Raw genomic sequence first — 57,671 nt, 5'->3', positions numbered from 1 at the left:
AATTTTCAAATTGCCGTAAAAACAAAAAAGAAGCTGGTAGAAACCTCCCGACTTCATTCCACCGGTAGGGAATCTCCCGATTCCCGAAAAAAATTACTCAATCCCATCGTGGCGCAGCTTTATACGGATGCCTTTTATCGCCCAACATCACCGATACACCACCATTAAGCAACCCTCTATACCCTATGCCTACTTCCCCGAACACACCAAATTTCCTACCGATCCTCAATCCCAGAGGAGAGATGTACATGCTTACGCTTGTTGTACGCTGTAGAAGTTCCCGACCAGTGGAGTAAAAAATACCCAATCCAAATGTACCGTATACCTGAAAATAACTATGATTAAAATAGACACCCTTCATTTCTGCACATGCAGAGAGCGCATCATAATAAGTATGATGGTAGTAGCCACCCGATGCCTCATAAAAATCTTCTTCGTATGAATGCTGGGAAAGATTTACGCCAATAGCTATGCTGTTGGAGATATAGTACTTGTAGCCCGCAGAGTAAATAAGCCGGTAATCTGTGTGCCCGCCATACGTAGTTGACACGTAAGACAGACCATAAAAAAGATCAAGCCCAGAGAGTTTGCCAATATCCGCAGATACCTCATGCATCCCCTTACCGGGCTGTGCTTGGGCAAATTCAGTGCCGAATATCAGTAACAGTGCGATTAGTACTTTGTTCATAGCGTAGGCTTTGCACTCTAGCGCGCAAACTCTATGCCACATTACAGCACTTATGAACGATTCCTACTTGCTGGCTTGTGGTAAAGGTTTCAAAAATCCACGATCAATGATCAGCAACTTCACCCCTTCTGCAGATACCGACCTATGCGAACTTAACTCATCCGACACTACATACGTCATATCTTTCGTTAGTGTAAACGCTTCTCCCGTGCTCAGTTCGCTTACAAATGAACCCTCCAGGCAATGAACAATATGCCCCTTCTGGCACCAATGGTCGGCCAAATAACCTGCGGTATAGGTAACGATCCGCATACGCAATCCATCTACATTTACTGTCTGCCAGAATGATGTACCCGTTTCACCCGGATGTTCTGTTTGCGCTACTTTATCCCAGTCTATAGTTTGAAAAGGTATGGTGTACATGATATTCGTTATTGATGATAATAGCAAGATATCCAACATTTAGCTAAGTATAAAAGATTTCCATTTCAACTGCATTGCAGTTGTTAAGTTTCCGAATTAGCATTGAGCAATTGAGCCATTCAGCCATTGAGCCATTAAAATTGTTACTTTTGCACCCAATATTATGGAAGAACAATTCAGAACAGAAATAGCTTCATTGGGCGAATTTGGCCTTATAGATCACCTTACTAAGAACAATGAGACATTTCAGGCGAGTACAATAGAAAGCATTGGCGACGATGCAGCTGTCATAGATCAGTTTGGCAGGCAGACCGTCATCACTACAGATATGTTGGTAGAAGGTGTTCACTTCGACCTTATGTATACACCGCTCAAGCATTTGGGCTACAAGGCTGTAGCAGTGAATCTGTCTGATATCTGTGCTATGAATGCCACGCCTACGCACATTACACTGAGCATAGGCATATCTAACCGTTTCTCGGTAGAAGCGCTCGAAGAATTTTATGATGGCGTATACGCTGCCTGCAGTAAGTACAGTGTTGATCTTATCGGTGGCGATACCACCACTTCACATAAAGGCTTTATCATCAGCGTTACCGCTATTGGTGAGGTTGCTCCGGGCAAATTCGTTACCCGCCGTGGTGCACAGGTCAATGATCTAATCTGCGTCTCCGGCGATCTGGGTGCGGCATATCTCGGACTCCAATTGCTGGAGCGTGAAAAGCAGGTATATCTTGAAGACAAAAATATGCAACCCGATCTTAAGGATCATGACTACATACTCGGAAGAATATTGAAGCCGGAACCACGTGTGGATATTGTAGAATGGCTTGCAGAAAAGGAGATCGTTCCTACTGCCATGATAGACATAAGCGATGGCCTTAGTTCTGAACTGTTGCACATCTGCACCAAGAGCGGTGTAGGCTGCGTACTATATGAAGATAAGATACCGGTGAGCGACGAAGCCAAAGCAATGGGTATGCAGTTCAATATTCCTACTACTACCTGCGCATTAAGCGGCGGTGAAGACTACGAATTACTGTTCACAGTTGCCCAGGCCGACTACGAGAAAGTAGCTAAGAATGGCAACATTACTGTCATTGGTTATATAACTGCGCTTGATGAAGGAGCCAATATGCTCACCCCTTCTGGCAAGAAGCATGCATTGGTAGCACAGGGTTGGAATGCTTTCGGATAATTAATTGTCCTGAACTGTTTTAAGTTTTGACTTTTAAGTTTTAAGTTTTTTTGTATCTTACGCTCAAATATTCCTAACATATGCGTTTTTGGAAAACTACACTATTGTCTACATCCATAGTTGTTGCTGCGGTAGCAGGTATTGTCACTTATAGCTCATGCGAAAAAGATGCCTGTACCAATGTTAGCTGCCAGCACGGCGGATCATGCAATAATGGAGCTTGCAAATGCCCTACCGGCTACGACGACCCTACTTGCGGAACACGCACTACAGACCGTTTTGCGGGCACCTATGCCGGCTTTACCACTTGTAATAATTCAGCTCAGGTAATTGACACGTTATTCATTCTGGGCAATGTTCCACACCAGTTCCTGTCTGTTCAGGTAACGCAGAAGACGCACAACACAGATGTACTTTTCGGTGTTGTGAATACCAACGAAACTACATACGCTTTGGATTTCCCTACTGTATACGGCACTCACTACAGTAAAACATTTCATGCTACACTGCAAAGCAGCACCAAGCTGGTATTTGACACTTACGAGTATGATACCAACACAATGGCTGGTCCTATCGTAAACAAATGCACATTTGTAGGCTTTAAGAGATAACTAGAGCAGATTAAAATATTGAATAAGGCAATCCATTGGGTTGCCTTATTTTTTTGAAGGGATGAGTCCTATTGCAAGAATTTATGAATCTACTCCTCGTCGAGGTGTTCAGTTCGTCCTTACCTGTGCAAGCGTCCGCTTGCGAAACAATACTGAAGCGAAACGCTTCCTTCAAAAAGGTCCAATTGTCACCTTATCCAGTTTATCACTTCACACTACTCCCCTTCAGCTCCAGGTAATCACAATACTCAAAACTACCCAACCTTACCGACACCGGCACATGGGCCTTATGCATCTTTAGTTCCTGCTTACAGAAGAACCCGAAATTGCAGGTATAGATATCTTTGGGTATTTCCTTCACCACTTTTTGCTGATAGACAAATGGTTTGTTGAAAACCGCCACAACAGGCTTTGTAAATATTTTACCTGTATCTGCCCAACTCTTAACAGCAATAAACGACTGCTGCGCTGTAACATTTAGCGTGATTATCAATAAAATCAGTATGACAAACGAAATTTTCATGATATATAAAGTTAGCAGAAACGCAGTAACATAAACGTAATAATGTGTGGCATGGTTTTTTAAATTAACTATTCAGAAAAGCAGCACCTGAAAAAACTGTGAACATGATACGGAAATATATACACCACGCGGCAACAGTAGGATTCAAATATTTTTTTGACCTCGACTTACACACAATGACACATTCCCTGGCCTTTGTTATTATAGCATTTGGCTTCTTAAAGTTTATCGGCTATTGGCTGGCAGAGGAGTTTCAGTATGGGGTTCAGACCATCAAAACAGACTTTATGACCATAAAGGACCAATTTGCTCAACTTTCGGATAAACTTGAAAAATATCGTGATAGTGACTCTGGTGAATATTTCGGAGAATTGAAAAATAATATCTCTCACAGAAATTTAAGCGCGTAATTTTCAGCTGATCACTTAACCCATTATAATAATAAAGGCTCCTTAGGGAGCCTTTATTATTATGGTTTCTTATAGTAAGTCGTGTAAAAACTCTTGTAACCGTCTGTATTCTTATCATACAACATCTTGCGATAATTGCTTGCCGATATAATAGTGGTCTGCAGCTCTTCGGGCTTATAGCCTGTGAGCGCTTGATCCGCTATCACAGTATCTACATATGATTGCGCCTCATCAGCATTGGCAAACTGTTTTACCACCATCACTGCAAGATCTTTGTAGAACATATCCAGTAATGTTTGGTGTACGTCAGGCATACCACGAGAAGAGTCAAAACTCTTTATTGCCTTTTTCAGGTTAGCGGTTCTGGAGTCGAGACCCGGGAATATGACAATCGCATAGTGCGTTTCTGTTGGTATATACTTGTAGTCAAACGGCACATCTATAGGGCGCTTAGGCTTACCAATGTAAGGATCAGGCTTAGTCGATTCAACCGGCTTCACATCTGCAACTACAGGCTTGGCAGGCAGATCCCATGGCTGAGGGCCTTCCTTGTACCACGATGGTTTACCCGTTTTACGGACATCACGGATAAATGCCGACACTGATGAAGCCCATGCGGTAAGCGAATCACCAGGGTTAGCGGCAATAAATTTAGTGATGAGCGTATCCGCCATATCGTAATTGGCCTGGCCCGCATAACTCATGGCCTCAGCCACCTGGAAGCGTTTTTTGTATAATGGATTATCATAGGTCTTTAGCGCCGATTGTATGCGGATCAACGCCTCTGTATACTGATGATGCTCTATCAGGCCATATGTTTCTTCATAGTATGCTGCTACTGTTTTTCCATCTATTGATGCCTCTGAGACCTTAGCTACCTGCTTTGGTCGTAATAAGTCGGCATATTTTGAATCAGGGAATTTAGACAGAAACTCAGTAGCATATGCCTGCGCTTTGTCCAGCTTATTCTCCCTGATGGCCAATTGATAACGCAGGTATAATTCTTCTTCTTTCTGGTTATGATTCGGGTAACGGGCATCCAGTGTATCCAGCGTTTTAGTAGCCTGCACATGATCATCCAGCTGTTTCAGGTATGCTTTAGCCAGAGCTATATAAGCCTTCTGAGACATCCTTATAGATGCATCTTTCTGGCCCTTCGTATTAGGTATCTTCGCCAGCAGGCTCTCTTCCGATGGCAAACCATTTGTCTTGGTATCTGGTTCAGGTTCAGCATTATCGTCGTCAGCCGTCAGTCCGCCGTTTGCACCACCTGATGTGTTATTGCTTCCCGCAAAACCAACTGCAGCCGCTCTTCGCCAATTGTCGGTCAATGCGCGATTACCCCATTTACGCTTAAAATCTGCAACACCTTGCTGCATAATTACCGGATTGCTGAAGTACCAGTTAGCAGACTCCGCAGGATCAGCTGCTGTTTCAATTTGTGGCAATGCGGCTATAGCTGGTCCCTCCTGGGCGCTCTTGGCACTGTCCTTCAACTTTTGCTCCAGGTCTCTGAGGTATTTGCGTACTACAGCCTGCTGCTCTTTCTTACTCATTTCAGACAAAGCCATCAGGCTATCCTGATCTTGTATGATACCCGCAGGTATAGAAATTTCAGACAATCCCTTACTGCGCAAAATACTGGCCATCACCGCAGGATCTTTAATAGTGGTTCCCGCATACTTGCTGGCACTATCATAAGAATTTTTAGCCATTGAATAGCTACCCTCATCATAATACACATCTCCAAGCGAAGCATAAGAAATGGCCTTTTGCTTCTTGGTAGCTTTTGGTGTTGTGGCACTTAGTGTAAGGTATTTGATAGCGTCGTTGGGCTTTTTAGCCTTTTGGGAAAGCTTGCCCAACACGTAATAAACCTGATCGTAATAGGTAGCATACTTAGGATCGTTCAGCACCTTCTTCAGTGGTTTTGTACCATCTTCCACATCCCCACCCGCCATCAGCGTGTTATACGCTATGTTCTTACGAGAGTAAAAATCCATATCCATCTTAGGGAAGAAATCAAGGTTGCGCTCAAAACTGGACACCGCCGCGAGATATTTCCCTTCACTTTGCTGTATTTGCCCGTTAAGGAATGCGGCCCTCATGCGCAACCAGTTAGGCAGATTATCGTCTTCCATAGCAATACTCAATTGCTCCGAAGTAGCGGTTAGGTTTTCATCTTTGTAATACGCAAATGCCTTACCTACTGCCACCTCCCCTTCCATATCATCGGGCAGGTTAGGATCGGAGGCCAGTAAAGACAATACGGCCTGTCCGTTCTCTACCTGGCGGGCCTGAACCAAAGTACGTGCCAGCCACAGAATAGCATCGTTGTGTACAGACTTATGTTTCAGAAAATCGAGCGCGGAATGGTTATCCTCAACTATTGATGCTCCTGATGCCGGCCGTTGGCCACTAGCTTTCAACTCCGCCTTTTTAGCCTCTTCATCACTACTTATGATGTATTTGAAAGTTGCCGCTGCACTATTGTAATTCCCTTTGAAATAATAAGCTTGCCCCATTAACAGGTATAGATCATTGGCCCACTTTACACGCGGATCATGTATCTGTATGCCTACAGACACTTTATGGATAATACTATCCATATCGGCCGCCAGTAGTGCCGAGTCTTTATCAGGGTCGAATGGATAGAGTCTTATGAGCGTATCATAGTTCTCCTTCATGCCCCCCCTAAGCATATTGGCATTCGCCTCCTCCATCTTTCGATTGGCGTTGTAATAATAGTTGTAGTGTGTAAAACCGTTTTGTACAAACCTCCGCCAGGGTCGCCACGGTTTTTTCAGCATAGCCTGATTGGTATAGGCCTCATGCTTTTGCTTCATTTTTATCTCGAGGGCAAGCGCCTTCTTCTTCTCGGCGGCTTTATCCTTCGCTTTAAAATTCTTATCTTTCCCCGATTTTACCCTCGCAAGACTATCCAATCTTCTCTTTCTTACTTTAGTAAGGCTGTCTGTGAAGTGTGTCCGGACGGCTTTCATACTATCAGTCACATGTTTACGAATTGCCCTGGAGCTGTCCATGGAGTGCTTTCGTATAGCTGCAAGACTATCTGTATGACCTTTAATGGCTCGTTTTATCGCGTCACTTTTTTTTCGTTTAGATATGGTCACACTATCAGCATAGCGCTTACTGCCCTTGTATTTCTTAATGGCTTCCATCTTATCCATCCGCTCCTTCTGAATGGATTTTAAACTGTCGGTAGCTGTTTTGCGCTTATCGAGCGACTGCTTGGTTACACCTAACCTTGCTGCTTTGAGTGAATCAGTATGCGCCTTTCGCGCAGCAGTAAGTGATTTGGTCTTTTCAGTACGAGACCTGGCCACACTATCTTTATAGTGCTTACTGTTCCTGAATTTACGCACAGCTGCTGCACTGTCCGCAAGATATTTTCGGGCAGCATTCAGGCTATCTGCTGCACTTGTTTTAGTGCCTGCACCACCCTTTGTCTGGGCATGTGCTGTGCTAAAAGTGAACAAAAAGCAACCAAATAGTATAAATAATATTAACCTAATATTCAAAATGTTCTTTTTCAGTTTGTCTCCGACCTATCTTAACGCAAAACCAGCGGAAAAATTACATCCATAACAGATATAAGCGGTTTTTCTATTAATACGCTCAAAAATAGTCAAAAAATCGGGTTGAGGGAGGGAAGGATAAGTTTAAATTAACAAAATACTTTCCGAATTACACTTGGTTTGCCATAATTTCGGTACACTAATAAAATGGCTCAGGATAAACGAAATATGATGCGGTATGCAGGGCTGGCCACACAGTGGATGGCAATGATGGGCATAGGTGTATGGGCAGGCTACAAACTGGATCATAAAATAGGCTGGCGGGTGCCGCTGCTAACAATATTATTTCCATTAATTGCATTGGTCGTATCATTGTGGCAGATTATTAAAGAATTCAACAAGAAATGAAAAAAACGTTTACAGTTACTATTGTTAGCATATTTGTCATCCTTAGTATAGTATTTTTTGTGCTGCAACATCAATTACCTGCGTTCAGGTTTGCCGTGTTGGAAACTGGTAATGCCATAATGGTGGTGTTATCATTGAGTGCATTTTACATGGTAAATAAGCAAATAGGCAAACCCGGCGGCGCATTTGTACGCGGTGTATCGGGCGCATCCTTTCTTAAATTGATGGTTTGCATGGTAGCCATACTGGTGTACGTGGCCATAAACAGGAGTACAGTTCACAAACCAAGCATCTTTATATTGATGGCCATTTATCTTGTATACTCAGCAACAGAAACAATGCTGCTCTCAAAGATGGCCCGGACAACAAAATAATTATGAAAAAGAAAGAAACGTCGCTTACCTTTCTCGATCAGTTCTTACCTGCCGGGGCCTTTGATGAGGTAGCGCCTTTTTTTAAAACTCACACCATACACCTTACGCTTACGCACGACCGTAAAAGCGTATTGGGAGATTATCGCAACCCTACAACTGCCGACCCGTTTCACCGCATTAGCATCAATGCAACCCTTAACCCATATAGCTTCCTCATTACCCTATTGCACGAGCTAGCACATATGTTCACCTTTGTGCATTTTGGCCATTCTGTAAATCCGCACGGCAAGGAATGGAAGACACAGTTCAGGCACATACTTATACCTTTCATTGGCAAGAAACTTTTTCCAAATGATGTGGAGAAAGCCCTGCTTGCTTACGTCCATGATCCTGCTGCCAGTACCTGTACTGACCCTAGACTATTCAAAGCCCTCTACCGGTACGACGAACGTAAAGACGGCCACAAACTAGTTGACGACATTGCGCCCAATCATTACTTCCAGACAGAAGACGGCATTGTATACCAAAAATTGGAAAAGATCCGCACCCGCACCCGCTGCATGAATATGAGCAATGGTAAGATCTACCTATTCCAGGGAATAGTGGATGTGAAGGAAGTAAACAAGCCGCGAACCAAAAATGGCTAAATGGACTCATCCGCTTTAAACTTCCGACTTCCCCCTAGCTCACATACAGATCCTTCTGCAGCGGACCACCAGGAGTAACTGCATACTCATCAAAATTGGTAATGCCTGCCAATGTAAGTACCTGCTCGTCTAAGAACAGATTACCGGTGCATTCTTTTGATGGTTGCGCCAGTATCAAGGCAGCGCAGTCGGCTAGTATCTCGGGCTTGCGGCTCATGTTCATCAGGGTTTCACCGCCTAGTAAATTCTTTACTGCTGCAGTAGCTATAGTGGTTACCGGCCATAGAGAATTGGCTGCTATACCTGCTTTCCTGAACTCACATGCCCAACCCAACGTCATCATGCTCATGTTGTACTTGCTCAAAGTATAAGCTACGTAAGGAGCTATCCATTTAGGATTCAGATCAAGCGGCGGCGATAGTGTAAGTATATGCGGATTCTCAGATTTCTTTAGGAATGGTATGCAATGCTTGGTAACAAAGAACGTACCGCGTACATTAATATCATGCACAAGATCAAAACGTTTGGCCTCGGTCATTTCGGTATTGGTGAGCATTATTGCCGAAGCATTATTCACCAGTATATCTATGCCACCCAATACAGACACACACTGCTGCACAGCGGCTATTATCTGCTCTTCATCACGGATATCGCATTGTATGGCCAGAGCTCTGCCGCCTTCTTCATTGATCTTCTTAGCCACACTGTGTATGGTGCCCCCCAGCCGCGGATCTTCGTTGATAGACTTGGCTACAATAGCTATTGCTACACCCTCCTTAGCCAACCTTAGCGCTATGGCTTCTCCTATGCCCCTGCTGGCACCTGTGATGAACGCAACTTTTCCTTTAAGCATAAGTAAATATAATAAACAATGGTGAAAAACTAAAGTGATAAAACACTAAAATATCATTGAGGAAATCCGGCTTATTTTCATCCGGCAAACCTGCATTATTCATTTTGCAAACTAAGACCGATCAGATAATAACCTTGAACGATTAATCACATATCCAATATCAGCCGTCACAAAAATGCAAATACTAAAATATTATATCGCAATAAGGAAAAATAATAAAAAGCTGTAATACCTTACCCTATTGCCATACAGCCGACAACCTCAAATAAACATGTAAAATTCTACAAATAGTAACTGTGTTTAGGATGTGTGGTGTTTGAATAATTAAGATGCATGTATTAACTTTGACAAACAACATTTTATAAACCTCTGATTTTCAATCACTAAACGTATACCCAACGTAGAGTAATGCAAAAAAATACCGTTTTGCTGGTCGATGATGATAAATTCACCCGCCAGGTTTATAAGTTATATTTCGAGAAGCACGGGTATGTGATAAAGGAGGCTACAAACGGGAATGACGCTACCCGACTATTGGATACCAACCCGGAAATATCGGTGGTACTGCTTGATCTGCTCATGCCTATGCACGATGGTTTCAACTTCCTCCAAAACTTCTCACAAACATCTGCTAACCCCGCTCACGATTTTAAGGTAATTCTGGTAACCGGCCTTGATGAGGATGAATATCGTAACAATGTAATGGTGAAAAACATTGATACCAGCAAGGTAGAGGGCTACTTCAACAAACCGGTTGACCTCAAAGAACTCTGTGAAGCGGTAGATGGCTTACACAATAATTAGACAATTCGGCAATTTGAATATGAGACAATGCACATTTCGTGAACTGCCCCATTGTTCGAATTAGTTTTTTTTGCTGCTTTTCTGTACACCCTCGCCACTCAATTTGAGGCAACTACGCCTTTGCCATCTTAGGCAACTCCTTTCTTTCTCCTATCTGCTGGCGCCACATGGCATAGTAAAGTCCTTTTTCAGCTACCAACGACTCGTGATTGCCGGTTTCAATGACATTACCCTTTTCCAATACATAGATACGATCGGCATGCATGATGGTAGATAACCTGTGCGCGATCATGATAGTGATGTGCTGTCGCTGTGATGTAATGCCTTTGATGGTCTGAGAGATCTCATCTTCTGTTAATGAATCTAGTGCCGAAGTGGCTTCATCAAAGATCATGAGTCTTGGCTTACGAAGCAATGAGCGCGCTATAGAGATACGCTGGCGCTCTCCACCCGATAACTTCAGTCCACCCTCACCTATCAATGTATCGAGGCCATTTTCTGCACGCGATAACAGGTTCTGGCAAGATGCATTGGTCAATGCTTCGTTGATATCTGCTTCGGAAGCTGATGGATTAACGAACAGCAGGTTTTCCTTTATTGTGCCAGAGAACAACTGCGGATCCTGAGTTACAAGACCCATCTGGTGACGCAATTCTTCATAATCAATATTCTTATCGGTATGACCGTTGTAATAGATATGGCCATTGTTAGGATGGTACAACCCCACCAAAAGCTTTACCAGTGTGGTCTTGCCACTACCCGATGGCCCAACAAATGCAATGGTCTCACCCAACTTCACATCAAACGAAATTCCATCCAATGCAGGACGGCTGGAGCTGTTGTGCTTGAAGGTAACATTGTCAAACTTCACTTCCTGTATCTCATTAATAGCTTCTGGCTGCTCAGGTGTGTATTCCATTGGCTTCTTAAACAGCTCCTGAATGTTATTCAGAGAAGCTTCAGCCTCACGATAGGTCATAATAACACTGCCTATTTCCTGCATTGGCCCGAAGATGAAGAAGGAATAGAAGATAAGTGTAAGGTACTGTCCGGGAGATATTGTGCCCTTATAAATGAAGAACAACAGGCTCATAACAATAGCCTGGCGAAGCAGGTTTACGAACGTACCCTGTATAAAAGATATAGTACGAATGCTACGAACCTTCTTCAGTTCCAGCTTCAATATCTTAATAGTAGTGCTGTTCAGCCTACGGATCTCCTGCTGGGTAAGGCCAAGGCTTTTTACCAATTCAATATTACGTAGCGACTCGGTAGTAGAGCCTGCCAGCGCATTAGTTTCCTTAACAATGGTCTTCTGCACAACCTTGATCTTTTTACTAAGCGCAGACGTAAGCAAACCAAGTACAATCGCTCCGCCCACATATACCAATGGCAATAGCGGGCTAAGGGCAAATGCATATACTATAACAAACACCAAACCAATAATGGTAGGCAGTAACACACCAAAGAATGAGGTGATAAACTTCTCGCAGTCTACACGCACCTTCTGTAAAACAGATAAAGTCTGTCCGCTGCTCTGGTCTTCAAATTCCTGGTAAGGCAGGCGCAGCGCATGACGCAGTCCATCTGTATAGAGTTGTGCACCAAATTTCTGTATGACCACATTCACTACATAGTCCTGGAAGTTTTTGGCAATACGCGATACCATAGCTACACCTATCAACGCAGCAATGAGCAGCAATGCGCCACTCATATAGGTGCTGAGATCGCGGGAGATATGGCCTTCTTTATCTACAGTAAGCGGATGATTGACGTACCTGTCGAGCAGCTTTCCGGCGATCATAGGATCCATTAAAGAAAAGCTCTGGTTAACAGCGGCAAGTAGTATGGCGAGGACTATCATTCCCTTGTAACGGGACAGATAAGACATGAGTAACTTCATAGGGTGTAAAGGTAGTGGGAATGGACGTTTATACAGTTAATAACGGTATTAATATTGTTTATACAAATATTTAAATGGGAGCCAGTAGTATCGAGGTATCGGTAAGTTACAATAACTTACTAGTTCCCACGACCTTCAGGTCAGTGTTATTTAGTTGATCCACCTATAGCATGTAATGACGCCGAAGGTATTGGACGTCTAATTAAGTAAACTTCTCTTGCTAAATGACATTGACTTGAAAGTCGTGGCCACCGATTTCTGATTTAAAATGGATTCCGCATAAGAGAATCGTGGAAAGCGTTTCTGATCATCTATAGTATCCCTTTACTTGAAGCCCTTACTCGTTAACCCCAAACTGCTCCCGCAGCATCTCCCCTACCCGCTTGTCTATGACCAGGGTAAAAGTATCGGCTGATACGTCCTGCAGATCTACCCAATAGGTGCGCTCGTTGGGTACATGGTTGGTAATGACTTCGGGCACCTGCCCTGTAACCAGATAATAGATGCTGATGACCTGTGACTCATCAAAAGCAGAGGCAACAAAGAAGTCGGTGGTGTAAAAGTGCGCCAATACTTTGATATCCATATCCAGCTCTTCTTTCCATTCGCGGATCACACAATCTACCGTGCCCTCGCCATAGTCTAGCCCGCCGCCCGGGAATTTGATGATGGTTCTGGTCTTGATGATCTCCTCATTGACCAGCAGGCGGCCATTATGTATGAGTATTCCGTATACGCGGACGTTGAAGCGTGGTTTCATAATAGGTCTACTGTTTGGTAAAATGAAGCGCTTCGGCAGGATCGTCATGCTTTTGCAGGTCTATTTCTGTAGCAGTATTTACTGTTACATCCCAGTCATCATCAAGGCGCGATAGTGGGTTGCGGTCAAAGTCTATAACAACCTTTTGTACACTACCATCTGTTGTATGATTAAATACACCGGTTTTAACAGTGCCACTGTTGGTGGCGGTTATAACACCGGTAGATGGAAAGGCAAAAACATAATTGTCGAACATGGATTTTTCATCGGAACCATCATGCAAAAAAGAGCTGACCTTCCATGTGCCGGTAGGTGCTGTTACCGGTGTGGGTATTACTATCTTGCTTTCATGGGTACAGCTACCTAATGCCAAAACTGCCAACAGGCAGATAATACCTAATACACGATTCATACTGTAAATTTAAAGGAAAAGAAGTTGCCTACTTTCCTGTCAGAAGATAGCCGACTCATTTGTCTGGTATTCGTAGTCGAAGTAGTAGCGCACCTCGGCTATCAGTTTGTTCCATTTGGGCCACAATATAAGCAGGGGCAGCAAACCATTTACCAATACCCGCAGCGCAGGTGAAGGTACGTAGCCACTCACACGCAGAAAAGTGGTGTCAGGCTTTTGTTTAAGCTTGATGGTAACGCCTATCCATGAGCTTTTTTTAACGTAAAGGTCGGCACCTATCAGTGCAGAATAATCTACCTCATAGCCATATTGCAGAAAATAGCCGGTAAGCGCATCTTTTAGTTGTTCTTTAGTGAGTACCGGATCGTGATTCAATATGATCTTTGCCATGAAAATTTGTGTGGTTTTCGGGCAAAATAAGAGGATACTACACTACTACCTGCTACACAATTATCAGGCGTGACGATCGGGTACATAAGTGTGTAGGAACGACGAAAACATCCCGTAAAATAAAAGTGGAAAATTTTTCTTGTTTACGGAAGTTTTGTTTGGCTTAATTTGGCTGTATGCCTTTACTGATAAGACTTTGCGGCAGTTTTAACAAATTTCACAAAACTTCCACTTTCTTCCACTTTTTTCTACTCACTTCCACTTTTCTCTTCCTGCCTCGTCCCTAAATTGGTTTACACGTTGGTTCAGAATCTTAGTGAAAGCAGGACAGCTTTTCAGTGTAATCGGTTGTAAATTAATGTACAAAATTGTATCCAACAAATAAAGATATCAACAAAATTTGCGTAAAAATCGGCTGTGAGGTGCTGTGGGCAAGGGTTTTAGGTGGGTTATTTTGTGTGGATATGTTTTTTGAGGGGCGTTTTGAGGAAATTTGAAGATTGCTATCCAGGCGAGAGGAAGAATGGAAAGTAGTCGGGAAACAATATAATCCCGAGTTTTTATTGTGTGTGAATCCCCAACCGGCGTAGGCAAGGCAAACCGAATACTTATAAATTTAAATATGCCGGCTGTGATGGAAAAACCACCTACTAAAGTTATACACGGAACATCCCACAAAAAAAGAGTTCCGCAAGCGAAACTCTTTTCAAAAAAATATCAGATATCAACTACAGTAGACCCTTATAACTGCAGGCACTGCTGCCCCCGGTAGTTGTGGTTACTATAGTTATCATTAATGTATCTCTGCTCTGGTCTATGGCCGGTTTAATGTAGGCACCACCACTAATGGTGTATACATTACCACAATTATCGGTCACCACCTGGTTGCCTATGCTGAAATAATCCTTAGCTGCGTTGCTGTTCACTACGCCCTTAATAGTTACTTCTCTCTGGCAGGAATCGTAATTAGCACCAAAAGTAGGGTTAAGCCAACCCATTTTGTAGGTTACATTCACATCATAACTATTGCTACTGGCAGCAATATCAATATGAGAAATATTGAAACCGGAACAATTGTCGGTGATCTTCCAGTCTCCCAGGAACTTAGCATAGTTTGCAGTATCTACCTTTTTAGTACAAGAAAGTACACCCAAAGTAGCAGCACCGGCTATTAAAGTGGCTGCCATTATATTCCTGAAAGTAAATTTAAGCATGTGTTGGTAAGTTTATATTACAGCATACAGCTACATCACCCCTATGAGGTATGTTGCGTATTCCGAAGTCAAATATATTAATGTAATGGTTGCTTTTCAACAAGCTACTCATATTTTTAAATTAAAACTATTAAAAAGATTTTAAAAAGCCAAGTAAAGATGCCGGAAATACGTCTATTGAAGTGTGGTAATTGTGCTAAGGATATTGGCTATCATATGTTTCGACAAATTTTAACTTTTACATTTTTCACAAAATCTTTTAACGGCTGTCCTTTTATTATATTTGCTCTCCTCTTACATAACAGATAATGCGAAGTATTTTTATCAAGGAAATCAATTCATTCTTCAGTTCAATAGTTGGCTACGTGGCCTTATTGGTGTTCCTTGTTGCCTGCGGGCTGTTTTTGTGGGTAATACCCGAGTATAGCATAATGGGCTATGGCTATGCTGCCATGGACCGCTTTTTTGAAATTGCCCCATGGTTGTTGCTGTTGTTAGTGCCGGCTGTTACCATGCGTTCTTTTTCAGATGAGTTCAGATCTGGCACCATTGAGTGGCTGCGCACAAAGCCGGTAACAGATCTGGAGATCATTCTGGGTAAATACCTGGCTACCCTGGCGCTCATAGCCTTTGCATTGCTCCCTACCCTTATTTATGTTTATACCATTGCCAACCTTGCCCTGCCGGATAACAGCCCCGATGCGGCAGCAATTATTGGTTCTTATGCCGGCCTTATGTTCCTTGCTGCGACGTTTGCGGCCGTGGGCGTATTCAGTTCATCACTTACCGGCAACCAGATAGTAGGTTTTCTTGTATCGCTGTTGTCTTGCTACCTGTTATATACAGGTTTTGAGCATCTGAGCCGCTTGCCCGACATGACCGAGGGACTGGATTACTACCTGAGCATGATAGGTATGGAGTTTCACTATAACTCCATCAGCCGCGGCCTGATAGACTCAAGAGACGTTGTTTACTTTTTATCGATCATTACATTATTCATTGCACTTACCCGCTTTTCGCTTAGCAGCAGAACTACAGACGCGGCAAGACAGGCGTAAGACCTTCATAATATGGCTACCAAAAAACAAGGTAAAAATAACAAACGCAGACAGGCTATTGTACGCATAGTATTTATGGCGTTGATACTTATTTGTGTAAACATTCTGGCATCTTATTTCCATAAGGGCATTGACCTTACAAAGGAAAAGCGCTTTACACTATCCAACTCTACCAAAAAGATGCTGCGCAGCATGCCCGAGGTAGCAGTTATCAATGTATACCTGAAAGGCAAACTACCTGCCGACCTGCAGCATGTGCAGGAGTCTGTACGTGAGGAATTATCTACATTTAAAGATGTGGCGGGTAATAAGATCATCTATCGCTTTATAGATCCTTTTGAAGGCAAGAACGAAAATGAGCAAAAGCAAATAGCCCGCGACCTGCAGATGAAAGGCGTGGAACTGATGTCTTTACCAAGCAAAGAAGAAGATGGCTATTCTGTAAAGGTTTGTTTCCCTTATGCCCTCGTACAATATAATGGCCGGGAAATGCCTATTTATCTGCTTGAAAACGCACAAGGCAAGACCCGCTCTGAATTGACCATGTTGTCTGCGGCATTACTGGAATATAAGTTTGCTAGTGCCATCAATATGATGTCTAAAGCTATACAGCCGCGTATTGGTTATCTCTATGGCAATGGCGAAGACATGAGCATTCATTCTGTAGATCTACTCAGTTCTTTGGGTGGCTTATACAAGCTCGACTCATTGAACCTCTCTCACTTGATACACATATCTAATGCATATGAGGCCATAATCATCAATGCACCAACTACTCCATTCTCTGAGCCCGATAAGCTTAAAATAGACCAATATATAATGCGCGGCGGTCATGTGCTATGGGCAGTAAATACCATGAGCGCATCTATGGATAGCTTCTCACATGGCAATCAGAAATTCCTATCGGTAGAAAACGGCCTGAACCTGGATGATATGTTGTTCAAGTACGGTGCCCGTATCAACAATGATCTTATTGAAGATAAACAATGCGTGCCTATCCCCATAATGGCTACCACCGGCAAGCCGGAGCTGCACGACTGGGTTTATTTCCCCCGCATCAACCCTACTTCAGAGCACCCTATCGTCCGTAATATGGACTTCATCATTGGTGGATTTACCAATAGTATCGATACCATAAGTGCTGCTGCCATCAAAAGCACGGTGTTGCTGGAAACGTCCAAGTACAGCCGCACATCATCTTCACCGGTTACAGTGAGCTTTGCGAAGATCAACTATCCCGGCCGCATGGAAAACTTCAACAGGCCTTACAGGCCGGTTGCAGTATTGCTGGAAGGTAAGTTTGTGTCTTTGTACAAAAACAGGCTGGCAAGGGCTTACCTGGCCACGCTTGATTCACTTCACGAACCATTCCAGCCACAGTGCGATAGCCCCGGCAGCATGATCGTTACCTCTATTGGCAACATTTTTCAGAACGATTTTTCTACCAAAGATGGTCCGATGCAATTGGGCTACTATAAATACACTGCAGAGCACTTTGCCAATCGCGATTTCTTACTGAATGCCATAGAATATCTTACCGATCACTCAGGCATACTGGAAGCTCGTTCTAAAGACGTGAAGATGCGCCTGTTGGACAAAGGCCGTGCAATAGAAGAAAAGACACAATGGCAATGGATCAATGTGACCATACCTATAGCACTAGTACTTATGTTCGCATCGTTTTACCTGTTCATGAGAAAGCGCAGGTATGAAGTAAAAAAGACTATTAAACCAACCACCAATGGCTAAGACCCTCATATATTTCGTAATACTTGCCGTACTGGGTACCAGTATCTACTTCTTCATATTTAAGAAGGAAGATAACCCATATGGCGCCAAGGAGGCGGGATTTACAGTACCAGACACTGCAGCTGTATACAAAATATTCATTGCCACCAATGACAATGAATCTATAACTGCTGAACGCAAGGATGGCGTGTGGATGCTGAATGGCACCATGCGCGCGCTACCAAGTATGGTAGACCTTATACTGCTTACGGTACATAATCAGGAACCGCTCTACCCCGTAACTAAGAACGCTTATGAAGAAGCGGTGAAGAACATGGCTGCTGAAGGTATTAAGGTAGAATTGTATGACAAGAACAATAAAAAAATAACTGTATTCTATGTGGGCGGAGTCTCGGCCAACGGCGGCGGCACTAATATGCTGATTGAAGGTGCTAAAATGCCCTATGTGGTGCAGACTCCGGGCTTTTCCGGTAGCCTTAGATCAAGGTTCTCCACAAGAGTTTCTGACTGGAGAGACAGAACAGTATTTAATGTCCCTGCTTCCGACCTGAAATCGGTATCTGTACAATACGACGGAAAACCCATCAATTCATTTGTCTTCACCAAGACACAGGACAAATTTACCGTAATCGGCGAACCGGCTGTAACAACAGGTATGGGACCGCTAAACGAAGGCAGGGCCAAAGGTTACAGCACCTACTTCACCAACATTAATTGTGAAGGATATATGAATGGTATAACAGGATTGGACAGCATCATTAAGAATGCGACTAAGATGTCTACCATAGACATTGAAACCATAAAAGGCGAAAAGCAACATGCCGATATTTACTGGATGCCGGTAAACAAACGCAGTAAGAACAAGTTGACGAGCGACGAAGAAGTACCCAACGAATATGACGCAGACCGCATGTATGCTGTAATAAACGGAGGTAAAGACACTGCACTGATACAGACACTTACATTCTTTAAACTACTGCGTAAGTCATACGAATTCTACCAGAAGGATATTCCCCGCCAGGCACAAAGCAATACGTTACAGCCTGGTATGATCAAAAAATAAGACGCAATCTGAATGTATAATACTAATAAAGGTGAGCAACTGTTTTGCTCACCTTTATTAGTTAAGATAAATAGCTCATGTAGTAAGGGCTTTACTACAACCTTATTTTCACCCCGCCATTTACTACAAAACCATCAAGGGGTGCATAGATATCGCGGAATACCGGGCGGGTGATCGTGCCGGTATAGATGGTCTCAAATTTGGTCTGCCTTACGTCAAGGAAATTCTCAAAGTTGATGTACAGCGAAAAGTGTTTCCACAGCCGCTCAGCCATAAAACCCATCAACCAGTAGTCACGGCCTTTGGTGCCATCGCTTAGCTTCTGCGGACTAAAGTAATACGCCTCAAGGCCCAGCTTTATTTTATCTTCTACCTCATATACCAATACTGAGTTGATACGATTCCGACAAGTAAGCGGATTAGCTATGATGACACTATTGGTGTGCACACCGGCATCGGTATAGGTATAACCAAGGAATAGCTTAAAGTCTTTATACCCCAGTTTTATATTACTTTCCATACCCTTGGCATCTACATGATCTGTAAGGTTCTGGAACTGGTAGAAATTGACGTATTGAGTGATGTTACCTGCAATAGCCACCAGCGAAAGCGGATCTTTAAGATAGGTATAATAGAACAGGTGATTGACACTTAATGACACCTTTCCCTTTAAAATGCTGGTGCGGTAATTCAGGTCCCAATTGGCACCATAGCTATGCTCCACTTTATTTATAGAAGGATTGAGCGACAATACGTTGCGGTATTCTACCTTCTCACTTTCTTCAGTAAATAGCGTTGGTGCTTTGTAACCAAAACCACCACCAAGGCGAGAGCTGAACTTATAGCCGGCCTTGTACAGGATAGACACTCTTGGCAGTAGTGATGCACCATAATTATTCACATAGTCGTAGCGCAATCCACTTTCTACAAACAGCGATTTGTTAACCTTCCAGGTATTCTGAACGAATACACCAACGGTATTCTGTATATAATTTCTTTTGCTGATCACGGTATGTTCCACTTCCGAAAAACCATCGGTAAGGAAATTACCACCAGCTACCCACTCAAAATTTTCCGTATGATGCGCATAGTTTACCTCAGAATAGATGCTGTTCTGCGCACCATCAAATGTGTAGCCCGGAGAAGTGATCAACCTGTCGAAGAAGCTGTAACTGTTCTTTATCGTTAGCTGGCTCTTATCGCTGAACTCGTGCACCAGCGAAAACTGTGTGCTGAAACGCTTCGTCTTATTGCTTTCATAAAAACTATTAAGGCTATCACCCTCCCCTCTTATGTATTTTACATCTCCCCCAATGCGATCTTCCACACACACGTTTACCCCCGCTACAATGGTTGTTTTCTTAGATAGGTAGAAAAACAACTTAGGGTTTACTGTATATCGTTCATAACGGGGGATTGCAGTAAGACCAATACCCGCGGGATCATAAAGGCTGCTGCTATTGCTGGCGGCAAATACCGTTATACCAACTTTGCCAAACTTCTTACCGTAAAATGCATTAATGTCCAGGCCACCGGCACTGGTACCATTAATATGAAAGCGCAATTCTCTTTCTTCTTTAGGTGTCTTGGATATAAGATTGACCAAGCCCGCTATAGCGCCACCGCCATATAATGTAGATGCAGAACCTTTGATCACTTCTACCTGCTTCAGATCGAGCGGTGGTGTTTGTAGCAACCCCAATCCACTGGCGGCACCGGTGTATAGCGGGAAGCCGTCCTTAAGTATCTGCGTATAGCGCCCATCAAGCCCCTGTATACGAATAGATGAATTGGCTGATGTGGCTGATGTTTGCTGTGTTTGAATACCGGTACTCTCTGCTAGTAACATGCGTATATCACCCGGTTTCATATTAGCCTTTTCTTCCAGTTCCTCACCTGCTATCAGCTCTACCCTTGTAGGCATATCTGCTATGGTGCGTGAACTACGCGTAGAGCTTACAGACACCTCTTCCAGTTCGTCGTCGGCAGCAGATTCCATAACTAAGGTAATCGTATCTGTAACTGCAAGCGGAAAATCCATGGAATCTATGCGCTCCTTAAAACCAACGTACTTGCATACAATTGCCTGCTTACCGGCCGGCACACCTGTTAGTACCGCAACCCCATCAATATCGGCATTACACCCTATAGACGTACCTGCCACATGCACTATAGTGCCGGGCAGCACTTCATTGTTTTTTTTATCTTTTATTTTAGCAACAAATGATACCTGGGCATATCCTGTAAAAGGTAGCCCCGCAATTATCACTGCTGTTAGTATTCGTCTCATAGATTATAGTTAAAGATGACAAAACAGATCAGGGCATCATTGCTGACGCCTGTAAAAAAACTGAACGGTTATATCATACAGGGTGGTCGGAGTATGTCTATAGCAATATCTTTAGCTGCACCGGCTACATAATGAAACCGGGGCTGCTCAGTTAAATAAAAAATGGATATACTATCTGCCAGATCAAGCGTTGCTATGGCAGGGTTGCTGTGGCAGCAACTACAGGAGCAGAACGGCGTACATTGTTTTTTATGGTCGGTATCCTTATGCTCATTATGCTGTGTTGTGTTTTCCACTTTAAGGTCGTCACATACCACACCATCGGCACAGGGTACTATGCCGAGGAAAAGAATGTATAAACCGAAAAGTAACACAAGCCACCTCATAACAACAAATATAAGTAGTTGTGTTCAATTAAATTACGACCGGAGACCCGCTAAATAATTATCTTTACAAGTACGGTTTAGCACCGCAACACAGTTTACCATGTAACGATCTTAATATGCATCCCTACGAAATTTTCGTATTTATTATTTGTCTCACCGCTACCTTTTCATACATTAACCACAGGTATATAAAATGGCCGCCTACTATTGGCATTATGGCCTTGTCGCTTTGCGTCTCGGTATTAATGCTTATTTCCGCTAAGATATTTCCCGGCTATTCTATTGGCTTTATCAATATCATTTCGTCCATCGACTTTCACTATCTGCTAATGAATGGCATGCTCAGCTTTCTGTTATTTGCCGGAGCTATTCATATTGATGCAGGCAGCCTGAAGAAAGAAAGGATCCCCATCATTACCCTGTCGACCATCGGAATACTTATTTCTACCTTTCTTATAGGTACACTGCTCTTTTACTTATTCCCGTTATTCTTGCTGAATATCAAATACATCTATTGCCTGCTGTTCGCTGCACTTATCTCCCCCACCGACCCTATAGCAGTGCTGGCAATATTGAAAAAAGCAGGCATACAAAAATCTCTGGAGCTCAAAATAGCAGGTGAATCTCTGTTTAATGATGGCGTGGCAGTAGTGGTGTTCATAACAATATTGGAGGTAGCCCAAACAGGCCTTGATAAATTGACAGTCACAGATATATCACTACTATTTATGCGGGAAGCAGGAGGTGGACTGTTGTATGGATTGCTGCTCGGCTATCTGGGTATTGGCATTATTAAGTCGATTGATAAATATGAAGTAGAAGTTCTTATAAGTATAGCCCTGGTAATGGGTGGTTACTTGCTGGCCGACAAGCTGCATATTTCAGGTCCTTTGGCAATGGTAGTGGCCGGCATTGTAATGGGCAACAAAGGCAGGGAAAGCGGCCTTTCGGATGTTACGATGGATTACTTCAACAAATTCTGGGAGCTGACCGATGAGATGATGAACGCAGCTCTGTTCCTGTTGGTTGGGTTTGAGATGCTGGTAGTGAAGGTGAATCCGATCATTCTGGTGGTCGGGTGGATTAGTATAGGTATCGTTTTATTAAGCAGATGGGTATCTGTATTTATACCGGTGAAAATGCTGGGCCGTACCATAAATTTTGAAAAAAACGCAGTAGCCATACTTACGTGGGGCGGCTTAAGAGGTGGATTGTCTATTGCCCTGGCACTATCTCTACCCGAAAACATGCATAGAGATCTGTTTGTGTCTATTACCTATATGGTGGTCATATTTTCAATAATAGTGCAGGGCCTTACTATAGGAAAACTGTATAAGGTGCTGTCTGGTCGCAAGTAGCCGTCGAACATATTTGCAAATAAATATACTCCACTTCAAATACGCTTCACAACATCCTGATCCACCGATCATTAGCACAACTTATCCACAATTTTGTGAATATCTTTATTTTATTACCTCATTTTCTGACATTAATTTGCACCCAAAATGGGCATTTGCCCGCCGTTCTTTGACATCTATGACCCCGTCACACCCACAATCGTACGGGCTAAACATCCCAAATTGGTCCTCGTTTTTAACGAGAATCCAACGGCAGGGCGTTTGTAACGCCCGTTACTTGGCTTGCCACTTTCAATAAAAAAAGTGGCAGAAAGTGGCAGAAAGTAGCAGAAAGTGGCAGCATGTGGCAATTTGTTAAAATCCCCTAAAACCCCTTACTGGCAACGAATACAGCAAAAATAGCCTACACAAAACTGCCACTTTTACGAAAAACTGCCACTTTTCAAAAAAGCAACGCTAAATTTCAAACTTTTCTCCTTCAAACCTTCCATCAGGCTAATTATGACCGCCTGTCGGCGGGGAGGATGCAGACAAGAACAAAAACCACCCAACATTCTCCATTCAATCCCCTTTTCACTACATTTGCTCTACTAAAAACCACGTTACTTTGAATTATAAGTTATTGACCTGCATATATTTATGTGTGTTCAATTTTCTGGCAAGTGCTGCCGCAACAAAAGAAATTGACGAAACTTTCATAAAAAAACACCTCCAGACACAAGTCTATCCTATAGACCCAGATGCTGCGGCGGTAGTGTTGTACGAAAAAACAGACATCGAGTTATCCTATCTCAATAACGCCCTCACAAAGGTATACACCTATCATAAACTAGTAAAAATTCTCAAGGCCAGTGCCTTCAGCGAAGCTAATGTACATATATTCTATAGCGACAATTTTTTTGGGCGGGTAGAAAAGGTTAGGGGCTACACTCATCATCTAAACGGCGATGCCTTAGTGACGGAAGAGATAGACCGTAGGGACTTGTTGAAAAAGGATGTATCTGAAAATGTAAATTCCGTGAGCTTTACACTTCCATCGGTAAAGGAAGGGTGCGTAATTGAATATTCTTATGATATCCGCTCTAATTATAAACAGACAGTTTTAACCTGGGATGTACAGGATGAATATCCCAAACTGGAGAGTAGCTTTAACATTACCTACCCTACCAATATTGAGTTTACATCAATAACGCACGTGGGCATGGCATGCAAATCTTATAAAGAAGAAGAGGACGCTGAAAATGCGGCAGACAATTTTGCATGTGTACGCACGATAAACAGAGCTAATCAGAGTTCGTATTGGATACGAAGAAACATTGCTGCCGAAAAAGAAGAGGCATTTGTGCAAAACAAACATAACAATGCCGAGCGCCTGGAAATGCAAATGACCGGCATCAACACGCCCACAACCATTATGCACTTTAATAATTCGTGGGACAAGATCAATGATGAACTGTGGGAGCGACAGAAATATAAAGACATGCTTTTCGGCATCAACGACTTCTTCGACAAAGCCCTCGATTCTTTACTCACCCCGGCAATGTCTGCGAAAGGTAAGACCGCCGCTATATATAAATATGTAAGAGCACATTATCACTGCTCCAAAAAAATGGGGCGCATCTCTAACACAAATCTCAGGAAGCTGGAACATACGTCAGAAGTAAATGTAGCCGAGATCAACGCTCTGCTTACAGCAATGCTCATAAGAGCAAAGTTGCCGGCAGCAATGATACTGATGAGTACAACGGCATCAGTATCTCCAACAGAAACATTCCCGGTGCTAGACCGTATCAATTATATGGCTTGTGTGGTAATGGCCGACACTGAGCAAATATTACTCGATGCCAGTGATCCTAACAATATATTCGGCATACTGCCAACTTACTGTTACAATGGATTTTCATGGATACTGGGCAACAAAGGACAGGGAGTAAACCTTACCCCGGACCTCATAAAGAATAAGAATACCTATAATTTTAAGATCAACGAATTTACAGATTCAACTGCCCGGCTGGAGATCACTAAAAAAACAGGGCTACTTCACTCGGTGGCATACAGAAAGGCATGGGTGAAGAACAAGGAACAGAAACAAAAGGATATTGACTACATAAAAGATCACCTACCGGGAAATATCACCGTATTGGAAAGCCATGTTGACAATCAGGACAACCCGGATACCAATCTGATAATGAAGTATACCTGCATAATGGACCTGGGAAAAGAGCCAACCACATTTATTAATACCAACATCATTAAGGTATACGAGTCCAACCCATTTAAAGCAGGCGAACGTAAAGCCCCTATCGAATTCCCATATAAGAGCGAATACGCCTTCTTTACCAGCATCACCCTACCACCCGAGATGGAGCCCGATACACTTGCCCAGCCAACCGCTATCAGCTACAACAATGGCGAAATTTATTACAGGAAAATGATGGGCTATATCCCTGATATTCACTTGCTCACCGTCAATAGCAGCTTTGAAATTAATGCTACCAGTTACGAAAGTGAATGGAACACTACGATAAGAGAATTTTTTCAAAAAATGATCGATAACAGTAATGAGATGATAGCTATAAAAAAACAATTAAGAAATAAAACCGGAGCCAAACACTGAGTTTTACTACATACCTCAATATCCATTTTACGAATTTATAAAATATCTTGTTGCTTTGAATTATAGAAAATTATACAACCTCTTCTTATGCGCTTTCCTGCTTACCAGTGGCGTAGCAACGTCAAAGGAATTTGATCATGATTTTTTAAAAAAGCATTTAAATACCACCGGCTATGCTATAGATTCGGGTGCAAGTGCCGTAGTACTATATGAGAATACCTATATAGATCTGGCTTATAATAATGGTGGCCTGGGTAAAAGGCACCTTGTACACAAACTTATTAAAATACTTAAAGCAGAAGCGCTGGACGCAGCCAATGTGCACGTATGGTATACCGACAAGGATGCAGTGCAGTTAAACAAAATAAAAGGATACACTTACAACCTGCAGGATGGGAAATTAATAACATCAACGCTGGCAAAGCAGGAACTCGTTAAAAAAGATGTATCTAAAACGGTCAATTCAGTCAATTTCACAATGCCCGATGTGAAAGTAGGCTCTCTTATTGAATACAGTTATGAGACTTATTCCAATGATATCCGTGTTAGTTATACCTGGCTGCCGCAAGGTCCGTATCCGGTTTTGGAAAACATTTTCAGTATCAACTATCCGCTGAATATGGAATTTACTTCCATCTCACACATAGGGCTGAAAGACAAAAGATACATGACGGAAGAAGAGGCAATGAAAAGCACAGATGATTTCGCCTATGTATGCAGGGAATATGCTTACAGCCGCAGATCATTCTGGGTAAGAAGGAATGTTGAAAAGGTTACAGACGAAACATTTGTACGCAACAAATACAACATGTCTGAGCGGCTTGAAATGCAGCTAACCGGTGTTGCGGCAGGCATCGGCGTACGCCATTTCTATAATTCCTGGGATAAGATCAATAGGTCGTTCTGGATAGACCTGGGATACAGAGACATGCTCAACGGAGACAACAGCCTTTTAGACAAAACTATTAATTCTATCACTAAACCCGGAATGACGGAAACAGAAATAGCGACTGCAATTTACAAGTATGTAAGAGATCACTACAAATGTAGAGGGAGTGCGTCAGGACTTTCAACCAGCAACCTGGGTAAGCTGGCAGATGCGAAGGATTTGAACCAATGGGAAATGAACATGCTACTGACCGCTATGCTGGTAAGAGCAAAGCTGCCGGCCTCGCTAGTACTGCTGGGCACCGCCGGCTATGTGTCGCCTACCGAAGCGTTCCCATTAATTGACCGTATCAACTACATGGTTTGCCAGATAAAGATAGATAGTCAATACTTATACCTGGATGCGAGCAACAAGTATAACGTATTTGGCTCATTGCCCTCCTTTTGCTACAATGGCTTTTCATGGGTGTTGGCAGACACAGGCCATGGTATTCAACTTACCAGCGACCATATTAAAAACAAAACAGTGTATAACTTCAAACTCTACGATTTTACCGACTCAACCGCAAAGATCGATATAACCAGAAAAATGGGAACTATCGCCTCTGCCAATTACAGGAGATCATGGGCAGAAGATAAAGAACAAAAAACAATAGATCTTGATGCCTTAAAAGACAGATTGCCGGGCGACATTGCCGTGCAGGAAAAACATATAGAAAATGAAGACAACCCTGACACTACCCTGGTAATGAAATACTCGTGCATCATTAATTTCAACAAAAATGAGCCGCTGTTTCTTAATACCAATCTGATAAAAATATACGAGAACAATCCCTTCAAAGTTGCAGAACGAAGGTCGCCTATAGAATTCAACTACAAAAGCGAATATGTGTTGTATACCAATATCACGCTCCCCGTTAACATGGAGCCGGACACGCTGTCTGAACCTATGGCTATACAGTATCACAACGGAGACCTGTACTACAAGAAGATCATGAGTTATCTGCCTGACCTGCATATACTTACCATTAACACAAGTTTCAATATCAACACTACTACTTACGGAGCCGAAGAGTATTCTTCATTGAAGGAATTTTTCCAGAAGATGATAGACGATACAAATGAAATGCTGGCAATAAAAAAAACAAAAAAATAATGAACCGTTATATCACTACATGCCTGTTACTCATATCGCTATTTATTTCGCCGGCTTATGCTCAGCAAGATAGCCTGGCCGCAGGTAAGATACCAGCCGCATTACTCAATGGTGCAAACGCTGTCTTGCGCTACACTGCTACCGATATAGATATTATTACACCTACAGACATCTTTGTTACATACGACTACACCATAACGGTATTGAATGAAAAAGGAAGCCATTACGCCGAGATAGACCAACGTTATGACAAGCTGATTTCGGTAAGATCGATAGAAGGTACATTGTATGATAAGAACGGTTTGGAAATAAGCACGCTGAAAAAGAAGATGATTAAAGATTTCATGGGCAGCACAAGTGCCTTTTTTGACGATGAACGCTCTAAAAAATTCCAGTTCACTACCACAGAATACCCTTACACCTGCAATTATACAATTGTCAGGCACTACTTGACCTCATTCAATTTACCATCCTGGATTCCACAGATAGGGCCCGATGTATCGGTGGAACATGCTACTGTTACCGTCACCTACCCCGCACAAATGGCGATGCAGCACAAAGAATACAGAACTAACAACAAACCGGTTTTAACTACCGATGGCGGACGGAAGCATCTTACCTTGAACGTAAACTCGATACCTGCATTTAAGATGCCAGATGAACTTACGCCAATTGAAATTTTTTACGCTCCCGCAATGGTGTTTTTACCTCAAAAAGTCACTGTTGGCGAATTTTCAGGCGAGATCTCTACATGGAATAAATTTGGCGCATTTGTCTACGATCTGAACAGTGAACGGGATGATTTGGATCAAACAACTGTGGCCTACGTGCATAAACTTACCGACACATGCGCTTCGGCCGCAGCCAAAGTAAGAGTACTTTATGAATATTTGCAGCAAAATACGCGTTACGTAAATATATCACTGGGCATAGGTGGCTGGCAGGTGCACAATGCCTCATTTGTTGCCGGCAATGGCTATGGCGATTGTAAAGACCTAAGCAACTATATGAAGGCAATGCTGAATGTGGTCGGCGTACCCTCCTATATGGCTTTGATATACGGTGGAGAACATTATGCAAGAAGACTGGACGACAGCTTTCCCTTCCAGGTTTTCAATCATGCTATACTTTGTGTTCCGGGCGTAAACGATACTACGTGGCTCGACTGCACCAGTAAAACAGATGTATCTTCCTATTTATCAGACTTCACCAATAACAGAAAAGCCTTGCTGCTTACTCCCACAGGAGGCTATGTGGTAAAAACACCAAAATACGACCATTCACTAAGCAAGATCGCACGCTGTGCAAGAATAAATATTAATGAAAAGGATGAATTTACAGGTAGCTTAAACACTTATCATAGCGGCAGCTATTGGGCCGCCGCACGCCGGGTGCTGGACAATGGTAAAGAATCGAACGACAAATACTATAGCAGCAAATTTGCCATGAGCACCTACACTGTAAATAACTATAATTTCACATCGGGGGAGGATAATGGCATACCCAATATCCGCGAACATATCGATCTTTCCGGTAGCGGTTTTGTATCGCACGGGGGCAACAGGCTTTTTATTTCACCACGTGTATTTTCATTCTTTGTTGCCAATCCCAACAATTACGAAGACAATAAAGAAGCATTCGAAACGGCATTTGATGGTGACTGTGACGATACCACGATCATTAACCTCACCGGCACCTACGAAGCGGAAAGACTACCGGCCGAGATAAACATAGAGCTACCATCTGGCAACTATCATGCAAAAACTACTTTTGAAGACGGGCATATAATCAAGATCATCGTTCATTGCACCGAGATCAGTGGCGTGTACCCGGGCACAATATATGCTGACTATAAAAAATTAAGCAAAGCAATAAAATTGAATCAGGCATACGATAAGATCATACTCAAAAAGAAAAATTAGCAGGACAAACTCGTTCTACAACTGATCTACATCTGTAACTTTATTGGTATAATCTTTAATGCCATGCAAAGCAAACTAAGCTATTACTTTCTGCTGTTTTTGTGTATCACTTTCACTGCCCCGGCAAATGCCGGAGACAGAAAAACATGCAATAGCGATGCACCCGGCGAGAACATATACAAGCACTACACCGGCACCATAGGTGGAAAGAATGTAGTGCTTGACCTGCGCTATGGCTTTTGTGGCGCATCTAACTACGGTGGCAGCTACCTCTATTTTACCGAAGGCAACGAAACAAAATGCCTGGCCATATACGAACCCAAAAGCTTTGCGCACACTGCAGAACTGCATGCAGAGGAACGGACTGTAAACTATCGCTGGGGTAATCCTGAAGAAGTTGTCTTCCCATCGTGGACCTTTGTGATCAAAGACAATCGCCTTACCGGCAAGTGGACCAGTGCAGATAAAAAAACGACTGCGGAGATAGATCTAGTTGAGGACTACAGCAAGGCAACAAGGCTGGACATGATCAGTTACCGCGATAGTGCAACGACCATGCAACCCGGTCGGCCAATGCGAACTGCCTACTTTTACTACCTAGGTGTAAAGCCCACTGCTAATGCCACCAAAGCAGCTGCCTATCTGATAAATGGCGAAATACTAAAACTGACAGAGACGGACCAGCAAAGGGTAACTGATATGCAGATAATGCCTGCAAGAATAGCACAACAGCGCTTTGGAGAGTTTACCACCGCATACGGACTTATGCCCGAAGATACATCCAGAGCCGAATGGCATAGACGAGATTTCAGCTATTCCGCTTTACTATTTCCAGTTTATAACGACAATGGATTGTTGTCTTTAGAGCTGGTAAATACCGGCAAGAAACCATCCCGATATGTGTGCATTAGTCTTGGGACAAATAAAAGCCTGAAGCTGGCTGACATTGTAACGACTAACAATGGCATACTAAAGGCACTGATAATAAAGGAATATAAGAACACTGCCGACACTGAAACTTTGAAGGCTTTCCCGGTATCAAATATAGAAGTACCTGAAAATTTTATGTTTACAGGTAAGGGCATTATTTTCTGCTACCCATATGACACCGGCAAAGGATATACCGCCGAAGCCAGAGTATTTCTCTCATTTAAGCAACTGGGCACTACCATGAAAAAGGAATTCAGAATGTTGATGGGTAGTAATTGACATTGGTCAACTGGAGGGCAAAACCAGATTTGACAACTTTTTAGAAAGTTGCCAAATCTGATAGTTACTAAAAACCATTTGCCAGCAATTCATCCAGGCGTTCATATCCCTCTGTTACACCACGTTCCATACCGCTTTTTACCATGCCATCTCTGTCTGCTACGGACTGGAACACAGACTGTATATGCACCCTTGTGCGGCCACCGGGCAGTTCCTCAAAGCGGGCAGTTTCCAGTGATACATGCCCGGGCTCAGGCATCCCTTCAAATTCAAATGTCTGGATAGTGCGCTCAGGCGCTTTTACTTCATGAAACACTCCATGAAAGCCATATGCATTGCCGTTTGTATCGGTATGCAGGTAACGGTAATGGCCATTACTCTTTGCTAAATACTGGTCTGCCTTCATGGTCATACCACGCGGTCCAAGCCATTGCACAATAAGATCTGGCGTGCTGCACGCCTTAAATACCAGTTCACGAGGCGCATCAAATTCGCGGGTGATGAACAGTTCCTGTTTGCCAGGTTCTGCTGTTACAGTTGTCTTGTTTGCCATTGTTTTCGATGTTGACAATTAGTAATTATTTGTTGTTGTAAGCGTCCTGTAATGTTTGAATGTCCATCTTGTTCATTTTCATCATGGCCTTCATAGCCCTGTTAGCTCCAGCGCCATCAGGACCGCCAATAAGGCTGCCCAGCTTACTCGGTACTATCTGCCAAGACAAGCCAAACTTATCTACCAGCCATCCGCAGCGCGATTCTTTACCGCCATTTGCCAGCAGCTTTTCCCAATACTCATCTATCTCTGCCTGAGTATCGCAACTCACCGACAACGAGAATGATGGATTCAATTCATACATAGGTCCGCCATTGAATAAGATAAGCGTCTGCCCTTCTACTTCTACCGTCGCAGACATAGGATTACTACCCAGCATTTTTGAATTCTTAAAAATGGAAGTGTACAGTTTTGCAGCATCTTCAGCCTTACCATTGTACCACAGAAATGGTGTGATCTTTTGCATGTTATTTGGTTTTATTGTGAGTGAATTATTATTGTTTGAGTCGCTGATTTTCTGAATAGTAATTACCGTGTAACTATTTCTTCTTTCTTGTCTTGATGCCGCTACCCTCGGCTTCGTCCCGCTTCATGGTCTCCAGCAGCATATCCAGCTTACTGAAACGCTCTTCCCACATAATACGATATTGTTCTATCCACTTAGACACTTCATTAAGTGGCTCCAGCTGTATCTCGCAATAGCGCTCCCTACCCTGCTGCTTCATAATAATGATGCCGCACTCGGCAAGTATCTTTATATGCTGAGATATAGCAGGACGGCTCACGTCGAACTTGTCGGCAATAGCATTAAGGTTTAGGCTTTGGTGAGCCACCAGGTTAATGATCTCTCTGCGTGTAGGATCGGCTATCGCCTGGAAAACGTCTCGTCTCATTTCCATAATGTAAGCATTTACTTACACAAATATAAGCGTAAGTATTTACTTACACAAATTATTTTGTGAAAAAGTTAATTCCAACCCGATACTTGCTCAAATATGAAAAAGCAACTAACAAATCGATACCTTTGCATAAATGAATACGACATTAAGTATCAAAAACGTGGAGAAGATATCCAAGGCATTGGGTGATCCTTACCGTTTGAAGATAATGGAAGCAGTGAAGAAGCAAGACTGGATGCCATGTTGCGAGATACTGGGTATGATAGACCTGGCACAGAGTACAGTATCGCACCACATAAAGCAATTGGTAGATGCTGATCTGCTGGTAAGTGAAAAAGACGGACGCAATATGCGATATACTGTAAACAAAGAAGTTGTAACAGAGTATGTCAATTTTTTGAACCCATTTAAGGACTAAAAAAATTTTATTAACATAAATCGATAGTTTTCGATTATTCGATTTATCTCCCCTATCTTTGTGTAAGAATTATGTTTGAAGTAGCAATTATTACATCGATACTTTTAGGATATTGGATGTTTTTTGGTACTAAAGCAGGACTGAAAAGGAACAGCAGACCTAAATACATCTAAATATTTCTATAAATAGATATAAAATGAAACAGATAAATTTTGACACTAGCTGAACAAGGCTTCCAGAACTCAAAGAGACCCGAGGCGAGTGTCGTGGTCCGATGCCGCCCAGCATGATACTCGGGGTGAATGTAAAAAGGATAAAACAATTAAAGTTTCAATTATAACAATCAATAAAAAACTACAAAATGAAAAAATTGACTAATAAAGTAGCAGTAGTAACCGGTGGTAACAGTGGCTTAGGTTTATCAGCAGCAAAATTATTTGCTGAGCATGGCGCTAAGGTGGCTATAACAGGACGTAATAAAACAACAGTAGATAGCTCGGTAACCGAGATAGGCAATGGTTCTATTGGCATTGTAAGCGATGTCTCTAACCTTAAAAACATAGACACGCAGTATACGCAGATCAGCGAAAAGCTGGGAAAGATCGATGTGCTGGTCATTAATGCAGGTGTATATAATGCAGCACCACTAGCCGACTACACCGAAGAAATGTTTGACCAGGTATCGGACGTCAACTTCAAGGGAGTGTTCTTCTCTGTGCAGAAAGCGCTCCCCCACCTCAATGATGGCGCATCAATCATCATTACCGGTTCTGCCGCTGCACATAAGGGTTTTTCAACAATAGCTGCCTATTCAGCTACCAAAGCAGCGGTGCGTAACCTGGCCCGAGGCTTCTCTACAGAACTGATGGACAGAAAAATAAGGGTAAATGTATTATCTCCCGGCCCTATTGATACACCGATCTTTGACAGAAACGGACAAACACCCGAAGAAGTTGCCGCAACCAAAGGATACTTCACAGAAAGCGTGCCTGTAAAACGCATGGGCACCAGCAGCGAGATAGCAGAAGGCTTCTTGTATCTGGCATCAGATGACTCGCGCTATATGGTGGGCGGTGAGTTGCTGTTGGATGGTGCTATAAGCACCCTTTAGTTTCATCAATGAACAGGCCGGAAATTACCGGTCTGTTCATCTTTTATAAGAACATAATCATGAAAGGCAAAAATCTACACTGCACAGGTCAGGTCTATGTAAGGCAATTATTGAAAAGGTTGGTATATGGCACACCCATGAGGTGTGGACCATCTGGTACTGCAAACTATTCGGTACCCGAATACCCGATTGTTTATGAACGGGAAACAAAACCAGTCATCCATAAAAGAGAGGTGCAGGAAGTGGTGTTTTAAATTTACCTAACAACAATCCCATGTGTACATTACTTTCGAAAAATCTTTTTTCGCGAGGTCATCGGGATGTATAAAAAAATTACCTACTCCGGAGTCACCCCACATAATATGTTCATCAGTGTCTATCTGCAATAGCAACAGATAGTCTTCTGTCTCTCCGCTACGTGGATCCCCCTGCGTAAAAAAAGCATAGCCGCCTATCTTATGGCCGGAGAGTTGAAAGTTGCTCCACATATACCCTTCCAATTCCTTGGTCAGTTCAGGATACTGCTCGACAACTGCTTCTATGTCAAACTCCCCTACTCTTTTCTCATACCTGATATCACCAAACCCCACGTACTCGTCAGTGGCAGAAAAACGCAGTGCATGTGGCTTATACACCGGATTCATATCATTATGCAGGGCTTCTTCAAGAAAAGAAAAATCGGTCATTGAGTCCTTTATAACATCATCCTCTAAGTAAAGCACCCTGAAATTTTTCTGCAATCTCAGATCATCAAAGTCCATACCATACAGGTCATCAAAGGCAGATATGTAAAACTGAAGATAGCCTGACGATGGATAGCCTGCCAGTGGCGGCACTTCACTGAAATTGATCTGTGCAAGTGGATACATGTAGCGCCCCTCTTCATCTTTAGGATATTCATAACCGGCAGGCAGATAAGGATAATGGCCAAACTTGCTTTGAGTAAGTAACACATCATCGCTTGCAGTTGCCTTTATGGTAATGCATTGTTTTTTTGTCTCTTTAATTTTATCCCACTGTTCGGCAAAAGCCCTTGGCATTACCATTCCCGGTGCTACTTCAACACCTTCCAGGTAATCGATTTCATCCTTTGTCGTCTTTTGCATGGGCTCGATTGGCTCTGTTACTTTTTCTGGTGACGATGTACCATCTTTCTTACCAAATAGAAAATCAAACAATCTCATAGCGATGCTTTTTCAAACACCAAATTACTATGAAAATAAATAGGTTTCTGTCTTTTTTCTACACTGCTAATGCCTGATAAACTGCGTATACACAACAGTGCTCCCTATCCTATACAACAACAGCAATACGAACACAGCCATTAGCGCCAGCCCATAGCGTTCTATTGGTCTGTGGCGGATGGAGAGGATCATAAAGATGCTGCCTGCAATAAGGTTGTAGAGAGCAAGTGAGTTAAGGCTCAAGAGTATATTCCAATAGTCTGTTAGTGCGCCTGAGGAAAAAAAGATGACGATAAAGAAAGAAATAACATTGAGAGAAAAGACTACAAAAAACGGTCTGCGCGTAATATTTACCAGCAGAAAAGAAGATCTGTTCATAGCAGTGCGTATTAGTTAATAATACAACGTCTGCTGCTAAGATTTTATTATTAGAGTTACAAATATCATTTCCAGAACTGCCACCACTTGCGTTGAGTAGATGGCGTAGGCGCTGTAACAACACGCCGGGTGCTGTTATCCCTGTAGTATTCTTCCCCTTCATCCCCGATCAAACGCGCACCAAGTGCCTGCGCTATTTCATACATCTTACTGAGTATCTCATCGTCGGGGTTCTTCACATCAATATTCCCCTCCTCGTAGCTAAACCATGCACGGCCGCCGCCAATACCGTTGCGGGAGTATTTAGTCCACACAGACAGTCCCTCGCTGATCACACCAAAATTTTCACCTGATGTGGTTTTGACAAAGGCATGGTCATCCTGACGCATATCGTTATCCTGCGCAACATAGGCCACCCATTCTTCCATGGTTATGAACAGTTCGGGTACTTCATCATACCACCCCTCCTGCCTTGTAATATGTATGTTGTAGCCCATTAAATTGCCCGCATCTTATTGCCCTTGGCCTCATGCGTCACTTCTGCAAGTCCCAGCTTTTCCATAAGCGGGGGCATATACATACCAAAGCGGCCACGCAGTCCTTTCTTCATGCCATACCAACCACCAACAGGATTGCTTTCGGAGCGCCCCCAGGCTTCTACTGTAACGTCTTTAGCAGGTTTCTGCTCATCTGCGCTGCCCAGTTCCATCCAGTCGCCGTGCTTTTTAAGCATCGTGTGCAGGTCTTTAATGGCGTCTATGTTGTAGTGCAATACTGTCTTACCAACCGTGCATACCAAAATTTCCTTACCATCTTTCTCATCTACATGCATAGTATATTCGGAGCTGAGCGGTGGCGTCTGCAACAGCATTGGGTTTTCTTTAGTACCTATTTTGTTCTTCATACAAGTATATTATATAAGTTAGAAAATTGCTTTTGATGAACCTACCAAAGATAACAATTCTTGCTTAGGTCCGACCTCCGGCATACTTGCCTTTAATTGCTGCTGAAAATTCTTAAACAAAGGTAGCTCCAATAGAATGCACTCATCCTCATCAGATTTGAAGAAGGCAGTGTGAGTAAATGATTTATCATCACTGCTAACACACACGTGATAATTGATGCCGGGAACATTCATTTTCTGTAGTTCACTCATTACAGCAGAAATATTGGCCTTGTTGGTTACGGAATAAACTGCATTGGTGGTGTACGTTACTCTTACAATTTTCATGTTGTTGCTATTTGATAATTATGGTGAATGAAATAATGCTGCTTACTTTTTAAGATTTTGAATTGCCTCTGCTTCTTTCTTAAGATCGGCCGTGAATTGTTCAAAAGATCTATCGAAAGGAGGAATGTGCTTTGAATAAAGCGGGAACATGAAACCTCCTATTTTTTCATTCATTGAAAATGTAAGTGCGCCATCTCCGTTGTTAACAAGTGTATATATCCTTATGCCCTGGCCATCTCCCCATACCAACCGCTTTTGCGGGTACATTTCCTTTATCTTTAGTTTGAATGTCCTCTTAGCGTCGAGGGTAGATATCAACTTTATTTGCTCCCCTTCCGCTATGTTGCCGTCTATAGAAACAACGGTTGAGTTCCATCGAGGGTAGTCTGAAGCACCGGTGAGCAGCTTCCATACTATTGCAGGATCTGCCTTGATAATTGCGGTTACTACTGTGCTGCGACTGAATGTCTTCTTCTCTGTTGTGGCCTTAATGTATTGTGCCAGTGATGATGTTATTGCCATGATCGTAAAAATTGCTACTAAACGTTTTATTTATTCCCTTTAAATTTTGACGATTGGCAGGTAAAAAACGATAGTCGAAATGGCAATTATTTACACATATTTTTCCATTACATTTCTATTATGCTCAAGATGATGCAATTGAAGTTCTGCTGCACCCGATTCAAAAGGATTGATATTCTGTATGATCTTCATTCTCAGGTCAAACAAATGCTCCTTATCACCTTTATCTGCCTCGCGGGCCATTTCTATTTTTACCACCTCTTCCTGAAATTTTTGCTTAGGGTTGAATACGCCATTCAACTCAGAGCACTGGTGGCAAACACCTTCTTTATTTATGATGGCACAGCGATTATCGAATATGCCTATCATCTTGGCCCTGCCGGTGTGGAGATAATATTTGACCATTGCCTCGGTAACCCCGAGTATCCGCTCTATCTCACTTACCTTAAACTCGTAAATCTCTTTAAGAAATAAACATAATTGCTGCTCCAGAGGTAATGATTTGGAGATGCATGTAAAGCAAAATGTAATATGCTCCTTTATCTCAAATGTACCTTGTGGCGATGTAGCCCTTATCTGCATAGCCTCGTTGAAGAAGCCCTGATGGCTCATTGCCTCCTCGCGACATATATCGGTAACGTTCTCTACCCAGCGCTTTTGTGCCCTTAAGTTGTCTTTGGCAAGGTTACAAGCAATAGTGAACAGCCATGTTTTTAAAGAGGACTCGCCCCTGAAAGAACCGAGCTTTTCGAGGCCCTTTATGTAAGTGTCCTGCACAATATCTTCTACATCCTGCACACTTGCCGTAATGCGCAATAAGTAAGATTTCATAGGGGCAGATACAGCCTTGAACTCCTCGTTAAATAATTCAGTGGTCATGTTTTTATAAGTGCTAATAGTTCTCAAATCTAACAAAGAAAAAACAACTAAAGATGAGGTACTATAACAACTTAATATTTCAATGGCACGAAATTGCACACCGTCATTTGTCCAACTAATTAAAATCAATTACATTTTATGGAAGAAATAATAATTATATGCATCATAGGTGCAATAGCGGGCTGGGTAGCGGGAGTAATCGTCAATTCCTATAGCGGGAGTATTCTCCTCGATATTGTAATAGGTATAGTTGGCGGATTTGTCGGATATAAGTTGTTCAGCAATCTGTTCAACCTCACTTCAAACCCATGGGTAAATAAGACATTGACGGCTACTGCTGGTGCAATAGTACTGGCATTGATCCTAAAACTATTGAGAATATTGTTCAAGCAGCGCAGAACGATAGGATGATTGCAACGCTAAGTATAGGGCAAAAAAAATCCGGATCATTTACATGATCCGGATGAATGGAGCGGAAGACGAGACTCGGACTCGCGACCCCGACCTTGGCAAGGTCGTGCTCTACCAACTGAGCTACTTCCGCGTCTTTAAAGAACTATTTCCCCTTTCGGGAGTGCAAAGGTAACGATAAAGGTTTACAAAACAAGTATTTAACGTACGGATTTGATATATATTTTTGAGGAATTTCTGTACACTTACTCTGGCAATTTAATCCTCTAGTTTAAATCTTACGGGCTGTGTGTACCACACCTCTACCAGCTCATCATCCATAACCCCAGGTACCCACTTGGGCATAAGCCGCATAACCCTCATCACTTCCGCATCACACTCCTTTGTCAAAGATTTCGAGATCTTTAATTTCGTCACATTACCTTGCTTATCTATTACAAAAGTTGCAAAGACCCTACCCTGTACATAACCATCAAGTGCCTTTAGTGGATAGTGAACATTAGCTGCCAGAAATTGTGGTATACTGTAACTGGTGTAAGGCATTTGTTCAAAAGGTGTAAACTCTATGTCTTTACCATCTTTATCATAACACTCACCCGATATGGTAACACCTTTATCCAGCTGCTCGATTCTCTTGAGTTTCCCGTTTCGGTAGAAACTTTTTAGTGTTCCATCTCTTTTATCGGCCACCATATCTACATTGTACCATAGCTGCTTGCTATTTTCATAGTAGTATTTCCAAAGCCCTTCCTGCTTTCCTTCTACATATGATCCTTCTTCCTTCAGTTTACTGCTATCGGTGTAGGTCTTCCATAAGCCCACTCTTTTGTTATTGAGATACTGGCCATACTCATTTGGAGTGCCATTTTCATGATAAGACACGAAAGAACCTGTTCTCGATTCAGAATCCGGACTCACACAATGCCCATTCATCAACAGCCTGTCGTCACTCATCTTACGTTTTTCAAAACTGAACAAACCTGTGGAGTCTGGTGTGTAGACTATTTGATAATCGGCCAAACCTTTAGATGTTTGTCTATCAACGGTATCATAGTAAAAATATCTCTTTTTAGACTGGGCATTTACTAAAAGAGGCACTGACAGGAGGCAAAGGATAACCGAAATAAATACACTTTTCATAATGATCCAATTATTTGTTTCAAACAATAAATTAGTTAATAGCCTTCTTCTTTATATTCATTAAAAAATCCTTAGAGAACTCTACATTTTTGCCCTTCCACTTTACTGTTTGAGACTTGTCTGTAGGGTTTATGGTGATGGTTGTATTACCATCAGTTATCGGTATGGGCAGAGTAAATCCAGAAACCACTCCGGTAAATTTATAAGTAAGTTTTTTGTGTTTGATCTTGTACTCGAGTTTTGGAATGTTGGCCTGCCGAAGGTATTGGTTAAAGAAGGCCGTGAGATCGAGACCGGTTCGGGTAGCTATGTATGCTTCTACTTGTTGGGTTGTTACGGTCTGGTGGTAAAAATTTTTGCTCAATCCACGTAGTATCTGCCTGAATTTCTCGTCGTCGCCATTGGCCAGCACACGTATCATATGCATTATCGCTGCACCCTTGTCGTAGATGTCGTTAGATCCTTCTTCGTTTACCCCGTATGGACCGATCATCGGCTTATCGTTATCTATGTTGCGCCATTCACCCCGGCAGTATGCCTGCCCTTTTTCCTTGCCCAGCAGGCATTCAGCAAACAGCGATTCTGAATAGGTAGTTATCCCCTCATGTATCCAATTGTCGGCCATGTCTTTGGCGGTAACACTATTACCAAACCATTCATGCCCACTCTCATGGATAATGATATAATCAAATTTCATACCTATATCAGTGCCCGTGCGATCGAAGCCCATGTAGCCCATCTTATACTTATTGCCATATGCCACAGCGCTCTGGTGCTCCATACCGAGGTAAGGTGCCTCTACCAGTTTATAGCCATCTTCATAAAATGGGTAAGGACCCATCCAGTACTCAAAGCAATGGATCATTTGCGGTACAACTGCAAACTGTTTTCTTGCTCTGTCCTCGTTGTAACGAAGTACCCAGAAGTCGAGATTCAATTCACCATCTTCAGTATTTTCCCCTTCAAGTGTATCGTGCCAATGAACATAATCACCAATATAAAAAGACACATCATAGTTGTTGATCGGATTCTTCACCTTCCAGGTCCAACTAAGATATCCCGGAATGTCAGCTTTGCTAGTATCTACAAATCTACCGTTGCTTATTGCGGCTAATCCGCGGGGTACATCCAGGCATATATCCATACCATTATCCGGCTCATCCCACTGCGCGTCTTTACATGGCCACCACACACTAGCACCAAGCCCCTGACAAGAAACCGCTATCCAAGGCTTGCCAGTACTATCATGCTTCCAACTAAAACCGCCATCCCACGGCGGATTCACAGCCTTACGTGGGCTGCCATGAAAATAAACCATCAACGATCTACTTCGTAGACTATCAGGATCCTTTTTGTTAAGCTTTGAGAAATCGGATATGACCCACCATACATTGTTTTCTTTTTTGACTGATAATAATGTCCGATCTCTGTGAATATAAGTCGTGTAAATAGGATCTACTTTCAATCCTGGCCTTGCAGGCCGTTTTGATAACAAAGCATCGATTCTGTCTCTATTTGTACTATCAGTGTACTCCTCTATCAAAATAACACTATCAACAACCATTGGGTCCTGCAAATCTATTTGCATGGAATCTCTGGCGGTCTTCACAACAGAAAACTCTATATCACTGAACCCCTTTATTGACTGCCGCGCAGTATCAAAAGAAACTTGCAGCCAATACTTCTTCACATCCCACCAATCTCTCCCCCTGCCATTGCTGCCTCGGAGCGTATCGGCATGGGCAAAAGCAAATGTGGTATTTGCTGAGAGCAAATACCACATAGACAATATTATTAAAAGTACTTTCTTCATTATGGTTTCTTAAAATCCAGTAATTCAACATCGAATACTAATACCGCATTAGCTGGTATAGCCTGTGTAGGGCTATGTGCACCATAGGCAATGCCTGACGGTATATACAATGTACCCTTACCACCCTTTCCGAACATTGGTATACCTTCATCCCAACCCTTGATCACCTGGCCCTGACCTATAGGGAATTCCAATGGTGTTGTATGGTGGAAAGCAGAGTCAATGTTAGAATCGAACTTGCGGCCATCTAATGTCTTACCAGTATACATTACAGATACCTTGTCGCCTGCAGCTGGTTTTGCACCACCCTCTTTTGACACTGAATAGTACAGACCAGAGGCGGTTTTAGTAGCCTTGATATTGTTCTTAGCCAGATAATCAGTGATAAGCTTATCATCAAGATCAGCCTGGCTGGCAATGTTGGTGATCTCTACATCAAACACCAATACTGAATTAGCAGGGATGGTTGGGCTCCTGTCCTGGCTGCCATAAGCTAAACCAGAAGGGATATACAATACACCTTTACCGCCTTTGTTGAACAAAGCAAGACCTTCGTCCCAACCCTTGATCACCTGGCCTGCGCCCAATGTCAAAGTAAAAGGATCGGTGTGGTGAAACTCAGGATCGGTGTTAGAATCGAATGCCTTACCATTCAACAGTTTACCTGTGTAGTTAACACTAACACTCTGTCCTGGTTTTGCGTTTTCGCCTGTACCTTCCTTAGTTATAGAGTAGTAAAGACCTGAAGCAGTCTTCTTTGCATTAATGTTGTTCTGCTTAAAATAAGCCTGCATAGCTGCATCATCAATACCCTTCTGCTTGTCGTTGGCTGCCGATGCTGCCTTCTTGAAGTCAACATCGCTGACAGCAGATACCAATACAACTTCATACACCAATACATCACCTTTCTTCATGCCCGGCATCATCTGCTTGTTCTGATTGAGCAAAGAATCTACCGGCAACCTCATAATAGCGCTATCACCAGCCACCATCTTCATAAAGCCTTCAATAGGGTCTCCCTTAAAGTTTGGTGGTTGCACCTGGAAAGGAACTGGTTTGCTTGCGTTCATTTTACGTGAATCGAACATAGTGCTATCTTTGATATGCACATGGATATGCATCTCCAGATGATCGCCTACACCCGGGTGTTCAGTACCTGTACCATGCTTGGCCACCTTAAACAGCAAGCCGCTTGGGAGCTTGGTAAAACCAGATACATCTTCTTTAGAACTCTTAGTTACTTTAGCCGTAGGCTTTGCAGTAGCAGCTTTTTTCTGCGCAACACAGATAGTGCCTGCTGCCAGCATTAAAGATAAAAGGGCAACTTTTTTCATTTTTCTGATTTGTATTAATTTATTTAGGTTTAAATGCTATTTATTACTCGGGACATCCGCTAAAAAAGCAGAGAACGGTGCAATATAGTAATTATTTCACGTCAGTTATTTCCATTTCAAAAATCATAACAGAATTTGCAGGAACCGCTTCAGAGGGAGAGTTCGCACCGTAAGCCAGTCCTGAAGGCACATATAGCGTTGCCTTTGTGCCTTTCTTCATTAATTTCAAACCCTCGTCCATACCGGGAATTACCGCGTTGGTACCCACTTCCACATCAAAAATTGACACGTGCCCAAACTTAGGATCTACATTAGAATCGAAAACCGTACCATCCAATAGCTTACCGGTATAGTTAACTGATGCTTTCTTTCCCGCAGTGATCAGGTCTCCCGTACCTTCCTGTTGAATAGTGTAATAAAAACCTACGGGAGATTTTACCGGCTGTAGCCTGTTTTTGGTAAAGTACTCCATCATCAGCAATTCATCGGCCAGTACCTGACGGCCGGCAGCAAGGGCTTGTTCCTTTTCCATTTCCTCTTTGTTCCTAACCGAGAGCACAGACACTTCATAAATGAAATAATCTCCGTCTTTAGCAAATGGCGGCAATGGCTGATCGGCAAAGTTCTTTCTTAGTGTGTCTACCGATACCCGAACAATAGCGCTATCGCCGGCTGAAAGCATGGTGAAACCCGCTACAATATCGCCGGAGAATTTAGCTTCGGCAATAGGCAACACCACCGGCTTGCCATCGTTCATTATCCTGCTGTTGAGTATGGTAGAGTCTTTAGAGTTGCCTTTTCCTACTTTCCAGATGATGTTGGCTTCCACCACATCGCCCAACTTAGCAGCAGGGCCCGCTACATCTTTAATGATCTTGTATTCTATACCATGGGCACGTTTAAATGCAGCTGCTATTGGCTTAACCACAGGCTTGGCAGCCTTTTGCTGAGATAGCCCTACAAATGGCGCGGCACAAAACAACAGGAAAAAAGTATACTTCATAATTATAATCAGTCTGAGTTCATTTAAACGGCTAAGAAGCCAAGATCATTCACAAGTATTATTTTACATCTTTAATTTCCATATCAAAAATGAGTATGGCATTAGGTGCTATCGGACCATTGCCGTGATCGCCATATGCGAGCCCTGAGGGAATATACAAAGTGCCTTTAGTACCCTTCTTCATTATCAGCATACTCTCATCCATACCAGGTATGACCATTGCCTTACCCACTTCGAACTTTAAAAGATCCTTACCTACATTAGAGTCGAACGTTTTACCGTCCATGGTCTTGCCGGTATATATTATTGATACAGTTTTGCCCTTGGATATGTTAGCACCGGTGCCGGGTGTCTTGATCGTATAATAGACGCCGGAAGGTAATTTTTTAGCAACAATATGCTTGCTTGCAAAATAGGCTTTCAATTGCCTTTCATCTTCTTCTGCCTGTTGAGCTGCTTTCTTTTGCTCTGCCTTTTCCGCGTCAGCCTTACTCTTAACCGATATCATTGATACTTCATAGATGTAGTACTCTCCCGGTCTGCCAAACGGCGGCATTGGCTGTCCATTCAGATTCTTCTTCATAGAATCGACAGAAACACGAATAACGCCACTGTCTCCTGCTGACATTAAAGCAAGGCCGGTAGACATATCGCCTCTAAACTTAGCAGGCACCAATGGCATAGTTATAGGCCTGCCATTGTTCATTTTACGGGTATCTAATACAAGGCTGTCTTCTGAAACGCCATCGTTTTTGCCGACCTTCCACAGGACGTTCATTTCCAGAATATCCGATTCCACGGCATTCTTACCGGGAACATCTTTAACCATCTTGAACTCAATACCATCGGCATAACTGAACGCCTGTGTGGCATTTTGCTGCTGGCAGAACCCTGAGCATGGTAATGCTAAAGCCAATAAAAAAATAGCCTTTGTCATAATTTACGATGTGGTTTATAAAACACCAATAATTTCAATTTCAAAAACAAGTATGGAGTTGGCAGGAATACCATCTACTGCTTTGGCGCCATACCCCACCCCGGATGGGATGTAGATGGTAACCTTTGAGCCATACTTCATCTCCAGCAATGCAATATCCATGCCCTTTATTACTTCGCCTAGTCCTGCATGAACTTTTAACGGTTCTTTGCCAACATTAGCGTCGAAGGTAGTACCATCTAGCAGCTTGCCGGTATAGAACATAGTTACACCCTGGCGTTTATGGATATGCGGTCCTGATCCCGGCTTTTGCACGACCATATAGACACCTGATGCCAGCGGCTTCGCCTTGATGTTATTAGCAGTGAAATAGTCTTGTAAAGCCTTATCCTCTTGTTGTGCCAATGGTGCCGATTGCCCAAAGACCAACACAGAAAATAACAGGAAAACAGATGTCAATAGCGTTTTCATAAAAAAGAGCAACGTTCCTAAAAGAAGAAACTACACCTGCATTTACAAAATATAAATACCGGTGTAGTTCTTAATATTATAAAAAGGATAACTAATTACTTCTTAGCCTTTGGCGCTTCCTTTGGCTGAGATGGCATTGGTTGTTCCATCTGCATTTCAGGTTTAGCGTCAGTAACGTCCTTAACTTCCATTTCGAAGATCAGGATCGCATTGTTAGGGATAGGACCCTGGCCATGATCGCCATAGGCCAATGCTGACGGGATATACAAAGTACCCTTTGTACCCTTCTTCATTATCTGCAGGCCTTCGTCCATACCTGGTATAACACCACCTGTACCAACATTTATTTTCAATGCATCCTTGCCTATGTTAGAATCGAAAGTCTTACCATCGAGCAACTTACCAGTGTACATGATAGAAGCGGTCTTGCCCTTAGCAATGTTCTCGCCTGTACCCGGAGCAGAGATAGTGTAGTAAACGCCTGATGGAGTTTTTTCAGCCTTGATGTTGTTCTTAGCAAAATATTCCTGCAGCAATTTCTCATCTACCTGCACCTGCTGAGCAGCTTTCTGCTGAGCTTCCTTTTCTGCTTCTGCCTTGCTCTTTACCGATACCATAGATACTTCATAGATGAAATATTCACCTTCCTTAGCAAAAGGAGGCATTGGCTGATCCTTCAGATTCTTCTTCAAAGAGTCGATAGAAACACGGATAACCGCGCTGTCACCTGCAGAAAGCAAAGCCAGACCAGCTGACATATCGCCTACAAACTTAGCAGACATCAAAGGCATTGTGATAGCCTTACCGTTGTTCATTTTACGGGTATCAACGATAACGCTGTCCTTAGACTTGCCATCGTTCTTACCTACTTTCCATACGATGTTCATTTCCAGCATATCGCCTTCCTGAGCATTTTTGCCGGGAGCATCCTTGATGATCATGTACTCGATACCGTTAGCTTTCTTGAAGCTTGAACCATTCTGGCAGCTAGCTGCACCTAAGATAACCGCGCCTAATAACGCTACAGGTAATATCCTCTTTATCATGTTTGTTTGTTTACTGTTTTCTTTTGTTGAGTATTTTTTATTTATCAGCCCGCAAAATTGAGCTTTTTTACTTAAATAGTATAACTTTTTAATTTTTTCAGGGGTGAATATCCGACAAAATTTTCTTAAAATTAGCAATTGTGTCCTTTAAGCTGGCTTTTGAGCGTCCACCGGAGGCATTAAAATGCCCTCCGCCCTCAAAATGTGCTCTTGAAAATGCACTTACATCAAAATCTCCTTTGCTGCGGAAAGATAGTTTTACCTCGTCATTCCGCTCGGTGATCAATGTTGCGAACCTGATATTGGCAATGCTCAGCGGGTAGTTGACCAATCCTTCTGTATCTCCACTCTGCGTGTCGAACATACCCATGTCTTTCCTTGACAAAGTAATGAGTGCAGCATTATACTCAGGAAATACCTCCATCTTCTCTGTTAGTACATAGCCTAAGAAACGCATGCGGCTTTCGCTCCAAGAATCGTAGATATGCTCGTGGATCTTAGAATGCTCCAGTCCATGATGCTTTAGGTTAGCGATCATAGAGTGAACACTGGCTGTAGTTATGGGGAATCTGAAAGATCCGGTATCTGTCATAACACCGGTATACAGGCACTCAGCTATTTGGGTATCTATAAGATCATTATCGTTGCACAGGTTGATAAAGTCATATACCATTTCACAGGTACTACTTTTCTCTGGTATGCTCATGCCGTAGTCCCAATAGGGTTTTGGCATAAGGTGGTGATCTAATAATATCTTAGGTTGCGTAGCGGCAGCCAAAGGCGCTTCCAAGTGCTTTGTACGGCTGTAGTCATTAAAGTCGAGGCAGAATATAAGGTCTACTTCTGTCAACAACTGCTGACAAACCTTTATTTGAGACTCATAATTATACAACTTATCTACACCCGGCATCCACATAAGGAATTCCGGCAGTTCGCAGGGAGATACTGCATAAACAGTATGCCCCTTCTTCACCAGGTAATGATACAGCCCCAACATACTACCTATCGCATCGCCATCCGGCTTATGATGGGTAGTAATAAATATCTTCTTAGGCGACTGCAGTAAAGGGAAAGCGTCTTGAATTGAGCGCATGTTTAAGTTAAAAGTCAAATGTTAAAATCAAAAAGTTGTTACCGCCAAATCTACATTTTTCATATGTTAGATTCTTACGGAGTGCAAAGGTAGGTAAAACATAGTGGATATAGAAGGTACACCAAAGGGGAAACTGCACGTGCCTTTTGAAAGAGGCAAAATGCTTAACTTTACACACTCATGGGAAAGGAAAAGACCATAAAGGAAAATAAGGAACTTCACGTAGTTGATAACCAGGAAAAGAAGCCCTATCTTACTAAGCGTATATTAATAAGTGCGGCTAAACAGGGTTTCAGAAAGGCGGCAGAAGAAACAATGAAGGTGATGGGCTACAATGTGATAGCCAGAGACGGATGGGTAATGAAGATATTCCCGGATGGTCGTACTGAAAAAATATCTCCCCTGGAGCCAGAAAATACCGACTATGATCTCGCCCTCGACTAATATCGGGCATCCTCCCAATCTTCGACTCAGAGTATTTGCCGGCCCCAACGGATCGGGTAAAAGTACCGTAATACAGTTCGTCAGAAATTCTAAAGTAAATGGCAAACCAATAGATTTTGGCATCTACATCAATGCCGATGACATAGCGCGGCAATTGCGCAATAACACCTTTACCTTCTCAGACTACGAGATCACTACCGATAAGAAAGAATTTACCGAAACCGCACGCTCATCGGGCCTTATTGGCAAACCCTTTAATGAGCAGATGTTTGCCCAGGCTTTTTATATAAGGAACAATGAATTAAAGCTGAAGAACTTCAAAACCGATGAGCGGCTTGCACAGATCATTGCCGATTTTCTCCGTAAGAAATTACTGAAAGAGCAACGCAAATTCTCGTTCGAAACTGTGTTCTCCCACCCGTCAAAGCTGGATATTATGCGGCAGGCCGTAGAAGCCGGCTACAAAGTCTATCTCTATTTTGTTTCTACCAGATCGCCGAAGATCAATAAATTTCGTGTGCTGGCGCGTAAAGCAAAAGGTGGACATGATGTGCCGCCTGACAAGATAGAAAGCCGATACTATCGCTCACTCGACCTTTTATTCGATGCATCGCAGATTGCTTATCAGGCGTTCTTCTGGGATAACTCAATTAATGGCAGTGAGGCAAAGTTGTTCGCTCATTTCAAAAAGAATGGCAATAAAAAAGCGTGGGATACTATTAATAAGAATGACGTACCCAACTGGTTCAGGGAATATTATTCTAAGAAGGTGGGTGGTGTAAAGTAGGAACCGGAAAAGCAATTCTTCCTATCCCGGCAATTTGTGCAAACCTTCATAATATCACATCTCTACCTGGTCAGCGTACTTCTGATACGGGTGTAATTCGGGTAAGTCATATAATCCAATATAATTTGGCTGTTGGAGAATGTGCCTGTTCCTGCGGTATATGAGTAAGCTGCGGTGATCGCATCTGTAATAACTGTACCTGTTAAACCATTAAGATGGCAGTGTATGGTGCGGCCGGAGCGGTTTACATTTACCTGATTGGGGCCTGCACGGGTTATGGTTGCTGAATAAGTACCTGTGAGAAATGCATTAGAGCTGGAATCATGGCAGGTCCAGGCACCAACAAGTGGTATACCTAAATCTGTACCGGACACCAGGTTAAACGTAAAAGTTTGGTCTTTGCGATATAAAGCTGAGCAACGTAATTTGATAGGATAGCTGCCTGATACCGGTAATGTAGATGTCACTGTAAACCGGAAAGAGTCTGTTGTTTGTACAGTTATAGATGTCGGCGTTATGGTAACCCCGGCAGGTAAATTTACCGGAACCACCGTGATATCCCCTTCGTCTGCATCGCCAAGGGTAAAGGCAACATCGGTGGTATTGACCGCATCGTTGGTAACAAGGTAGTCGTGCAGATTATTCAATTGATAAGGTGCGGTAGCTCTTATGGTATCGGCCGGTCCTTTTTTGCAGGAGTAGAAGAATAGCAAAGCGAAGGGAGCAATCAGCAGCAATTTTTTCATGCAATATTGGCTTTTTGCTTTAAAGATAATATACGAAATGTGAATATTCACCATGATGTTTAAAAAATCAACTGGCTAATAATGCAAATTGAAACCGGCTGCTGTGATGGCCCCGATGTGCTTTAGTTGCCCTTGTAAGAATGACAATTAGATTTCCAACATTTTAACTTTTACTTTTTTATTTTTAAATACCTTTGCCGCACAAAATCAAAGAATAATATGTCCAATCGTACGTTTACCATGATCAAGCCTGACGCTGTGAAGGCAGGTAATATAGGTAACATCTTGCAAATGATAACTGATGGTGGTTTCAAGATCGTAGCAATGAAATATCTGCACATCACCACTAAGCAGGCTGAAAAATTCTATGAAGTTCACGCTGGCCGTCCATTCTATGGCGAATTGACTCAGTTCATGAGCAGCGGTCCAATAGTAGCTGCTATCCTTGAAAAGGAAAATGCAGTAGCTGATTTCCGTAAGTTGATAGGCGCTACCAACCCTGCACAGGCTGAAGAAGGTACTATCCGTAAAAAATACGCTACATCAATAGGTGAGAATGCAGTTCACGGTTCTGATAGCGATGAGAACGCTCTGATAGAAGGTTCTTTCTACTTCAGCGGACTGGAGCAATTCTAATTTTTTGAGTGACATAATAAATTAAATAGCGGGAAATTGTATAAGTTGCCCGCTTTTTTTTACATTTGCAACATAAAAAAACAAACTTTACAATGGGAAGAGGCGATAAACGTACTAAAAAAGGTAAAATAGCAATAGGTAGCTTTGGCAAATCACGTCTTGCTCGTGCTAAGAAAGTAGCAACAGCAGCACCGGTTGCAGCAAAAAACTAAAAACATTCGAAATGTAATTTGAGGCCGTACTTTGTAAAATGTACGGTCTTTTTTTGACTTAAATTTTTGCATAATGAGTGTTTTTCATAATAAGGATATTTCAGGTTTTAGCTTTCTGGTAACCGGCGGTGCCGGCTTTATCGGTTCGCATATTGTTGAGTATTTACTCACCAATGGCGCAGGTAAAGTAAGAGTGCTGGACAACCTGGCAACAGGCTCTATCGATAATGTCAATCTGTTTCAAAGCTATCCTCAATACGAATTTATGGAGGGCGATATACGGGATGCCACAACATGTGACAAGGCATGTGAGGGTATTGACTATGTTACGCACCAGGCAGCACTAGGCTCTGTGCCCCGTTCGGTGAAAGACCCGGTTACCAGTAACGATGTGAATGTAGGTGGCTTTGTAAACATGATCACTGCGGCTAAGAACGCGGGCGTAAAGGCTTTTGTGTATGCATCTTCATCGTCTGTTTATGGCGATGAGCCTAACCTGCCTAAGCGTGAAGACAGAACCGGCAATCTACTATCGCCTTATGCGGTTACCAAGATGACCAATGAGTTATATGCCAATGTATTTCATAAGCTTTACAACATGAATGTTGTTGGCCTTAGGTACTTCAATATATTCGGACCAAGGCAAGACCCTAACGGACCTTACGCAGCAGTAATACCTTTATTCGTAAGCGGCATTATGGCCAAGACACCCGTTTACATAAATGGTGATGGCATACAGACGCGTGACTTTACATACGTAGCAAATGCAGTGCAGGCCAACATTAAAGGCATGCTATGCGAAAATCCGGAAGCATTTGGTAAGGCATATAATATTGCTGTAGGCTTCAACTTCTCGGTAAACTTCCTATACGAATCTATCAGAGATATGCTGGGTGCTACTCACGAGGCAACATACAGAGAGCCACGTGCAGGTGATATTCATGATAGCCTTGCCAATATATCAAGAGCACAGACGTTATTAGGCTACCACCCTACTACCGAGTTCCTGGACGGTTTAAAAATAACGGTTGACTTTTTTAAGAGCAAGTAGATAATTAATTATCATTTTTCGGGCGTTACAAACTAAACGCTCTTGCATCTGCGATACGATCGCGGAAAAGTGATGATCATAAGAAGTAAAAATGCCGGACACTATAAGATGTCCGGCATTTTTTATTTCATGTTTTTACTTTTTATTTTAAGACTTACTCATTACATAGATATTCTCTGCTGTTGGGGTTAGGCTGCCGCCTTCTTTTTCTAATGATATGGCAAATGCATCGCCCGACATTACCGGCCTATCTATCTTTTGAATGCTGGCGGTTCCGGCCATTTCTACAGGCATCATACCAATACCCACCGGCTTACCTTCCTGCATTACCCATAGCTGGTACTGCATACCCTTTGGTGGTTTAGGCAGGCCTTCTATCATTACATAGGCTTCGCCCTTTTCCTTCTTCCAGTATACGGTTGCCGCCATAGGATGGCCTTTTACTATCGTGTGCATTACAATGGTCTGCATAGCGGTATCGGCCATCATGTCTGCATTCTGCTTGTATTTTACTACCGTTTGAGCCAGCGCCTTCTGCTCCTCAACAATAGAATTAAGGGCCACGGCCTGTGTTTCAAACTGTTGCTTTTGCTTGCTGTTCTGTACCCAGAATATACCATTCATTGCCACGCTACCCACCAATGCTACCCATATTGCCGCATAGCGCCATTGTGTATTGCGTAGAGGTGCACCCAATGGTATGGTTCTATTTACCGAAGGATCAGGTGCACCGGCATTTGGTGTAGCCTGGAATGATATGTTATTTCGATTTACTTTTTCAACAGGCTGCAGCGAGTCCCATATTTTCTCTTTAAGGTCTTCGGGCGGAGTCATAGAGCCAGCGATAGCATAGTTAAGCAGTGCCTCTTCAATGGCTGCTACTTCCTTAGCTAGTTCCGGATTCTCGGCTATATCAGCAAGCACCTGCGCTTCCTCCTGTGGAGTAAGAGCGCCCAGTACAAAGGCTTCTAAGTTGCCGGATTCTATGTATTCTTTCGTTGTCACCTTGTTTATATTGCTACGTATGTATTATATTAATTATTAAATTCATTCCTCAATTGCTGCATGGCGCTTCGCATTCGCGTTTTTACAGTACCTAACGGGATATTGAGTGTTTTTGATATTTCATCCAGGGTAAATCCTTTAAAATAGGCCATACTCACAATTACCTCATACTCTGGGCGAAGTTCGGAAACCATTTTTCGCAATCCTATAGTATCTGTCGACTGCTCCGTCTTCTGCCCTTTCGTTACATCATTTACGATGTCTTCACCTGTTTGGATTTTTGACTTCATGATCTCGCCTTTTGATCGCAATTTGTCAATTGCGGCGTTTCGGGCAATGTTGATCATCCAGGTATATATTCTTCCTTTCTTACTATCGTACCGATCAATGTTGTTCCAGATCTTCACAAAGGCTTCCTGCAATACATCGCTGGCAGTTTCCTCATCAAATACCACTTTGTTGATCACACCAAACAATACAGCCGAATAATTTTTGTACAAATAGTTAAAAGCATCCCTGCTCTGCTGTTTGAGCAGCAGAATCAGTTCCTCTTCACTATATGTAACAGCTATTGGTGCCAATGTTTAGAATTAGTTGTCCAAATATCCACTTTATTTTGGAAAGATCATGCGGTAGTCCACTTTTACTTTTCCCGAAGAAATGTCATCCAGTTTCTTCTTCATCAGCCTTTTCTTCAATCCTGAAATGTAGTCGATAAAAAGCTTGCCCTCTATGTGATCATATTCATGCTGAATAACCCTGGCTGTGATGCCATGGAAATGCCCTTCATGCGCTACAAAGTTTTCATCAAGGTAACGAAGATGCACTTTTGCCTGTCTGTGAATATCTTCTCTTACATGCGGAATGCTCAGGCAACCTTCATTATACGCCCAGGTATCGCCCGTTTCTTCGATGATGTGTGCATTGATAAAGACCTGCTTTATTGCCTTCTCGTTAGGATAGCGTTTACGATCATCGTCATCAAAATCATCTACAACCTGCACTGTGTCAATTACAAACAAGCGAATAGGCTTGTTTATCTGGGGGGCTGCAATGCCTACACCATTACTGTTATAAACAGTATCCCACATATCGGCGATCAACTTAGTAAGGCCCGGATAGTCTGGAGTAATGTCATCACAAACTTTTCGCAAAACCGGATGGCCAAAAGCCACAACAGGTAAAATCATGAACTCAACAATTGTTAGAACGTGCAAATTACATCATTTTTATACTTTGGGTAGCATCTTCGCACAAAAGTCTTTATATACGGATATAGGTGCGCTTTGTATTTTGCCCGCCAATGTTTTTTTAGAGAAGATTGAATTATACCTTAATTTGCTCCTTATAGCAACCAATGCGTGTACAAAAATTCCTCCTTATTCTTCTTTTGTGGCTTGTGCCTTCCTTTGCCAGGGCACAAGGTGCTTATGAGATACTCCAACATGACACCGTAGTTGCCGCAGGTAGTAACCTTACATTTTCTATTGACTCCACCAAAGCCTACAGTAATTTTATTTTTTCGGCCCGCGACCCGAAATCAAACCGATGGACAATCTGGGCTCGTAACAGCCGCTCGGGAAAGTACGAGCAGGTGTTTGCAGACGGTTATAACCGTATGAATGTTGTAGTATCGGCCGACAGAAAGGAAATGTTGTATGTGCGGTACAGAATGCAAAGGGAAGGCGCTATGTATTACAGCACGCTTGATACTGCCTGGGTGTGCAGGAATAACATAAAAGGCAACAATGAACAGATCGTTTTCATCGTGCCACAATTCAACAAAAACGCGGTGTATGACCTGGACTGGAGTAAAGACAAAAAGCGCATTCTCTATTCATACGGCAATGACCAATACCCCAGTCTAACCAGAGACGGAGACGTTTTTGAGTATAACATAGATTCTAAATTTGTAACAAATCTTACTAACGACTGGCAACTATGGAGTAAAAATTGCAGGTATGCACCGGGCAGTTATGACTTTGCCTATTCGCATTTTGCCAATTTTTTTGATGCCCTGCCTACAGATATATTTATACAAAACTCGCTGGCCGGCCGCCAGGAAGTTACCAACTCTATACACCACGACAAAAACTATAAATACTGCACACTCACCGACTTTCACGACGACTATGTGATCTATCGCCGTGGCCTGTATTTTGATAATAAACTATACCGCAAGCGGAAGAACGAAGAGGAATTACTATTCTCTACTCCCGGGTATGGCGGCATACAACTGGACAATGACCTTTTTGCAGCCACAGACTTTTACAATAACATATACCTGTTTACCGCTAAAAGAACGATAGGTACAATTAAGGTATCCGGCATTAAGAGCTTTGCTAAAGACCATAGTTACAATTTTGCCCTCGACTGTAACACCCGCCTGAACTGGATGGGTAAGCAAAGCGTAAAAGTGAGATGGTCGACGGGAGATACCACCTATTCTATACACGTAGCTCCGAAACAGAACACTAATTATTATTGCACAGTTACTGCTAACGGATACGAATATACCGATAGTGTAAGGGTAAAAGCCGGAGGGCCCTCCCCGGCCATAACCAGAAATTGCCTTACGTTATCTACAGGGCATTACAAGACATACCAGTGGTTGCTAAATGGGGCTTCCATACCTGGAGCTACAGATTCTGTATTTACTCCTGAAAGTGGAGGCACATTTGCGGTAACTGTAACAGACAAAAAAGACCGGCAGGCAACCTCTCCCGATTTCTTCATCAGTAACACACAGGCAGACAGCATTAAAAACCTGAACAGCCAGGTACAGATAAACGCAGACCCATCTACAGCCACTCTGCTCATAAAAGCGCCGTTTGTAGTAAATATGGTGATAGTTGATGCCGCCGGAAAGATCGTAGATCGCGCCAATGAAATACATCAGATCAGCATGAGCAATTTACCAGACGGCGTTTACAACATTCTACTGTACAACAACAACTGTCTGCAATTAAAGTCACGAAAAGTCGTAAAGAAGGCAGATTGAACGAATAATATTATTGAACATTCATAAGTAACTGAAATACTTGATAGAAATAAATATTAGCCAAAATATCAAAGTATTTTTTGTTTCAAAACAAGAACTGGTATAATTTGTAGTATTAATTCTAAGAGGGTCAGATTTAGAACAAAGTCGGCAATTGCCACGCTATTTAATCATTAATTTTGAATCAAATAATTGAAATGAAAAAAGTATTACTTATTCTTTTAGGATGTTTTTTGGCAGCCGGAAGTGTGAAAGCAGCACCGGGAGATACAACATGGGTACAAGCTAATAATGTACAACTCTCTTATTACAACAACTACGATACATCTATAAGCTTCCCTACATCGGGAACAAGTTACCGTAAGGTATTAATGATATTTACGCTTGGTAAGTATGCTTGTCCGGGTTCTCCTACTTATTGCGGCGACTGGGATTATACAGTGCAGAACTTTTTAATGACACCTACTGATACTTTTGAATTGGGCAGGTTGATCACGCCTTATGCCAACTCAGGAGCACCACGCACGCCACTTACCTGGAAGCAGCGCTATTTTTATGATGTAACACCTTATGCTTCTAAACTGACAGGTCCGGCTATTATGCGGATACTATTTTCAGGGTATTCAGGCGGATTCACCGGAGATATAAAATTTGCTTTTATAGAGGGCACACCAGAGCGCAATGTAACTGGTGTAAAGCGCCTGTGGTATGGTAGCTTCGGCTACGGAGGCTCACCGGATATCAATACACATTTTCCTGCTATTACTGAAACTGCACCAAACGGCACACAATCAGCTGAACTGAAATTTACCGTTACTGGCCACGGATCTGATAACACAGGTTGTAGTGAGTTTTGCACCAAAAACTACCGTGTAATGTTGAATGGCAGCGCGGCAGTTACTAAAACTATCTGGAGAGATAATTGCGGCAGTAACGAACTGTTCCCGCAGTCGGGCACATGGGTATATGATAGAGGCAACTGGTGCCCGGGCGCTATTGTTTATTCACACCACAATGTATTACCGGGCATCACCGCAGGCAGTACCTTCAACACCAGCCTTGACTTTGACGCCTACACCGCAGCGGGTGGATCTCCGAGTTATACTACAGAAGCGCACATGATCTATTATGGCCCTATGAACAGAACAGTTGATGCATCGCTGGAAGATATCATCTCACCGTCCAATAACGAGAACTACTTCCGCGAGAACACCATTTGTGGTAAACCAACTATACATGTGCGTAACAGCGGTTCTGCTGCCATAACTACTATGACCATTAGCTACGGACTAGCCGGCGGTACAATGCAATCTTATAACTGGACAGGTTCTATCGCTTCAATGGAAGAAGCTGATGTGACCTTACCGGAAATGTATCTGCTTAATGATGAAGCAGGCGTAACGGGCACTCGTACCTTCAGCGCATCTATAGCAAGCGTAAACGGAGCTGCTGATGAAGACGCTACCAATAATACCATGACCAGCCAGTACGTAAATGCTTCTCTATGGCCATTGACCATAAGACTAGGATTGGCCACCAACAATGAGGCCACATCTGGTACTGCAAGCGAAACCAGCTGGAAGATCTATGATATGAGCAATAATGTGGTAGCACAGCGCACCAATGCACTTGTATCTACTATTTACAATGATACAGTTACGCTCACATCGGGTTGCTACAGGCTGGAGTTAACAGATGCTGGTTGCAATGGATTGCATTGGTGGGCCAACCCATCGGGTGTAACATCGGGTACATTTCTCATTAGAAAACTGACCGGAACAATAATACCTATGGCAGGCTACACTACAGGCGGTACATACGCTCATGATTTTGGTTGCGGATTCACTAAGTATTTTTATGCTACACCATGGGCCGCAGGTGTAAATGAATTAGGCACCAAGGCAATGGCTATAGATGCTTATCCTAACCCTGCGCAAGACCAGTTGAATATAGACCTTTCTGGTATAGACCATGTGAATGGAACATTGAGAATACTGGATGTACTGGGCAGAGTAGTGATCACTGAAAATTGCATGGAGTCCAGCAAGCTGATCAACACATCTTCACTTGAAAATGGTGTTTATACTGTACAGTTCATTGACAACGCTGATGGCAGCAACAAACTACAGACAAGAATAATCATTGCAAAATAAGATAAGGAGAATGAGTGTTTAAGTGGACGGGCTGTAGGGATACAGCCCGTTTTTTTGTGGCATACTTTGTTGATCCACTAATGGGGGCACTGCAAATACGGTATATTTGCAGCCAATAACAGTCCAATTTCGATATAGTATATGAACCAACGGATAGAGAAGATCCTGGCCTTTCTGAAAGAAACACCTGATGATAATTTTTTGAATCATGCACTTGCGCTGGAGTATGTGAAAGAAGGTAATGAAGCCGAAGCACAAAAGTACTTCCTGAAGAACCTGGAACATAACGAAGGCTATGTGGCTACTTATTACCATCTTGGTAAACTGCTGGAGCGAATTGGTCAGCGAGATGAAGCAGTA

Annotated in this window: 61 protein-coding genes and 1 tRNA gene (1 of these 62 running past the window's edge); 27 read left to right on the top strand and 35 right to left on the bottom strand. The window is 42.7% G+C overall.

Annotated elements, in window-relative coordinates; all coding sequences use genetic code 11:
- Window positions 1-97: 97 nt before the first annotated feature.
- Window positions 98-688 carry a hypothetical protein gene (locus CJD36_RS01730; protein ID WP_105037379.1) on the bottom strand — a complete coding sequence of 197 codons (591 nt, stop codon included), beginning with the start codon at window positions 686-688 and terminating at the stop codon, window positions 98-100.
- 63 nt (window positions 689-751) lie between these two features.
- The gene (locus CJD36_RS01725) at window positions 752-1,111 is read right to left on the bottom strand and encodes a DHCW motif cupin fold protein (RefSeq protein ID WP_105038029.1); all 360 of its coding nucleotides are present in this window, start codon (window positions 1,109-1,111) and stop codon (window positions 752-754) included.
- Between the two features lie 163 nt (window positions 1,112-1,274).
- Here CJD36_RS01725 and thiL point away from each other — a divergent pair, with 163 nt between their 5' ends.
- Together thiL and CJD36_RS01715 are read left to right on the top strand one after the other, a co-directional pair.
- Window positions 1,275-2,309 carry a thiamine-phosphate kinase gene (gene thiL, locus CJD36_RS01720; protein ID WP_205685537.1) on the top strand — a complete coding sequence of 345 codons (1,035 nt, stop codon included), beginning with the start codon at window positions 1,275-1,277 and terminating at the stop codon, window positions 2,307-2,309.
- 80 nt (window positions 2,310-2,389) lie between these two features.
- Window positions 2,390-2,920 carry a hypothetical protein gene (locus tag CJD36_RS01715; protein WP_105037377.1) on the top strand — a complete coding sequence of 177 codons (531 nt, stop codon included), beginning with the start codon at window positions 2,390-2,392 and terminating at the stop codon, window positions 2,918-2,920.
- A 205-nt stretch (window positions 2,921-3,125) separates the two neighbouring features.
- Here the strand turns inward: CJD36_RS01715 and CJD36_RS01710 are convergent, their stop codons facing one another.
- Window positions 3,126-3,443 (bottom strand): hypothetical protein, encoded by a 318-nt coding sequence (locus tag CJD36_RS01710; protein ID WP_105037376.1) that lies wholly within the window; start codon window positions 3,441-3,443, stop codon window positions 3,126-3,128.
- Window positions 3,444-3,547: 104 nt separating this feature from the next.
- Here CJD36_RS01710 and CJD36_RS01705 point away from each other — a divergent pair, with 104 nt between their 5' ends.
- Window positions 3,548-3,853: a hypothetical protein gene (locus tag CJD36_RS01705; RefSeq protein WP_133162442.1), complete on the top strand. Its 306-nt coding sequence runs from the start codon at window positions 3,548-3,550 to the stop codon at window positions 3,851-3,853.
- Window positions 3,854-3,912: 59 nt separating this feature from the next.
- Here the strand turns inward: CJD36_RS01705 and porW are convergent, their stop codons facing one another.
- Complete coding sequence (gene porW / locus CJD36_RS01700) at window positions 3,913-7,395, bottom strand: type IX secretion system periplasmic lipoprotein PorW/SprE (RefSeq protein ID WP_133162441.1); 3,483 nt, start codon at window positions 7,393-7,395, stop codon at window positions 3,913-3,915.
- A 204-nt stretch (window positions 7,396-7,599) separates the two neighbouring features.
- Here porW and CJD36_RS01695 point away from each other — a divergent pair, with 204 nt between their 5' ends.
- From CJD36_RS01695 to CJD36_RS01685, 3 genes are read left to right on the top strand one after another with little or no spacing between them, the layout of a single operon-like run.
- On the top strand, window positions 7,600-7,800 hold the full coding sequence (locus CJD36_RS01695; RefSeq protein ID WP_105037373.1) for an AtpZ/AtpI family protein: 201 nt from the start codon (window positions 7,600-7,602) through the stop codon (window positions 7,798-7,800).
- Complete coding sequence (locus CJD36_RS01690; protein ID WP_105037372.1) at window positions 7,797-8,174, top strand: hypothetical protein; 378 nt, start codon at window positions 7,797-7,799, stop codon at window positions 8,172-8,174. The genes CJD36_RS01695 and CJD36_RS01690 overlap by 4 nt, the downstream gene beginning before the upstream one ends.
- Window positions 8,175-8,176: 2 nt before the next feature.
- Window positions 8,177-8,821 (top strand): SprT-like domain-containing protein, encoded by a 645-nt coding sequence (locus CJD36_RS01685; RefSeq protein WP_105037371.1) that lies wholly within the window; start codon window positions 8,177-8,179, stop codon window positions 8,819-8,821.
- Window positions 8,822-8,855: 34 nt separating this feature from the next.
- On the opposite strand, the gene CJD36_RS01680 is transcribed toward CJD36_RS01685, so the two are convergent.
- Window positions 8,856-9,674 carry an SDR family oxidoreductase gene (locus CJD36_RS01680; protein WP_105037370.1) on the bottom strand — a complete coding sequence of 273 codons (819 nt, stop codon included), beginning with the start codon at window positions 9,672-9,674 and terminating at the stop codon, window positions 8,856-8,858.
- Window positions 9,675-10,082: 408 nt separating this feature from the next.
- Between CJD36_RS01680 and CJD36_RS01675 the strand changes: the two genes are divergently transcribed.
- Window positions 10,083-10,478, top strand: coding sequence for a response regulator (locus tag CJD36_RS01675; protein WP_105037369.1), 396 nt, complete (start codon window positions 10,083-10,085; stop codon window positions 10,476-10,478).
- A gap of 112 nt (window positions 10,479-10,590) precedes the next feature.
- Here the strand turns inward: CJD36_RS01675 and CJD36_RS01670 are convergent, their stop codons facing one another.
- The 5 genes from CJD36_RS01670 to CJD36_RS01650 form a co-directional block, all read right to left on the bottom strand.
- Entirely contained in the window at window positions 10,591-12,381 is a 1,791-nt protein-coding gene (locus CJD36_RS01670; protein WP_105037368.1) for an ABC transporter ATP-binding protein, read from the bottom strand.
- A gap of 337 nt (window positions 12,382-12,718) precedes the next feature.
- Window positions 12,719-13,141, bottom strand: a complete 423-nt coding sequence (locus CJD36_RS01665; protein WP_161499169.1) for an NUDIX domain-containing protein — start codon at window positions 13,139-13,141, stop codon at window positions 12,719-12,721.
- Between the two features lie 7 nt (window positions 13,142-13,148).
- Window positions 13,149-13,553 (bottom strand): hypothetical protein, encoded by a 405-nt coding sequence (locus CJD36_RS01660; protein WP_105037366.1) that lies wholly within the window; start codon window positions 13,551-13,553, stop codon window positions 13,149-13,151.
- Between the two features lie 39 nt (window positions 13,554-13,592).
- Complete coding sequence (locus CJD36_RS01655; RefSeq protein ID WP_105037365.1) at window positions 13,593-13,943, bottom strand: hypothetical protein; 351 nt, start codon at window positions 13,941-13,943, stop codon at window positions 13,593-13,595.
- Between the two features lie 728 nt (window positions 13,944-14,671).
- Window positions 14,672-15,157 carry a hypothetical protein gene (locus tag CJD36_RS01650; protein WP_133162440.1) on the bottom strand — a complete coding sequence of 162 codons (486 nt, stop codon included), beginning with the start codon at window positions 15,155-15,157 and terminating at the stop codon, window positions 14,672-14,674.
- 308 nt (window positions 15,158-15,465) lie between these two features.
- On the opposite strand from CJD36_RS01650, the gene gldF reads away from it, so the two are divergent.
- The 3 genes from gldF to CJD36_RS01635 are packed head-to-tail and all read left to right on the top strand — an operon-like array spanning window position 15,466 to window position 19,027.
- Window positions 15,466-16,215 carry a gliding motility-associated ABC transporter permease subunit GldF gene (gene gldF, locus CJD36_RS01645; RefSeq protein WP_105037363.1) on the top strand — a complete coding sequence of 250 codons (750 nt, stop codon included), beginning with the start codon at window positions 15,466-15,468 and terminating at the stop codon, window positions 16,213-16,215.
- Between the two features lie 12 nt (window positions 16,216-16,227).
- Entirely contained in the window at window positions 16,228-17,964 is a 1,737-nt protein-coding gene (gldG, locus tag CJD36_RS01640; protein ID WP_105037362.1) for a gliding motility-associated ABC transporter substrate-binding protein GldG, read from the top strand.
- Window positions 17,957-19,027: a DUF4340 domain-containing protein gene (locus CJD36_RS01635; RefSeq protein ID WP_105037361.1), complete on the top strand. Its 1,071-nt coding sequence runs from the start codon at window positions 17,957-17,959 to the stop codon at window positions 19,025-19,027. Before gldG ends, CJD36_RS01635 begins: the two co-directional genes overlap by 8 nt.
- A 94-nt stretch (window positions 19,028-19,121) precedes the next feature.
- Here CJD36_RS01635 and CJD36_RS01630 read toward each other — a convergent pair whose 3' ends face one another.
- Entirely contained in the window at window positions 19,122-21,317 is a 2,196-nt protein-coding gene (locus CJD36_RS01630; RefSeq protein WP_105037360.1) for a TonB-dependent receptor, read from the bottom strand.
- Between the two features lie 68 nt (window positions 21,318-21,385).
- The gene (locus CJD36_RS01625; protein ID WP_105037359.1) at window positions 21,386-21,703 is read right to left on the bottom strand and encodes a DUF6660 family protein; all 318 of its coding nucleotides are present in this window, start codon (window positions 21,701-21,703) and stop codon (window positions 21,386-21,388) included.
- A gap of 116 nt (window positions 21,704-21,819) precedes the next feature.
- Between CJD36_RS01625 and CJD36_RS01620 the strand changes: the two genes are divergently transcribed.
- The 5 genes from CJD36_RS01620 to CJD36_RS01600 all read left to right on the top strand — a co-directional run bounded on the left by CJD36_RS01620 (window position 21,820) and on the right by CJD36_RS01600 (window position 30,853).
- Window positions 21,820-23,061, top strand: a complete 1,242-nt coding sequence (locus CJD36_RS01620; RefSeq protein WP_105037358.1) for a cation:proton antiporter — start codon at window positions 21,820-21,822, stop codon at window positions 23,059-23,061.
- Window positions 23,062-23,704: 643 nt separating this feature from the next.
- A complete protein-coding gene (locus tag CJD36_RS01615; RefSeq protein ID WP_161499168.1) occupies window positions 23,705-25,678 on the top strand; it encodes a DUF3857 domain-containing protein in 1,974 nt (657 codons plus the stop codon).
- A 55-nt stretch (window positions 25,679-25,733) separates the two neighbouring features.
- The gene (locus tag CJD36_RS01610) at window positions 25,734-27,722 is read left to right on the top strand and encodes a DUF3857 domain-containing protein (RefSeq protein ID WP_161499167.1); all 1,989 of its coding nucleotides are present in this window, start codon (window positions 25,734-25,736) and stop codon (window positions 27,720-27,722) included.
- Window positions 27,722-29,644 carry a DUF3857 domain-containing protein gene (locus tag CJD36_RS01605; RefSeq protein WP_105037355.1) on the top strand — a complete coding sequence of 641 codons (1,923 nt, stop codon included), beginning with the start codon at window positions 27,722-27,724 and terminating at the stop codon, window positions 29,642-29,644. The genes CJD36_RS01610 and CJD36_RS01605 overlap by 1 nt, the downstream gene beginning before the upstream one ends.
- A 63-nt stretch (window positions 29,645-29,707) precedes the next feature.
- Window positions 29,708-30,853 (top strand): DUF3298 domain-containing protein, encoded by a 1,146-nt coding sequence (locus CJD36_RS01600; RefSeq protein WP_105037354.1) that lies wholly within the window; start codon window positions 29,708-29,710, stop codon window positions 30,851-30,853.
- Between the two features lie 67 nt (window positions 30,854-30,920).
- Here CJD36_RS01600 and CJD36_RS01595 read toward each other — a convergent pair whose 3' ends face one another.
- From CJD36_RS01595 to CJD36_RS01585, 3 genes are all read right to left on the bottom strand, one after another.
- Window positions 30,921-31,406, bottom strand: a complete 486-nt coding sequence (locus tag CJD36_RS01595) for an SRPBCC family protein (RefSeq protein WP_105037353.1) — start codon at window positions 31,404-31,406, stop codon at window positions 30,921-30,923.
- A 25-nt stretch (window positions 31,407-31,431) separates the two neighbouring features.
- Window positions 31,432-31,872: a VOC family protein gene (locus CJD36_RS01590; protein ID WP_105037352.1), complete on the bottom strand. Its 441-nt coding sequence runs from the start codon at window positions 31,870-31,872 to the stop codon at window positions 31,432-31,434.
- Window positions 31,873-31,945: 73 nt separating this feature from the next.
- Window positions 31,946-32,299, bottom strand: coding sequence for an ArsR/SmtB family transcription factor (locus CJD36_RS01585; RefSeq protein ID WP_105038028.1), 354 nt, complete (start codon window positions 32,297-32,299; stop codon window positions 31,946-31,948).
- A 139-nt stretch (window positions 32,300-32,438) separates the two neighbouring features.
- On the opposite strand from CJD36_RS01585, the gene CJD36_RS01580 reads away from it, so the two are divergent.
- The 3 genes from CJD36_RS01580 to CJD36_RS01570 all read left to right on the top strand — a co-directional run bounded on the left by CJD36_RS01580 (window position 32,439) and on the right by CJD36_RS01570 (window position 34,088).
- Window positions 32,439-32,723, top strand: coding sequence for an ArsR/SmtB family transcription factor (locus CJD36_RS01580; protein WP_105037351.1), 285 nt, complete (start codon window positions 32,439-32,441; stop codon window positions 32,721-32,723).
- Window positions 32,724-33,084: 361 nt separating this feature from the next.
- Complete coding sequence (locus CJD36_RS01575) at window positions 33,085-33,834, top strand: SDR family oxidoreductase (protein WP_105037350.1); 750 nt, start codon at window positions 33,085-33,087, stop codon at window positions 33,832-33,834.
- Window positions 33,835-33,842: 8 nt separating this feature from the next.
- Window positions 33,843-34,088 carry a hypothetical protein gene (locus CJD36_RS01570; RefSeq protein ID WP_105037349.1) on the top strand — a complete coding sequence of 82 codons (246 nt, stop codon included), beginning with the start codon at window positions 33,843-33,845 and terminating at the stop codon, window positions 34,086-34,088.
- A 6-nt stretch (window positions 34,089-34,094) separates the two neighbouring features.
- Here the strand turns inward: CJD36_RS01570 and CJD36_RS01565 are convergent, their stop codons facing one another.
- The 7 genes from CJD36_RS01565 to CJD36_RS01535 all read right to left on the bottom strand — a co-directional run bounded on the left by CJD36_RS01565 (window position 34,095) and on the right by CJD36_RS01535 (window position 38,028).
- Window positions 34,095-35,018, bottom strand: a complete 924-nt coding sequence (locus CJD36_RS01565; RefSeq protein ID WP_105037348.1) for a YwqG family protein — start codon at window positions 35,016-35,018, stop codon at window positions 34,095-34,097.
- A 66-nt stretch (window positions 35,019-35,084) separates the two neighbouring features.
- Entirely contained in the window at window positions 35,085-35,396 is a 312-nt protein-coding gene (locus CJD36_RS01560; protein WP_105037347.1) for a hypothetical protein, read from the bottom strand.
- Between the two features lie 65 nt (window positions 35,397-35,461).
- Complete coding sequence (locus CJD36_RS01555; RefSeq protein ID WP_205685536.1) at window positions 35,462-35,893, bottom strand: hypothetical protein; 432 nt, start codon at window positions 35,891-35,893, stop codon at window positions 35,462-35,464.
- Entirely contained in the window at window positions 35,893-36,300 is a 408-nt protein-coding gene (locus tag CJD36_RS01550) for a DUF6855 family protein (protein ID WP_105037346.1), read from the bottom strand. Before CJD36_RS01550 ends, CJD36_RS01555 begins: the two co-directional genes overlap by 1 nt.
- A gap of 18 nt (window positions 36,301-36,318) precedes the next feature.
- Entirely contained in the window at window positions 36,319-36,627 is a 309-nt protein-coding gene (locus tag CJD36_RS01545) for a hypothetical protein (RefSeq protein WP_105037345.1), read from the bottom strand.
- A gap of 42 nt (window positions 36,628-36,669) precedes the next feature.
- Window positions 36,670-37,149 (bottom strand): SRPBCC domain-containing protein, encoded by a 480-nt coding sequence (locus CJD36_RS01540; RefSeq protein ID WP_105037344.1) that lies wholly within the window; start codon window positions 37,147-37,149, stop codon window positions 36,670-36,672.
- Between the two features lie 90 nt (window positions 37,150-37,239).
- On the bottom strand, window positions 37,240-38,028 hold the full coding sequence (locus CJD36_RS01535; RefSeq protein WP_105037343.1) for an RNA polymerase sigma factor: 789 nt from the start codon (window positions 38,026-38,028) through the stop codon (window positions 37,240-37,242).
- A gap of 138 nt (window positions 38,029-38,166) precedes the next feature.
- Between CJD36_RS01535 and CJD36_RS01530 the strand changes: the two genes are divergently transcribed.
- Window positions 38,167-38,439, top strand: coding sequence for a GlsB/YeaQ/YmgE family stress response membrane protein (locus tag CJD36_RS01530; RefSeq protein ID WP_105037342.1), 273 nt, complete (start codon window positions 38,167-38,169; stop codon window positions 38,437-38,439).
- A 57-nt stretch (window positions 38,440-38,496) separates the two neighbouring features.
- Here CJD36_RS01530 and CJD36_RS01525 read toward each other — a convergent pair.
- From CJD36_RS01525 to CJD36_RS01485, 9 genes are all read right to left on the bottom strand, one after another.
- Window positions 38,497-38,572, bottom strand: a tRNA-Gly gene (locus CJD36_RS01525).
- 125 nt (window positions 38,573-38,697) lie between these two features.
- Window positions 38,698-39,579: an energy transducer TonB gene (locus tag CJD36_RS01520; RefSeq protein WP_105037341.1), complete on the bottom strand. Its 882-nt coding sequence runs from the start codon at window positions 39,577-39,579 to the stop codon at window positions 38,698-38,700.
- Between the two features lie 31 nt (window positions 39,580-39,610).
- Complete coding sequence (locus tag CJD36_RS01515) at window positions 39,611-41,392, bottom strand: M1 family metallopeptidase (protein ID WP_105037340.1); 1,782 nt, start codon at window positions 41,390-41,392, stop codon at window positions 39,611-39,613.
- Window positions 41,392-42,726, bottom strand: a complete 1,335-nt coding sequence (locus CJD36_RS01510; RefSeq protein WP_105037339.1) for an FKBP-type peptidyl-prolyl cis-trans isomerase — start codon at window positions 42,724-42,726, stop codon at window positions 41,392-41,394. The genes CJD36_RS01515 and CJD36_RS01510 overlap by 1 nt, the downstream gene beginning before the upstream one ends.
- Window positions 42,727-42,817: 91 nt before the next feature.
- A complete protein-coding gene (locus CJD36_RS01505; protein ID WP_105037338.1) occupies window positions 42,818-43,729 on the bottom strand; it encodes an FKBP-type peptidyl-prolyl cis-trans isomerase in 912 nt (303 codons plus the stop codon).
- A gap of 58 nt (window positions 43,730-43,787) precedes the next feature.
- Window positions 43,788-44,666 (bottom strand): FKBP-type peptidyl-prolyl cis-trans isomerase, encoded by an 879-nt coding sequence (locus CJD36_RS01500; protein WP_105037337.1) that lies wholly within the window; start codon window positions 44,664-44,666, stop codon window positions 43,788-43,790.
- Between the two features lie 15 nt (window positions 44,667-44,681).
- Window positions 44,682-45,137: an FKBP-type peptidyl-prolyl cis-trans isomerase gene (locus tag CJD36_RS01495; protein WP_105037336.1), complete on the bottom strand. Its 456-nt coding sequence runs from the start codon at window positions 45,135-45,137 to the stop codon at window positions 44,682-44,684.
- 95 nt (window positions 45,138-45,232) lie between these two features.
- A complete protein-coding gene (locus CJD36_RS01490) occupies window positions 45,233-46,183 on the bottom strand; it encodes an FKBP-type peptidyl-prolyl cis-trans isomerase (RefSeq protein ID WP_105037335.1) in 951 nt (316 codons plus the stop codon).
- A gap of 97 nt (window positions 46,184-46,280) precedes the next feature.
- Window positions 46,281-47,276, bottom strand: a complete 996-nt coding sequence (locus CJD36_RS01485; protein ID WP_105037334.1) for a DHH family phosphoesterase — start codon at window positions 47,274-47,276, stop codon at window positions 46,281-46,283.
- A gap of 180 nt (window positions 47,277-47,456) precedes the next feature.
- On the opposite strand from CJD36_RS01485, the gene CJD36_RS01480 reads away from it, so the two are divergent.
- Together CJD36_RS01480 and CJD36_RS01475 are read left to right on the top strand one after the other, a co-directional pair.
- On the top strand, window positions 47,457-47,720 hold the full coding sequence (locus CJD36_RS01480; protein WP_105037333.1) for a hypothetical protein: 264 nt from the start codon (window positions 47,457-47,459) through the stop codon (window positions 47,718-47,720).
- Entirely contained in the window at window positions 47,701-48,507 is an 807-nt protein-coding gene (locus CJD36_RS01475; RefSeq protein WP_105037332.1) for a toxin, read from the top strand. Before CJD36_RS01480 ends, CJD36_RS01475 begins: the two co-directional genes overlap by 20 nt.
- Before the next feature lie 62 nt (window positions 48,508-48,569).
- On the opposite strand, the gene CJD36_RS01470 is transcribed toward CJD36_RS01475, so the two are convergent.
- Complete coding sequence (locus CJD36_RS01470; RefSeq protein WP_133162439.1) at window positions 48,570-49,253, bottom strand: hypothetical protein; 684 nt, start codon at window positions 49,251-49,253, stop codon at window positions 48,570-48,572.
- Between the two features lie 219 nt (window positions 49,254-49,472).
- Here CJD36_RS01470 and CJD36_RS01465 point away from each other — a divergent pair, with 219 nt between their 5' ends.
- The 3 genes from CJD36_RS01465 to CJD36_RS01455 all read left to right on the top strand — a co-directional run bounded on the left by CJD36_RS01465 (window position 49,473) and on the right by CJD36_RS01455 (window position 51,152).
- Entirely contained in the window at window positions 49,473-49,889 is a 417-nt protein-coding gene (locus CJD36_RS01465) for a nucleoside-diphosphate kinase (RefSeq protein ID WP_105037330.1), read from the top strand.
- A gap of 92 nt (window positions 49,890-49,981) precedes the next feature.
- Complete coding sequence (locus tag CJD36_RS01460) at window positions 49,982-50,101, top strand: 30S ribosomal protein THX (RefSeq protein ID WP_105037329.1); 120 nt, start codon at window positions 49,982-49,984, stop codon at window positions 50,099-50,101.
- 73 nt (window positions 50,102-50,174) lie between these two features.
- Window positions 50,175-51,152, top strand: a complete 978-nt coding sequence (locus CJD36_RS01455) for an SDR family oxidoreductase (RefSeq protein WP_105037328.1) — start codon at window positions 50,175-50,177, stop codon at window positions 51,150-51,152.
- Window positions 51,153-51,299: 147 nt separating this feature from the next.
- Here CJD36_RS01455 and CJD36_RS01450 read toward each other — a convergent pair whose 3' ends face one another.
- Genes CJD36_RS01450 through def form a run of 3 tightly spaced genes read right to left on the bottom strand, consistent with a single transcriptional unit; the run spans window position 51,300 to window position 53,347 of the window.
- Window positions 51,300-52,157 carry an anti-sigma factor gene (locus CJD36_RS01450; RefSeq protein WP_105037327.1) on the bottom strand — a complete coding sequence of 286 codons (858 nt, stop codon included), beginning with the start codon at window positions 52,155-52,157 and terminating at the stop codon, window positions 51,300-51,302.
- A 29-nt stretch (window positions 52,158-52,186) separates the two neighbouring features.
- Window positions 52,187-52,738 carry an RNA polymerase sigma factor gene (locus CJD36_RS01445; protein ID WP_240609272.1) on the bottom strand — a complete coding sequence of 184 codons (552 nt, stop codon included), beginning with the start codon at window positions 52,736-52,738 and terminating at the stop codon, window positions 52,187-52,189.
- Window positions 52,739-52,768: 30 nt separating this feature from the next.
- Complete coding sequence (gene def / locus CJD36_RS01440; protein WP_105037326.1) at window positions 52,769-53,347, bottom strand: peptide deformylase; 579 nt, start codon at window positions 53,345-53,347, stop codon at window positions 52,769-52,771.
- Between the two features lie 167 nt (window positions 53,348-53,514).
- Between def and CJD36_RS01435 the strand changes: the two genes are divergently transcribed.
- The 3 genes from CJD36_RS01435 to CJD36_RS01425 all read left to right on the top strand — a co-directional run.
- The gene (locus CJD36_RS01435) at window positions 53,515-55,158 is read left to right on the top strand and encodes a T9SS type A sorting domain-containing protein (protein ID WP_105037325.1); all 1,644 of its coding nucleotides are present in this window, start codon (window positions 53,515-53,517) and stop codon (window positions 55,156-55,158) included.
- A 197-nt stretch (window positions 55,159-55,355) separates the two neighbouring features.
- On the top strand, window positions 55,356-57,311 hold the full coding sequence (locus CJD36_RS01430) for a T9SS type A sorting domain-containing protein (protein WP_105037324.1): 1,956 nt from the start codon (window positions 55,356-55,358) through the stop codon (window positions 57,309-57,311).
- A 141-nt stretch (window positions 57,312-57,452) separates the two neighbouring features.
- Window positions 57,453-57,671, top strand: partial view of a tetratricopeptide repeat protein gene (locus CJD36_RS01425; protein WP_105037323.1) — the 5' portion only. Its footprint extends 96 nt past the window's final position; 219 of the gene's 315 nt are visible here — the first part of the coding sequence; it begins with the start codon at window positions 57,453-57,455; the stop codon falls past the right edge of the window.

Source organism: Flavipsychrobacter stenotrophus, assembly GCF_002954265.1.
Classification (GTDB): Bacteria; Bacteroidota; Bacteroidia; order Chitinophagales; family Chitinophagaceae; genus Flavipsychrobacter; species Flavipsychrobacter stenotrophus.
Note: the sequence above shows the minus strand (reverse complement) of the source record. Positions and strands in the feature narration are given on the sequence as shown.

Coding starts and splice junctions, on each gene's coding strand:
- CJD36_RS01725 (WP_105038029.1), bottom strand. CDS start 1,111: ATGTACACCATACCTTTTCAAACTATAGACTGGGATAAAGTAGCGCAA.
- CJD36_RS01455 (WP_105037328.1), top strand. CDS start 50,175: ATGAGTGTTTTTCATAATAAGGATATTTCAGGTTTTAGCTTTCTGGTA.
- CJD36_RS01705 (WP_133162442.1), top strand. CDS start 3,548: ATGATACGGAAATATATACACCACGCGGCAACAGTAGGATTCAAATAT.
- gldF (WP_105037363.1), top strand. CDS start 15,466: ATGCGAAGTATTTTTATCAAGGAAATCAATTCATTCTTCAGTTCAATA.
- CJD36_RS01505 (WP_105037338.1), bottom strand. CDS start 43,729: ATGAAGTATACTTTTTTCCTGTTGTTTTGTGCCGCGCCATTTGTAGGG.
- CJD36_RS01690 (WP_105037372.1), top strand. CDS start 7,797: ATGAAAAAAACGTTTACAGTTACTATTGTTAGCATATTTGTCATCCTT.
- CJD36_RS01555 (WP_205685536.1), bottom strand. CDS start 35,893: ATGGGCTACAACATACATATTACAAGGCAGGAGGGGTGGTATGATGAA.
- CJD36_RS01620 (WP_105037358.1), top strand. CDS start 21,820: ATGCATCCCTACGAAATTTTCGTATTTATTATTTGTCTCACCGCTACC.
- CJD36_RS01650 (WP_133162440.1), bottom strand. CDS start 15,157: ATGCTTAAATTTACTTTCAGGAATATAATGGCAGCCACTTTAATAGCC.
- CJD36_RS01515 (WP_105037340.1), bottom strand. CDS start 41,392: ATGAAGAAAGTACTTTTAATAATATTGTCTATGTGGTATTTGCTCTCA.
- CJD36_RS01685 (WP_105037371.1), top strand. CDS start 8,177: ATGAAAAAGAAAGAAACGTCGCTTACCTTTCTCGATCAGTTCTTACCT.
- CJD36_RS01695 (WP_105037373.1), top strand. CDS start 7,600: ATGGCTCAGGATAAACGAAATATGATGCGGTATGCAGGGCTGGCCACA.
- CJD36_RS01590 (WP_105037352.1), bottom strand. CDS start 31,872: ATGCAAAAGATCACACCATTTCTGTGGTACAATGGTAAGGCTGAAGAT.
- CJD36_RS01465 (WP_105037330.1), top strand. CDS start 49,473: ATGTCCAATCGTACGTTTACCATGATCAAGCCTGACGCTGTGAAGGCA.
- CJD36_RS01635 (WP_105037361.1), top strand. CDS start 17,957: ATGGCTAAGACCCTCATATATTTCGTAATACTTGCCGTACTGGGTACC.
- CJD36_RS01730 (WP_105037379.1), bottom strand. CDS start 688: ATGAACAAAGTACTAATCGCACTGTTACTGATATTCGGCACTGAATTT.
- CJD36_RS01530 (WP_105037342.1), top strand. CDS start 38,167: ATGGAAGAAATAATAATTATATGCATCATAGGTGCAATAGCGGGCTGG.
- CJD36_RS01485 (WP_105037334.1), bottom strand. CDS start 47,276: ATGCGCTCAATTCAAGACGCTTTCCCTTTACTGCAGTCGCCTAAGAAG.
- CJD36_RS01495 (WP_105037336.1), bottom strand. CDS start 45,137: ATGAAAACGCTATTGACATCTGTTTTCCTGTTATTTTCTGTGTTGGTC.
- CJD36_RS01500 (WP_105037337.1), bottom strand. CDS start 44,666: ATGACAAAGGCTATTTTTTTATTGGCTTTAGCATTACCATGCTCAGGG.
- CJD36_RS01540 (WP_105037344.1), bottom strand. CDS start 37,149: ATGGCAATAACATCATCACTGGCACAATACATTAAGGCCACAACAGAG.
- CJD36_RS01490 (WP_105037335.1), bottom strand. CDS start 46,183: ATGATAAAGAGGATATTACCTGTAGCGTTATTAGGCGCGGTTATCTTA.
- CJD36_RS01470 (WP_133162439.1), bottom strand. CDS start 49,253: ATGAAAAAATTGCTGCTGATTGCTCCCTTCGCTTTGCTATTCTTCTAC.
- CJD36_RS01585 (WP_105038028.1), bottom strand. CDS start 32,299: ATGAGACGAGACGTTTTCCAGGCGATAGCCGATCCTACACGCAGAGAG.
- CJD36_RS01660 (WP_105037366.1), bottom strand. CDS start 13,553: ATGAATCGTGTATTAGGTATTATCTGCCTGTTGGCAGTTTTGGCATTA.
- CJD36_RS01510 (WP_105037339.1), bottom strand. CDS start 42,726: ATGAAAAAAGTTGCCCTTTTATCTTTAATGCTGGCAGCAGGCACTATC.
- CJD36_RS01665 (WP_161499169.1), bottom strand. CDS start 13,141: ATGAAACCACGCTTCAACGTCCGCGTATACGGAATACTCATACATAAT.
- CJD36_RS01565 (WP_105037348.1), bottom strand. CDS start 35,018: ATGAGATTGTTTGATTTTCTATTTGGTAAGAAAGATGGTACATCGTCA.
- CJD36_RS01575 (WP_105037350.1), top strand. CDS start 33,085: ATGAAAAAATTGACTAATAAAGTAGCAGTAGTAACCGGTGGTAACAGT.
- def (WP_105037326.1), bottom strand. CDS start 53,347: ATGATTTTACCTGTTGTGGCTTTTGGCCATCCGGTTTTGCGAAAAGTT.
- CJD36_RS01545 (WP_105037345.1), bottom strand. CDS start 36,627: ATGAAAATTGTAAGAGTAACGTACACCACCAATGCAGTTTATTCCGTA.
- gldG (WP_105037362.1), top strand. CDS start 16,228: ATGGCTACCAAAAAACAAGGTAAAAATAACAAACGCAGACAGGCTATT.
- CJD36_RS01580 (WP_105037351.1), top strand. CDS start 32,439: ATGAATACGACATTAAGTATCAAAAACGTGGAGAAGATATCCAAGGCA.
- CJD36_RS01605 (WP_105037355.1), top strand. CDS start 27,722: ATGAACCGTTATATCACTACATGCCTGTTACTCATATCGCTATTTATT.
- CJD36_RS01535 (WP_105037343.1), bottom strand. CDS start 38,028: ATGACCACTGAATTATTTAACGAGGAGTTCAAGGCTGTATCTGCCCCT.
- CJD36_RS01670 (WP_105037368.1), bottom strand. CDS start 12,381: ATGAAGTTACTCATGTCTTATCTGTCCCGTTACAAGGGAATGATAGTC.
- CJD36_RS01460 (WP_105037329.1), top strand. CDS start 49,982: ATGGGAAGAGGCGATAAACGTACTAAAAAAGGTAAAATAGCAATAGGT.
- CJD36_RS01560 (WP_105037347.1), bottom strand. CDS start 35,396: ATGAACAGATCTTCTTTTCTGCTGGTAAATATTACGCGCAGACCGTTT.
- CJD36_RS01625 (WP_105037359.1), bottom strand. CDS start 21,703: ATGAGGTGGCTTGTGTTACTTTTCGGTTTATACATTCTTTTCCTCGGC.
- CJD36_RS01630 (WP_105037360.1), bottom strand. CDS start 21,317: ATGAGACGAATACTAACAGCAGTGATAATTGCGGGGCTACCTTTTACA.
- CJD36_RS01710 (WP_105037376.1), bottom strand. CDS start 3,443: ATGAAAATTTCGTTTGTCATACTGATTTTATTGATAATCACGCTAAAT.
- CJD36_RS01655 (WP_105037365.1), bottom strand. CDS start 13,943: ATGGCAAAGATCATATTGAATCACGATCCGGTACTCACTAAAGAACAA.
- CJD36_RS01475 (WP_105037332.1), top strand. CDS start 47,701: ATGATCTCGCCCTCGACTAATATCGGGCATCCTCCCAATCTTCGACTC.
- CJD36_RS01715 (WP_105037377.1), top strand. CDS start 2,390: ATGCGTTTTTGGAAAACTACACTATTGTCTACATCCATAGTTGTTGCT.
- CJD36_RS01600 (WP_105037354.1), top strand. CDS start 29,708: ATGCAAAGCAAACTAAGCTATTACTTTCTGCTGTTTTTGTGTATCACT.
- CJD36_RS01550 (WP_105037346.1), bottom strand. CDS start 36,300: ATGAAGAACAAAATAGGTACTAAAGAAAACCCAATGCTGTTGCAGACG.
- CJD36_RS01680 (WP_105037370.1), bottom strand. CDS start 9,674: ATGCTTAAAGGAAAAGTTGCGTTCATCACAGGTGCCAGCAGGGGCATA.
- CJD36_RS01595 (WP_105037353.1), bottom strand. CDS start 31,406: ATGGCAAACAAGACAACTGTAACAGCAGAACCTGGCAAACAGGAACTG.
- CJD36_RS01520 (WP_105037341.1), bottom strand. CDS start 39,579: ATGAAAAGTGTATTTATTTCGGTTATCCTTTGCCTCCTGTCAGTGCCT.
- CJD36_RS01570 (WP_105037349.1), top strand. CDS start 33,843: ATGAACAGGCCGGAAATTACCGGTCTGTTCATCTTTTATAAGAACATA.
- CJD36_RS01435 (WP_105037325.1), top strand. CDS start 53,515: ATGCGTGTACAAAAATTCCTCCTTATTCTTCTTTTGTGGCTTGTGCCT.
- CJD36_RS01675 (WP_105037369.1), top strand. CDS start 10,083: ATGCAAAAAAATACCGTTTTGCTGGTCGATGATGATAAATTCACCCGC.
- CJD36_RS01430 (WP_105037324.1), top strand. CDS start 55,356: ATGAAAAAAGTATTACTTATTCTTTTAGGATGTTTTTTGGCAGCCGGA.
- CJD36_RS01480 (WP_105037333.1), top strand. CDS start 47,457: ATGGGAAAGGAAAAGACCATAAAGGAAAATAAGGAACTTCACGTAGTT.
- thiL (WP_205685537.1), top strand. CDS start 1,275: ATGGAAGAACAATTCAGAACAGAAATAGCTTCATTGGGCGAATTTGGC.